48 protein-coding genes (1 of these 48 running past the window's edge) are annotated in these 57,671 nt (G+C 60.0%); 30 read left to right on the top strand and 18 right to left on the bottom strand.

The window, feature by feature from the left end; translation table 11 throughout:
• The 3 genes from OA90_RS06860 to OA90_RS06850 form a co-directional block, all read right to left on the bottom strand.
• On the bottom strand, positions 1-1,155 hold the 5' portion of the coding sequence (locus OA90_RS06860) for an acyl-CoA dehydrogenase family protein (protein WP_068408900.1). It extends 81 nt beyond the left edge of the window; only the first 1,155 of its 1,236 coding nucleotides appear in the window; it begins with the start codon at positions 1,153-1,155; its stop codon lies off the left edge, out of view.
• Positions 1,156-1,263: 108 nt separating this feature from the next.
• A complete protein-coding gene (locus tag OA90_RS06855; RefSeq protein WP_068409202.1) occupies positions 1,264-2,085 on the bottom strand; it encodes an SDR family NAD(P)-dependent oxidoreductase in 822 nt (273 codons plus the stop codon).
• An 11-nt stretch (positions 2,086-2,096) separates the two neighbouring features.
• Positions 2,097-3,719, bottom strand: a complete 1,623-nt coding sequence (locus OA90_RS06850) for a long-chain fatty acid--CoA ligase (protein ID WP_068408899.1) — start codon at positions 3,717-3,719, stop codon at positions 2,097-2,099.
• A gap of 180 nt (positions 3,720-3,899) precedes the next feature.
• On the opposite strand from OA90_RS06850, the gene OA90_RS06845 reads away from it, so the two are divergent.
• The gene (locus OA90_RS06845) at positions 3,900-4,847 is read left to right on the top strand and encodes a glycosyltransferase family 2 protein (protein ID WP_068408897.1); all 948 of its coding nucleotides are present in this window, start codon (positions 3,900-3,902) and stop codon (positions 4,845-4,847) included.
• Positions 4,837-5,901, top strand: a complete 1,065-nt coding sequence (locus OA90_RS06840; protein ID WP_068408895.1) for a glycosyltransferase — start codon at positions 4,837-4,839, stop codon at positions 5,899-5,901. Before OA90_RS06845 ends, OA90_RS06840 begins: the two co-directional genes overlap by 11 nt.
• Positions 5,902-5,937: 36 nt before the next feature.
• Here the strand turns inward: OA90_RS06840 and OA90_RS06835 are convergent, their stop codons facing one another.
• The 3 genes from OA90_RS06835 to OA90_RS06825 form a co-directional block, all read right to left on the bottom strand.
• Positions 5,938-6,636 carry an FkbM family methyltransferase gene (locus OA90_RS06835; protein WP_068408893.1) on the bottom strand — a complete coding sequence of 233 codons (699 nt, stop codon included), beginning with the start codon at positions 6,634-6,636 and terminating at the stop codon, positions 5,938-5,940.
• A 119-nt stretch (positions 6,637-6,755) separates the two neighbouring features.
• Positions 6,756-7,910 (bottom strand): glycosyltransferase family 2 protein, encoded by a 1,155-nt coding sequence (locus tag OA90_RS06830; protein WP_068408891.1) that lies wholly within the window; start codon positions 7,908-7,910, stop codon positions 6,756-6,758.
• Between the two features lie 24 nt (positions 7,911-7,934).
• Positions 7,935-8,675, bottom strand: coding sequence for a sulfotransferase family 2 domain-containing protein (locus tag OA90_RS06825; RefSeq protein ID WP_068408889.1), 741 nt, complete (start codon positions 8,673-8,675; stop codon positions 7,935-7,937).
• A gap of 275 nt (positions 8,676-8,950) precedes the next feature.
• Here OA90_RS06825 and OA90_RS06820 point away from each other — a divergent pair, with 275 nt between their 5' ends.
• The 8 genes from OA90_RS06820 (at position 8,951) to OA90_RS06785 (ending at position 15,715) form a co-directional block, all read left to right on the top strand.
• The gene (locus OA90_RS06820; protein ID WP_156510413.1) at positions 8,951-9,820 is read left to right on the top strand and encodes a glycosyltransferase family 2 protein; all 870 of its coding nucleotides are present in this window, start codon (positions 8,951-8,953) and stop codon (positions 9,818-9,820) included.
• Between the two features lie 97 nt (positions 9,821-9,917).
• Entirely contained in the window at positions 9,918-10,682 is a 765-nt protein-coding gene (gene rfbF, locus OA90_RS06815; protein ID WP_068408887.1) for a glucose-1-phosphate cytidylyltransferase, read from the top strand.
• Positions 10,683-10,688: 6 nt separating this feature from the next.
• A complete protein-coding gene (rfbG, locus tag OA90_RS06810; RefSeq protein WP_068409198.1) occupies positions 10,689-11,735 on the top strand; it encodes a CDP-glucose 4,6-dehydratase in 1,047 nt (348 codons plus the stop codon).
• Positions 11,732-12,274, top strand: coding sequence for a dTDP-4-dehydrorhamnose 3,5-epimerase (gene rfbC, locus OA90_RS06805; RefSeq protein WP_068408885.1), 543 nt, complete (start codon positions 11,732-11,734; stop codon positions 12,272-12,274). Before rfbG ends, rfbC begins: the two co-directional genes overlap by 4 nt.
• Positions 12,274-13,515 (top strand): class I SAM-dependent methyltransferase, encoded by a 1,242-nt coding sequence (locus tag OA90_RS06800; RefSeq protein ID WP_068408883.1) that lies wholly within the window; start codon positions 12,274-12,276, stop codon positions 13,513-13,515. Before rfbC ends, OA90_RS06800 begins: the two co-directional genes overlap by 1 nt.
• Positions 13,516-13,614: 99 nt before the next feature.
• Positions 13,615-14,106, top strand: a complete 492-nt coding sequence (locus tag OA90_RS06795) for an acyltransferase (protein ID WP_068408881.1) — start codon at positions 13,615-13,617, stop codon at positions 14,104-14,106.
• On the top strand, positions 14,103-14,930 hold the full coding sequence (locus OA90_RS06790) for an NAD-dependent epimerase/dehydratase family protein (protein ID WP_068408879.1): 828 nt from the start codon (positions 14,103-14,105) through the stop codon (positions 14,928-14,930). Before OA90_RS06795 ends, OA90_RS06790 begins: the two co-directional genes overlap by 4 nt.
• On the top strand, positions 14,927-15,715 hold the full coding sequence (locus OA90_RS06785; RefSeq protein ID WP_068408877.1) for a cephalosporin hydroxylase family protein: 789 nt from the start codon (positions 14,927-14,929) through the stop codon (positions 15,713-15,715). Before OA90_RS06790 ends, OA90_RS06785 begins: the two co-directional genes overlap by 4 nt.
• Positions 15,716-15,747: 32 nt before the next feature.
• On the opposite strand, the gene yegS is transcribed toward OA90_RS06785, so the two are convergent.
• Together yegS and gcvA are read right to left on the bottom strand one after the other, a co-directional pair.
• Positions 15,748-16,656 (bottom strand): lipid kinase YegS, encoded by a 909-nt coding sequence (gene yegS / locus OA90_RS06780; RefSeq protein WP_068408875.1) that lies wholly within the window; start codon positions 16,654-16,656, stop codon positions 15,748-15,750.
• Between the two features lie 66 nt (positions 16,657-16,722).
• Positions 16,723-17,646, bottom strand: coding sequence for a transcriptional regulator GcvA (gene gcvA / locus OA90_RS06775; protein ID WP_068408873.1), 924 nt, complete (start codon positions 17,644-17,646; stop codon positions 16,723-16,725).
• A 156-nt stretch (positions 17,647-17,802) separates the two neighbouring features.
• Between gcvA and OA90_RS06770 the strand changes: the two genes are divergently transcribed.
• Both OA90_RS06770 and OA90_RS06765 read left to right on the top strand, forming a co-directional pair.
• Positions 17,803-19,020 carry an acyl-CoA dehydrogenase gene (locus OA90_RS06770; RefSeq protein ID WP_068408871.1) on the top strand — a complete coding sequence of 406 codons (1,218 nt, stop codon included), beginning with the start codon at positions 17,803-17,805 and terminating at the stop codon, positions 19,018-19,020.
• A gap of 98 nt (positions 19,021-19,118) precedes the next feature.
• Positions 19,119-20,300, top strand: a complete 1,182-nt coding sequence (locus tag OA90_RS06765; protein WP_068408869.1) for an FAD-binding oxidoreductase — start codon at positions 19,119-19,121, stop codon at positions 20,298-20,300.
• Positions 20,301-20,338: 38 nt separating this feature from the next.
• On the opposite strand, the gene OA90_RS06760 is transcribed toward OA90_RS06765, so the two are convergent.
• Positions 20,339-21,367, bottom strand: a complete 1,029-nt coding sequence (locus tag OA90_RS06760) for an N-formylglutamate amidohydrolase (RefSeq protein ID WP_068408868.1) — start codon at positions 21,365-21,367, stop codon at positions 20,339-20,341.
• A gap of 384 nt (positions 21,368-21,751) precedes the next feature.
• Between OA90_RS06760 and OA90_RS06755 the strand changes: the two genes are divergently transcribed.
• Both OA90_RS06755 and OA90_RS06750 read left to right on the top strand, forming a co-directional pair.
• On the top strand, positions 21,752-22,930 hold the full coding sequence (locus OA90_RS06755; protein ID WP_068408865.1) for an aminotransferase class V-fold PLP-dependent enzyme: 1,179 nt from the start codon (positions 21,752-21,754) through the stop codon (positions 22,928-22,930).
• A 60-nt stretch (positions 22,931-22,990) separates the two neighbouring features.
• Positions 22,991-24,715 carry a Na/Pi symporter gene (locus tag OA90_RS06750; protein WP_082836888.1) on the top strand — a complete coding sequence of 575 codons (1,725 nt, stop codon included), beginning with the start codon at positions 22,991-22,993 and terminating at the stop codon, positions 24,713-24,715.
• Between the two features lie 21 nt (positions 24,716-24,736).
• On the opposite strand, the gene pap is transcribed toward OA90_RS06750, so the two are convergent.
• Complete coding sequence (gene pap, locus OA90_RS06745; protein ID WP_068409195.1) at positions 24,737-26,203, bottom strand: polyphosphate:AMP phosphotransferase; 1,467 nt, start codon at positions 26,201-26,203, stop codon at positions 24,737-24,739.
• Positions 26,204-26,388: 185 nt separating this feature from the next.
• On the opposite strand from pap, the gene OA90_RS06740 reads away from it, so the two are divergent.
• The 6 genes from OA90_RS06740 (at position 26,389) to sulP (ending at position 34,319) form a co-directional block, all read left to right on the top strand.
• A complete protein-coding gene (locus OA90_RS06740) occupies positions 26,389-28,443 on the top strand; it encodes a bifunctional DedA family/phosphatase PAP2 family protein (protein WP_068409194.1) in 2,055 nt (684 codons plus the stop codon).
• Between the two features lie 154 nt (positions 28,444-28,597).
• Positions 28,598-29,026 carry a YeeE/YedE family protein gene (locus OA90_RS06735; protein WP_068408863.1) on the top strand — a complete coding sequence of 143 codons (429 nt, stop codon included), beginning with the start codon at positions 28,598-28,600 and terminating at the stop codon, positions 29,024-29,026.
• Between the two features lie 4 nt (positions 29,027-29,030).
• On the top strand, positions 29,031-29,465 hold the full coding sequence (locus OA90_RS06730; protein WP_068408861.1) for a DUF6691 family protein: 435 nt from the start codon (positions 29,031-29,033) through the stop codon (positions 29,463-29,465).
• Positions 29,466-29,654: 189 nt separating this feature from the next.
• Entirely contained in the window at positions 29,655-30,548 is an 894-nt protein-coding gene (locus tag OA90_RS06725; protein WP_068409193.1) for an MBL fold metallo-hydrolase, read from the top strand.
• A 131-nt stretch (positions 30,549-30,679) separates the two neighbouring features.
• Complete coding sequence (locus OA90_RS06720) at positions 30,680-32,350, top strand: bifunctional protein tyrosine phosphatase family protein/NAD(P)/FAD-dependent oxidoreductase (RefSeq protein WP_068408859.1); 1,671 nt, start codon at positions 30,680-30,682, stop codon at positions 32,348-32,350.
• A gap of 184 nt (positions 32,351-32,534) precedes the next feature.
• A complete protein-coding gene (sulP, locus tag OA90_RS06715; RefSeq protein WP_068408857.1) occupies positions 32,535-34,319 on the top strand; it encodes a sulfate permease in 1,785 nt (594 codons plus the stop codon).
• 43 nt (positions 34,320-34,362) lie between these two features.
• Here the strand turns inward: sulP and OA90_RS06710 are convergent, their stop codons facing one another.
• The gene (locus tag OA90_RS06710) at positions 34,363-34,848 is read right to left on the bottom strand and encodes a hypothetical protein (protein ID WP_068409192.1); all 486 of its coding nucleotides are present in this window, start codon (positions 34,846-34,848) and stop codon (positions 34,363-34,365) included.
• 315 nt (positions 34,849-35,163) lie between these two features.
• On the opposite strand from OA90_RS06710, the gene OA90_RS06705 reads away from it, so the two are divergent.
• A complete protein-coding gene (locus OA90_RS06705) occupies positions 35,164-35,673 on the top strand; it encodes an MmcB family DNA repair protein (protein ID WP_068409191.1) in 510 nt (169 codons plus the stop codon).
• A gap of 224 nt (positions 35,674-35,897) precedes the next feature.
• Here OA90_RS06705 and xylA read toward each other — a convergent pair whose 3' ends face one another.
• The 5 genes from xylA to xylF form a co-directional block, all read right to left on the bottom strand.
• Entirely contained in the window at positions 35,898-37,217 is a 1,320-nt protein-coding gene (gene xylA, locus OA90_RS06700) for a xylose isomerase (protein ID WP_068408855.1), read from the bottom strand.
• Positions 37,218-37,228: 11 nt separating this feature from the next.
• The gene (gene xylB / locus OA90_RS06695) at positions 37,229-38,680 is read right to left on the bottom strand and encodes a xylulokinase (RefSeq protein ID WP_068408853.1); all 1,452 of its coding nucleotides are present in this window, start codon (positions 38,678-38,680) and stop codon (positions 37,229-37,231) included.
• Positions 38,681-38,833: 153 nt separating this feature from the next.
• Complete coding sequence (locus OA90_RS06690; RefSeq protein ID WP_199823631.1) at positions 38,834-39,622, bottom strand: ATP-binding cassette domain-containing protein; 789 nt, start codon at positions 39,620-39,622, stop codon at positions 38,834-38,836.
• A 3-nt stretch (positions 39,623-39,625) separates the two neighbouring features.
• Positions 39,626-40,915: a sugar ABC transporter permease gene (locus tag OA90_RS06685; RefSeq protein WP_068408851.1), complete on the bottom strand. Its 1,290-nt coding sequence runs from the start codon at positions 40,913-40,915 to the stop codon at positions 39,626-39,628.
• A gap of 176 nt (positions 40,916-41,091) precedes the next feature.
• Complete coding sequence (xylF, locus tag OA90_RS06680) at positions 41,092-42,123, bottom strand: D-xylose ABC transporter substrate-binding protein (RefSeq protein WP_068408849.1); 1,032 nt, start codon at positions 42,121-42,123, stop codon at positions 41,092-41,094.
• A 272-nt stretch (positions 42,124-42,395) separates the two neighbouring features.
• Here xylF and OA90_RS06675 point away from each other — a divergent pair, with 272 nt between their 5' ends.
• The 5 genes from OA90_RS06675 to preA all read left to right on the top strand — a co-directional run bounded on the left by OA90_RS06675 (position 42,396) and on the right by preA (position 50,307).
• Positions 42,396-43,661: an ROK family transcriptional regulator gene (locus OA90_RS06675; protein ID WP_068408848.1), complete on the top strand. Its 1,266-nt coding sequence runs from the start codon at positions 42,396-42,398 to the stop codon at positions 43,659-43,661.
• Positions 43,658-45,097, top strand: a complete 1,440-nt coding sequence (locus OA90_RS06670) for a di-heme oxidoredictase family protein (RefSeq protein ID WP_068408846.1) — start codon at positions 43,658-43,660, stop codon at positions 45,095-45,097. Before OA90_RS06675 ends, OA90_RS06670 begins: the two co-directional genes overlap by 4 nt.
• A complete protein-coding gene (locus OA90_RS06665; protein ID WP_068408844.1) occupies positions 45,094-46,767 on the top strand; it encodes a CRTAC1 family protein in 1,674 nt (557 codons plus the stop codon). Before OA90_RS06670 ends, OA90_RS06665 begins: the two co-directional genes overlap by 4 nt.
• Before the next feature lie 845 nt (positions 46,768-47,612).
• Complete coding sequence (locus OA90_RS06655) at positions 47,613-48,959, top strand: NAD(P)-dependent oxidoreductase (RefSeq protein ID WP_068409188.1); 1,347 nt, start codon at positions 47,613-47,615, stop codon at positions 48,957-48,959.
• Between the two features lie 34 nt (positions 48,960-48,993).
• Positions 48,994-50,307, top strand: a complete 1,314-nt coding sequence (gene preA / locus OA90_RS06650) for an NAD-dependent dihydropyrimidine dehydrogenase subunit PreA (protein ID WP_068408841.1) — start codon at positions 48,994-48,996, stop codon at positions 50,305-50,307.
• A gap of 73 nt (positions 50,308-50,380) precedes the next feature.
• Here preA and OA90_RS06645 read toward each other — a convergent pair whose 3' ends face one another.
• Positions 50,381-52,642, bottom strand: coding sequence for a bifunctional diguanylate cyclase/phosphodiesterase (locus OA90_RS06645; protein WP_208986020.1), 2,262 nt, complete (start codon positions 52,640-52,642; stop codon positions 50,381-50,383).
• A gap of 382 nt (positions 52,643-53,024) precedes the next feature.
• On the opposite strand from OA90_RS06645, the gene OA90_RS06640 reads away from it, so the two are divergent.
• The 3 genes from OA90_RS06640 (at position 53,025) to OA90_RS06630 (ending at position 56,198) form a co-directional block, all read left to right on the top strand.
• Entirely contained in the window at positions 53,025-54,536 is a 1,512-nt protein-coding gene (locus OA90_RS06640) for a BCCT family transporter (RefSeq protein ID WP_068408839.1), read from the top strand.
• A 455-nt stretch (positions 54,537-54,991) separates the two neighbouring features.
• On the top strand, positions 54,992-55,927 hold the full coding sequence (locus tag OA90_RS06635; protein ID WP_068408837.1) for a hypothetical protein: 936 nt from the start codon (positions 54,992-54,994) through the stop codon (positions 55,925-55,927).
• Positions 55,928-55,931: 4 nt separating this feature from the next.
• Positions 55,932-56,198, top strand: a complete 267-nt coding sequence (locus OA90_RS06630) for a hypothetical protein (RefSeq protein ID WP_156510411.1) — start codon at positions 55,932-55,934, stop codon at positions 56,196-56,198.
• A gap of 80 nt (positions 56,199-56,278) precedes the next feature.
• Here the strand turns inward: OA90_RS06630 and OA90_RS28480 are convergent, their stop codons facing one another.
• Entirely contained in the window at positions 56,279-56,401 is a 123-nt protein-coding gene (locus OA90_RS28480) for an integrase core domain-containing protein (protein WP_279625809.1), read from the bottom strand.
• Between the two features lie 296 nt (positions 56,402-56,697).
• On the opposite strand from OA90_RS28480, the gene OA90_RS06625 reads away from it, so the two are divergent.
• A partial coding sequence (locus tag OA90_RS06625) for an Ig-like domain-containing protein (RefSeq protein ID WP_156510410.1) occupies positions 56,698-57,671 on the top strand: 974 nt, incomplete at its 3' end.

Below are 57,671 nucleotides of genomic sequence, written 5' to 3'. Positions count from 1 at the left end.
ACGGAGCGTGCGCAAATTCGTCCACATGGAGGCCAACGGAAAGTCCTGGCTGATGCCGCCGGCACCGTGAAGCTGCATCGCCTCGTCAACGATTTTCAACGCCATCAGCGGAGCCACCACCTTGATCTGGCTGATCCAGGGCTGGGCCGCGCGGGTTCCCTGCGTGTCCATCACCCAGGCGGCCTTCAGGCACAGCAACCGGGCCATCTCGATTTCCATACGCGCATTGGCAATAATGTCGTAATTGCCCCCCAGCTCGGCAAGCTTCCTTCCGAAGGCTTCCCGGCTCAATGCCCGCGCACACAGGATCTCAAGCGCCTTTTCCGCCTGGCCGATGGCGCGCATGCAATGGTGGATGCGGCCGGGGCCAAGCCGTCCCTGCGCCACTTCAAAGCCCCGGCCCTCGCCCAGGACCAGATCTTCCTGCGGCACGCGAACATCGGTGAAGCGGATATGCATGTGGCCGTGCGGGGCATCGTCCGACCCGAAGACCTGCATCGGCCGCAGAACCTCTATCCCCTCCGTGCCCGCCGGAAGCAGAAACATGGAATGACGGCTGTGCTTGTGCGCCTGCGGATCCGTCAGAGCCATGACGATATAGAGCTTGCAGCGCGGGTCGCCCGCCCCGCTCGACCACCATTTCTCGCCGTTCAGAACCCAGTCTTCACCGTCCCTGACCGCAGTCAGGGAAATATTCGTGGCATCGGACGAGGCAACGTCGGGTTCGGTCATCAGATAGGCGGAGCGGATCTCCCCCTCCAGCAGAGGCTTCAACCAGCGTTCCTTGTGGGCCGCGGTGCCGTAGCGTTCCAGCACTTCCATGTTGCCGGTGTCCGGCGCGTTGCAGTTGAAAACCTCCGCCGCGATGCCGACCTTGCCCATTTCTTCCGCAAGATAGGCGTATTCGACGGTTGTCAGTCCGTAGCCATGTTCGCTGCCTGTCAGCCAGAAATTCCACAGGCCGCGTTCCCTGGCCTTTGCTTTCAGCCCATCGAGAATTTCCAGTTGCCGGTCTGTCAGTTGGAAGCGGTCCCCGGAGGGATGACGGCCCACCTCATGGTGAAATTCGACGTCCAGCGGTGCGATCTCGGTCTCGACCATTTTCCGGACCTTTTCGACAAGCGGGCGCACCCTGTCCGAAATACCCAGATCCATGTTTTCTCCCAAGTGCTTGTCCCTTCAAAAATATCTTCAACGCATCCGCCGGATCCCGGCGGGCACAGTTTTCACACCGCACCGGCACCCGGATTGCGGCCTGTGCGCTCACTCATAGGCTTCCTGGAACAGGTCCGGCCCCGTTTCGACATTGATCCCGCCACTGAGAGGCAGGATCGCGCCGGTGACATAGGCGCCGCCGCGTCCGCACAGAAACTGCAGCGCGGCGGCGATATCTTCCGGGCGGCCGACACGGCCAAGCGGCACCTGTGCTCCGACCCGGGAGCGGACTTCCTCATCCGCGGTGGCGAAGGCGGTCATCTTGCTGACGAAGGGCCCGGGGGCCAGCGCATTGACCGTGATGCGTCTTTGCGCGAGCTCCCCGGCGAGTATCCTGGTGAGATGATGCACGGCGGCCTTGGAGGCTGCATAGCTGTAGGCCCTGTCACCGTGCGGCGTTTCGCCCATTACCGAGCCGACATTGACCACCCTTGCGGGATCGTCATCGCTTGCCGCCCGTTCGAGCAGAGGCAAAAGATCCTGCGTCAGCTGGAAAAGCCCGGTGACGTTGACACGCATCACCCGGTCCCAGGCGGCATAAGGAAATTTTCCTAGAGGCATGCCCCAACTGGTCCCGGCATTGTTCATCAGAATGTCGAGGCGGTCACAGCGGGCACCGACACCCTCGACCAGCGCGGCGATTCCCTCTTCGCTGGCGACATCGGCGCCGAAGCCTTCCGCTTTTCCGTCATGACCGAGGGCATTCAGCTCTTCCGCGGCGGTTTTGCAGGCGTCTTCCTTGCGGCTGCAGATCAGGACCCGGGCACCCGCGGCCACAAGGCCCTCGGCGGCCATTCTGCCGATACCTGTCGCCCCGCCGGTCACCAGCGCGGTCTTGCCCGAAAGGCCGAACAGATTGTCCGGCGTCATGCTGCGTGTTGTCATGCGGGCGTCCCTGTAAATTCTTTTCTCAAGGTGAGTTTGGACACCTTGCCGGTCGCCGTCAGCGGCAGCGCTTCCACATAGACGACGTCATCCGGCAATTGCCACTTGGCGACGTGCTCCGCCAGCAGTTTCAGGAGGTCTTCCTTCGGCGGTTCTCCGCCGTCCCTCGCCTGAACGACCAGCAACGGGCGCTCATCCCATTTGGCGTCGGGCACGGCAATAACGGCGCAATTGGCGACACCGCGATGGGACATGACGATGTTTTCCAGAGCCAGCGAACTGATCCATTCCCCACCCGATTTGATCAGGTCCTTGGACCGGTCGGTGATCATCAGGAAGCCATCGGGATCGATGGACGCGATATCCCCGGTGCAGAACCAGCCTTCGTCGTCAAAGGCCGCCTTCGACGCTTCCGGGTTTTCGTAATAGCCGGATGTGATCATGTTGCCGCGCACATGGAGATGCCCGGGTGTGTTGCCGTCATGCGCGAGACGGTTACCCGCGTCGTCGACGATTTTCATCTCGACGCCGAATACCCGCCGGCCCTGCGACTGTTTGCGGTCAATGCGCTGTTCAAGGGGAAGACCGGCAAGCTCCGGCGAGAGGTTGCACTGGGTGCCGAGCGGGCTCATCTCGGTCATGCCCCACGCATGGCAGACATTGACCCCCTTCGTCTCGAAAGCCTCGATCAGCGAGCGCGGCGCGGCTGAGCCGCCGATGACGACGTCGCCGAAACCTTCCGGCAGCCGGCCGCGCCGGTTGATTTCCGCCATCAGTCCGATCCACACCGTCGGCACGCCCCAGGCGGAATAGACTTTCTCGCTGTCCATCAGCTCGAACAGGCTTTTACCGTCCAGCGCCCCGCCCGGAAAGATCAGGCTGGCGCCCGAAAGCGGCGCGCCGTAAGGCAAGCCCCAGGCGTTGACATGAAACAGCGGCACCACGGGCAGGATCCGCCTGCCTTCTCGAAGTGCATCGGGAATGGTCACGCACATGCTTAGGGCATGCAGCACCGTCGAGCGGTGCGAATAGAGCGTGCCCTTGGGAGGGCCGGTCGTGCCGGAGGTGTAGCAAAGCCCCGCCGCCTGATCTTCCGGCAGATCCGGCCAGTCGATCTCCTCCGGTTGGCCTTGCAGCAGTTTTTCATAGCACGACGCGTCTTTCAGAGAAGTCTCGGGCATATGGTCTGGATCGGCCATGATGATGATGCGTAGTTCGTCCGGCAGCTGCGGGCGCAGTTTTTCCAGAAGCGGAACGAAGGTGAGATCGCAGAAAAGCAGGCTGTCCCCGGCGTGATTGACGATATACGTCATCTCCGCCGCCGACAGGCGGGGGTTGATCGTATGGCAGATCGCGCCAACACCGGAGATCGCGTAGTAGAGTTCAAAATGCCGGTAGCCGTTCCAGGCAAGCGTTGCGATCCTGTCACCTTCCTTTACGCCAAGCGCCTTCAGCCCGTGCGCGAGACGTGCGATGCGCCTGGCCGTCTGCCGGTATGTCGTGCGGTGGATATCGCCTTCCGTGCGCACGGAGACGATTTCGCCCGAAGGATATTTTTCTGCCGCGAACGTGATCAGGTCCGCGATTTTCAGCGGACGGTGCATCATCATTCCCTTCATGTGTTTCCTCCCAGAACACGGCTGCTTGCACAGACCTTTAAAGGGTGAGACGTGGACCGTAGCGCGGCTGCCATACCGTGGAAAGGCCCCTTTCGGCGAAACCCTTTGACAGCGCGCCGGTCTTGCGCCAAACCGTTCGGGATCCGACCCGCAGCAGAATGAAGAGACAGAGACCCCTTGATGACCCAGAAACTGGTCATTGCCGTTTGCACGGCGCAACGGCCGAAAATGCTGCAGGCCTGCCTTGAAAGCCTCGACAATCTGATCCAGCCGGAGAAAGCCGAGCTGTCCATCGTCGTTGTCGAAAACGATCCGCAGCCGCATTTCACGGGCAAGGCCGCCGATGACCTGAAAGCCCGGCTCTCGCTGCCGGTGTTCTTCCATCATGAAAGCCGGAAGGGCATTCCCTTTGCGCGCAATACCGCTCTTGAGGCGGCGCTGGAGCACGTTCCGGACTGGGTCGCACTGATCGACGACGACGAGCGCGCCGAACCGGACTGGATCGAAAAGCTTCTGGCGGCCTGCACACAGCACCAAGCCGAGGTCGCGAACGGGCCCGTGCGGCGGATTTATGAAAAGCCCGCGCCGCACTGGTGGAAATCCCAGCTCCTGAAGTCTCGCCCCACAGGCACGGTGATCACCGAGGCGCCGACCAACAACATTCTTTTGAGTGCCCGGATCATCTCAAAAAACGGGCTGGGCCTGCGTTTCGACGAGCGCCTGACCTTCGGCAGCGAGGACATCGACTTCTTCCGCCGCACCCATGTCGCCGGCGCGAAGATGATCTGGGTGGACGACGCCTTCGTGGAAGAGGATATCCCGGCGTCGCGCGTTACCACCGGCAGACTTTTGAGCCGCATGCACATGGCGGCGACTTCAGGCGCCTTCAACATGGTGCTGCGCGAAGGCCGGTTGAAGGCTGCCCTGCATTTCATCCCCAAGAGCACACGGCGGATGTTCTTCGGGCTGCTGGCGACGGTTATCGGGTTCGTGATCAAACCCTTCGCCCGCAAACGCGGAGAAAAGCTGTTCTATTACGGCCTGATCCGCCTGATGAAGGGATCGGGCAACCTGCGCGGCCTCTTCGGCCGGGCGCATAACTACTACGACGTGATCGATGGCCACTGACGGCAAGCCTGGAAAACTCGCACATATTCATCTTGGTGTCGACGGAGGGGCGGAGCGCTTTTTCGTGCGCCTTTCGGCGGCTCTTGCGCGGCGGGGAGTTGAGCAGGTCGCCTTCATTCGCAAGAACCGGCCGTGGCGGGACGAGCTGGCGCGGCATTGCGATGTCCGCGAACTCAGGTTCAGCCGTTCACATCTGAAGCGCCATTTCGTCCGATGGGGTATTTCCCGGCAGATCCGCGCCTTCGGCGCGACCACCACGCTGGGCTGGATGAGCCCGGCAAGCAAATGGATGCCGAAACCCGGCCCCTCGATGCGCACCTTCCTGCGTCTCGGCGACTGGCCGGACGGCTTTCACACCTACGGCAATGTCGAGGATCTGATCGGCAACACCCCGGAAATCATCCGCCAGGCCGTCGAGATGGGCTGGGCTGCGGACAGGGCGCATGTGATCAGCAATTTCGTCGATCCGCTGCCGGAAGATCTCCAACCGGTGAACCGCGCGGATTACAACACGCCGGAAGACGCCACCGTGCTGATCCACCTGGGTCGCTTTGTCGAGCGCAAGCGCTTCGATCTGGCCATCCAGGCAGTGGCGCGCCTACCGGAGCATGTGCATGCGTGGCTGATCGGTGACGGCGACCTTATGGACGACATGAAAGCGCTGGCAAAAACCGAAGGTGTCGAAAGACGCGTTCATTTCCTCGGCTGGCAACGCGATCCCACGCCCTTCCTGAAGGCCGCCGACATCCTGCTCTGCCCGACCGACGCGGAGCCGCTCGGCAACGTCGTCCTGGAAGGCTGGAACGCGGGCCTGCCCGTTGTCGCAACGGCCTCCCCCGGCCCGAGCTGGCTGATCAAAGACGGAAAAACGGGGCTGCTGTCACCTTGCGGGGATGCCGAGGGACTGGCCGGTTCCATTCTCGGAATTCTGGAGACTGAAACCCTTGGAACCGACCTTGCGGCGAACGCGCGGGATTTTCTTGAACGCAATTATTCTGAAGACGCCATCGTGGATGCATACCTGAATTTATTCAAGCAGGACGCCTTGCGCTGAGCGCTCAAGACCGATCCGGTCTTCCGGCAACGTCCGTCACCTTGAAAAATAATAGCTCTTGCCGATGCGCCTTATGATCGAAAAGCCGTCCTCGGCCAGAAACCCGCAAAGATCCTCGATCTTGTCAGCGCCTACGACATGGGGATGCATCTCTATGATGATCTTGTTTATCTTGCGCAGATTGCAGTTTCTGAGCAGATCGATCTCCGCGCCTTCGACATCCATAACGAGAGCCGAAGGGTTGTGGCTTTCAACCACTTCGGAAATCGCGTCGGCGGCAACCCGCGTCGCGCCGCCATGCTTGCGGTCGATCAACGAGGACGAAAGCACCCCTTCGTCAAAAAAGAACTCGACTTCGCCCGGCTCCGTAGCCAGAACCTTGTTGCGCAAATTCGGCCGCATGCCGTTGAGGGCATAGTTCTTTTCGATGACGGGCTTCATGGCCGGGTTGGGTTCGTAGGACAGGATGTTGTCCTGACCGCAAATCCGGGCACAGGCAATGCCGATGAAGCCGATCCCCGCTCCGACTTCCAGAACCCGGTCTGCCGGCATCAGGGCCTCACGGACAAGAAGAAACTCCTGGTTCTCGTAGTTCTTCTGGTAGAGCTGCTTGCGAATACCCTTGGGGACGTCCTGCAGGTCCGCGGTGAGCGTGATGCCATGAAGCTTGATCGTTTTCGGCGCGAGTTTCCGCCTGATCCTGTAGGCAAGCCGGCGTCCGAAGTGTCCGAGCATGTGGGTCGTTTCCTGTTTCAGAAGCCGTTTTGGAGCATTTGGCCCGAGCTGCCCGTTCCGATGTTACGGCCGTGATCTGATTTATTTTCGATGCCGAGGTTGAGGTCGAACCTGAACCGTCACACATGCTTATGCATTGCGCTGTTCTGATCGGCACCGGTTGAATTTTCAGACAACCAGCGCCGGAAGCCGCTGCTCTCCCGCATCAGGCCACAGTCGATAAGCGATTGAACGCCGGAAAACAAGGTACTGCCGGAATAATGCAGCCCTTCAGTGAGCAATCTGCTCATCTGGACATTGTAGTCGAGATAATGCCCGGCATTGTCGGTGTGCTGCTTGCGCTCAAGAGCTTCAAAAACCTTGCTTTCGAAGTCGTCGAGATATTTGAAATGCAACAGGGCGCCCCAATCGGGGGCAACCGCGACCTGCCTGTCGATGCCGTGGACACCGCCGGAAAACCTGTAGCCTGTCTCCCATTTGAGCAGAGGGATCTTGCTCTGTACGGCCGCAGGGCTCGGGAGGGCGTTCTTGACCGGCTTGAACAGCAGGTGGTCGAGCTTCCTGCCGGCTCGGCCTCCAGGCGCGGTGGCACGAAGCGAGAAGAGCGTCGACAGCAGCAGCTTGTCGAAAAAGCTCTGCGGCCGTTTGGCGGCCTGATGAAACAGCCGCTCGCGTGTGCCACCGAAAACATGTCTTTCGGGCGTCTTGTAACGCTTGGCATGACTGCCCTTCAGCGGATTGTAGCGGTAGCCCTCTGCATCGAACCAGGAGCATGTTTTCAGGAAACTCTCGCCCGGCCGGTAGGCAAGTTCCTTCAACGGGCCTTGCGGATACATGTCCACCATCGGGCAGAACAGCGCCCGGAACCCGCCTTCATCCAGATAGGCCGCGAGACTTTCGACCGGAAGATCCGGCCATCCGGGATAGACGAAAAGCTCGTCCACATCGGGAAAGAGAACCCAACGATCCTCAAGGTACCGGTCGCAGAGCAATTGCCGCCACTCGGACTTGTGGTCCTTGTAGGGCTTTTCGGTGAGAATGACGCTGACATCGGGCTGATCCGCCAGCAAAGCGCCCGTCCCGTCCGCAGAGTTGTTGTCGATGACGATGAAATGGCGAACGCCCAACGCGCGATGGTGCTCCAGGAAATACGGAAACCGGAGCGCTTCATTGTAGGCAAGAACCACGGCAATCACGCCATCCGCAGGCAGCTTCAAACTGTCCGCGATTTGCGTGCCGAATGCTTCCCTCAACCGATCGCTGATCTCACCCAATATCGCTCTGCCTTCACCTTGGTTTCAAGTCGCCGGAAAATATGTGTTTTTTGACGCCGCTGTGTCAAAATCGAACCCAAAGCGCTCGATGTCCACTGCATACCAGTCGGCGACGATGCGGATCGTCCGGGGGGTATAGATATCCCGGTAGTCCGCGTGGGAGGCCTTGCTGATATTGCGTCTTTCCAGCTCACTTTCGAAGTTCAAATAGTCTTTCAGTTCCACGCCGAGCCGCTCCTGGCGCAGGACATCAACGGCAACTTCATTGTGCTCGTCCAGCACATAGTCCTCCTGCGGATACCAACCTCCGACCGCACGGTGCCAGAAATACGGCTCAGCGCCCCATTGGTGACGCTCCTCCAGAAATTTTTCGAATTCCGCTTTCGAGAAGTCCGGCGCCACACCGGAATATTCCCGTGTCTGCAGCGCGAACTTGAACCTTGAGACCGTGCGAGACCATGGATTACGCACGATCGCGAAAGGTTTTGTGGCCTTGCGGACCGAAAGGTCAACATCCCTCAACCTGGCGTGTTCATATCCGGGGTTAGTGCCTTTTTGCTCCATGTGGCTTTTGAGCCCATCCGCATAGGCCTTGCTTTTGAGGCGCCTGCGGTTGGCGAGTACCAGTTTTCCCTGGAGCTGGGGAGCTTCGCGAATGGCCATCCCGCCATTTTTGGGAATATGGATGAAGAGGTGTTTCCTGGGCGTCAGCCCCAGCCGCGCGGGTGCGAACTTGAGAAAATTCCTGAGCTGATATTCGTCCATGCTTTCCGTGCTACCATCTGGCCGCGCCTGCCGGACCGCGGCTGCAAATCCGGAACACTTTAACTCGAGTATCTCATCGCGGCGGCCGACCCGGTGGTGCCTTATCGGAAAGCGCAGGACCTGTCCAATTTTCAAGCGGGAAGCCGGGTCAGCTCGGCCGCGCTATTTCGCGTTTCGTTGACCGCACCAGTCAGCGAGTCTAATTAACAGCACGCTTTTCCTGAATCGGGATCGCTGCGGCTGTATCGCCAGACGACGAATTACGGATGGAACCGTTGAGCAAACCCAAAGTCCTAGTCCTGTTTCCCATCTACAATGGCGAAAAAACCATGCGGGAAAGCCTCGATTGCATCGCCAATCAGGACTTCACGGACTTCCGGGCAATCATCGTCGATAACAAGTCGACGGACGGAACCGCGGAGATTGCGCGGGCCTATTGCGAAAAGGATCCCCGCTTCGAGGTGCTGACGCAGGACGAGCATCTTTCCGCGGTGGAGAATTTCATTTTCTGCATGAAATACGGCAAGGAGCACGCGGATTATTTCTGCCTGCGCGCCTGCGATGACCTGTCGAGCGCGAACTTCCTGTCCGAGCTGGTGAAAGCGCTGGATGACAATCCGGACAAGCTGCTCGCCGCTCCGACCGTCAGAAGGGTCAATGGCGACGTCGAACGCGTTTTGCGGCCCGACCCGATCATTTTCGGATATACCGAGTCACTCGCTGGAGGTGTTGTGCCGCGCAGCCTCGCCTATCCTTCGGAATGGTGCTACGGGCTCTGCCGTGCCGAGGGCGGCGCGGATATACTCATCCGGCGCTGGAGCGAATATCCGCATGCCTGGTGCGTCGCATCCTATGTGGTTGCGGAATTCGTGATGCGCGATCTGGCTGTCTGGGCCGAGGATGCCGAGTTCATCTTTGTCGAGGGCTCGGGATCGTTCGAAAAATACGGCGCGAAAACCTTCCTTGGCAAACTGCAGCAGCGGCTGAACTACACGATTGGCTGCTACAAGGTCGTCCACAAGCTGCCGGACATTTCGCTGCGCACCCGGATAAAACTGTTCCGGAGGCTCTGGCGCGACTCGAGGATAAAGACCCGCTACGATCTGGAAGATCATTTTCTGAAAGCCATGAGACTCAGAAAGTAAGCCAAACCTGTTTGCAGCCGGTACCGACCTTGATAGATACGTCGCAAACAATAACCGGGCCGGCGTGCTTATTTCAGTCCTTTGACGGTGTATAAAAATGAAAGCAGTTATTCTGGCCGGTGGATTGGGAACCCGCATCAGCGAAGAATCGCATCTCAAACCCAAACCCATGATCGAGATCGGCGGACGGCCCATTCTCTGGCACATCATGAAGATCTACGCGGCCAACGGGATCACCGAATTCGTCATCTGCTGCGGCTACAAGGGCTATGTGATCAAGGAGTATTTCGCCAACTACTTCCTGCATATGTCGGACGTCACCTTCCACATGGACGAGAACCGCATGGAAGTGCATCGCCGTCAGGCGGAACCCTGGAAGGTCACGCTGGTCGATACCGGCGAAAGCACGATGACGGGCGGGCGCATCAAGCGGGTGGCGGATTATATCGATGACACGTTCTGCCTCACCTACGGGGACGGCGTCGCCGATATCCGGGTCGACCGGCTGGTCGCGCAACACAAGACCAGCGGCCTTGAGGCGACCGTGACCGCCATTCAGCCGCCGGGACGCTACGGATCTCTGGAAATATCGGATGGCCGTGTGGTCAACTTTCTTGAAAAGCCCCTTGGCGACGGCCAGTGGATCAATGGTGGCTATTTCGTCTGCGAGCCTACCGTTCTCTCCCGTATCGACGACGACGACACCCCCTGGGAGGCGAGCCCTCTGGAAAGTCTTGCGAAAGACGGCCAACTGGGCGTCTTCCGTCACGACGGCTACTGGGCCGCCATGGACACGCTCAGGGACAAGAACCAGCTTGAAAAGCTGTGGCAGTCTGGAACAGCGCCCTGGAAGATCTGGTAGATGGCGATGAGCTTCTGGCAAGACAGAAAAGTTCTCCTGACCGGGCATACGGGTTTCAAGGGAGCCTGGCTGAGCGAACTGCTGGTCGGACGGGGCGCCGAGGTTTCCGGCATCGCGCTTCCCCCGGAAGGAGAAAGCAGCCTTTACGCCGATCTGAAACTTGACACCCGGATGAGAAGCACCCTTCTCGACATCCGCGATGCGGATGCGTTGCGGAAGGAAGTCGCCACGATTGCCCCGGACATCGTTCTCCATCTTGCCGCCCAATCCCTGGTCCGGCGCTCCTACAAGGACCCAGTCGGCAACTGGGCGACCAATGTCATGGGCACCGTCCATCTTCTGGACGCGCTGCACAGGCTTGACCGGCAGGTGACGGCCATCGTCGTGACCACCGACAAAGTCTACGAAAATCACGAATGGGCGTATGCCTACCGGGAGAACGACCCTCTGGGCGGTTACGATCCCTATTCGGCCTCCAAGGCGGCCGCCGAACTCGTGTCCGCGAGCTGGCGCCGGTCCTTCGGCGGCGCTGGTTTGAAGATCGCGACGGCCCGGGCTGGCAATGTCATCGGTGGCGGAGACTGGGCGGAGGATCGTCTGGTTCCGGATATCATCCGATCCTTGCAAGCCGGAAAGCCGGCGGAAATCCGCAATCCCGCCTCAATCCGTCCCTGGCAGCATGTTCTCGATCCCCTTGAAGGCTATCTCACGCTGGCCGAGCGCGTGCACTTGGCGGCGGATGCGCGGTTCCAGAGCGGCTATAATTTCGGCCCCGAACCGGCCGATGTCTTTTCGGTCCGGGACCTGGCCGATACCATCCTGAAGCACTGGCCCGGAGACTGGACCGACGCGTCGGAAACCGGTGCCGTCCACGAGGCCGGACGCCTGTCGCTGTCGATCGACAAGGCGCGCTGCGACCTCGGCTGGGCACCTGTCTGGCGGTTCGCGGACGCGATTGAAAAAACAGTCACCTGGTACCGCCAGGTCGCCGAAGGCGCCGATCCGCTTCAGGTTACCCGCGACCAGATCGCCGCGTTCGAGGCCGACAGATGAAGTTCACGCCGCTTACCCTTGACGGCGCTTATCGCGTCGACCTGGAGCGCAGGGGCGACAGCCGGGGGTTTTTCGCGCGATTGTTCTGCCGCGATGAGTTCCGCCAGCTCGGCCTGTCCGAGGCCTGGTCCCAGTTCAACGTGTCCTATAGCGCGGAAAAAGGCACCCTGCGCGGCATGCATTTTCAGCGGCCGCCGAAAGCGGACGCCAAGCTGGTGAAATGCATGCGCGGCACTGTCTTCGACGTGATCGTCGATCTTCGCAGGGGATCGGAGACCTTCGGGCAATGGGCCTCGGTGACGCTCACGGCCAATGGCGGAGAGATGATCTACATCCCCGCCGGGTTCGCGCATGGCTTCCAGACGCTGACGCCGGATGCGGAGCTGCTTTATTTTCACTCCGACAGCTACAGCCCCGAACATGAAGGCGGATTGCATCACGCAGATCCGGACGTCGCCATCGCCTGGCCTCTGGAAATCGGCACGCTTTCCGAACGTGACCGAACCCTGCCGCCCCTGAAGAATGTGGACCCGATTTAATGAGCCAGACCTGCCGTCATTGCGGACGCGACCTGACCCGGCAATTCCTCGACCTCGGCTATGCACCGCCGTCGAACGCCTATCTTGCGGAAGAGGATCTCTCGGCACCGGAACTGACCTATCCGCTGCGCCTGATGGTCTGCGACGGATGTTTTCTGGTGCAGACACAGGACTATACCGACGCCGGCAGCCTGTTCGACAAGGACTATGCCTATTTCTCGTCAACCTCGAAAAGCTGGCTGGCGCATGCGGCCGACTATTGCCGCAAGATCACCGCGCGGCTGGGCCTTGACGACAACAGCTTAGTGGTTGAGACCGCTTCGAACGACGGCTACCTGCTGAAGAATTTCGTCGCGGCCGGCATCCCCTGTCTCGGCATCGAGCCGACAGATTCCACTGCCGCGGCGGCGGAAGCTCTCAGCGTTCCGGTGAAGCGTGAATTCTTCGGTGCGGCGCTGGCCAAAGAGCTCGCAGCCAGCGGAAAGCAGGCCGACCTAGTCATCGGCAACAATGTCTATGCCCATGTTCCGGATATCAACGATTTCACCCGCGGCCTCGCCCAGTTGTTGAAACCTTCCGGCGTTGTGACACTGGAATTTCCGCATCTCATGCGTCTGGTGGAATTCTGCCAGTTCGACACGGTCTATCACGAGCATTTTTCCTATCTTGCCCTTGGAACCGTTTCCCGCATCTTTGCCGCCGCGGGCCTCAGGGTCTTCGATGTCGAAGAGTTGCCGACACATGGCGGCAGCCTGAGGGTCTATGGCTGCCTCGAGGACGCCCCGCATGCGGAAAGCAGCGCGGTTGCGAACGTGCTGTCGGAAGAACGGCGGCGGGGCATTGAAACACCGGAATTCTACGCCTCTTTCCAGCAGCGCGCGGAACGGGTGAAAAACCAGTTCCTGGGTTTTCTGCTGGACGCCAAACGGGACGGCAGGACCGTGGCCGGTTACGGAGCGGCCGCAAAAGGCAACACGCTTTTGAACTTTGCGGGCGTCAGACCTGATCTGCTGCCCTTCGTCTGCGACGGGGCACCGGCAAAACAGGGAAAGTTCCTGCCGGGCAGTCACATTCCGGTCCTGCCGCCGGAGGCGCTGAAAGACCGGCGGCCGGACTATCTGATCATACTGCCGTGGAACATCGCGGAGGAAATCAGAAAGCAGAACGCGGATCTTGCCACCTCCGGCACCAGGTTCGTCACCTTTATTCCCGAAGTCCGGGTGCTTGAAGACAGCCCCTGACACACCGGTTTGCGGCAAGCGCCTTTGACAGGGCGCGGACTTCCGGCATGCTGCTGCGACAGACACAGACCTCCTGAAAGAAACTGGCAACACCGTCCCATGACCCTAGAGATCGACCCGACAGCCCGAATATCGAAACTGGCCGATATCGAAGACAGCGTGCGCGGCTCGGTCATACGGATCGGCGCCCGATCCACAGTTGACAGTTTCGTGAAGATCAAACCAGCCGGAGGCTCCGGTGACGTCGAAATCGGCGAGAATGTCACCCTCAATTCCGGCTGTGTGATTTATTCCGGCCATGGCCTCAGGATCGGCGACAATGTCGCCATCGCGGCCAACTGCACGTTCGCCCCGGTCAATCATGCCTTTGCGAACCGGAGCCGACTGATTGTCGAGCAGGGCTTTCAGCCGAGCCGGGGCGGCATTACGATCGGCGACGATGTATGGATCGGTGCGAACTGCGTGTTTCTCGACGGCGCCGTCGTCAACAGCGGATGTGTGATTGGGGCAGGAACCGTCGTCAGGGGCACCGTTGCGGCCTATACGATCGTCACCGGCAATCCGATGCGCACAATCGGAACGAGGACATGAAGGCTACTGTTTTAGGCGCGAGCGGATTCATCGGCCGGAATATCGTCCGGCATCTTCGGGGGAAGAGCTATGACGTGACAATGCCGGGACGGGCGGAGCTGGCAACGCTCGCAGGCGATCTGGGCCATGTCTTTTACTGCATCGGTATGACCGGCAATTTCAGGAAATACCCTCTCGCAACGGTGGAGGCCCATGCGGGTCTTCTGGCAAGGCTGCTGGAAACGACTTCGTTTGAGTCGTTCCTTTATTTTTCGAGCACCCGGATCTACGGCCAGGCCAGCGGATGCGAAGAGACTGCGGAAGACGCCCCGATCGGCGTGACGCCGTCGGCCGACACGACCTATGACCTTTCGAAAATGCTGGGCGAGGCACTTTGCCTTGCTACGCCGGGGGTTCGCGTTGTCCGTCTGTCGAATGTTTACGGACCGGACCAGAGCCAGAGCACTTTCCTCGGATCCCTTTTGCGGGATCTGCTAACGGCGGGACGTGCGGAGATTCTGGAATCCGCCGGATCTTCAAAGGACTATGTTTCCGTCGAAGACGTCGTGGCGATGGCCGAGAGGATCGCGCAATCGGGCCGGCAGCGGATCTACAATATCGCCAGCGGCACGCAGACCCGTCACGGCGACATTGCCCGCACACTCAAGCAGGAAGGCTATTCGTGCTCCTTCCGGCCCGGTGGCGAATGCAGAGCCTTTCCCGCGATCAACATCGACAGACTTCAGAGCGAGTTTGATTTCTCGCCAAGAAAACTCATCGAGGACCTGCCTTCGCTGCTACGCGTGGCGGGCAACGGCCCGACCTATTCAGGAGTTGAACAATGAACAACAACAATCCGGTCACAGAATTTGAGAGCGAGCGGGAAACCCGGATTTCCGGCTATGCCGGACAGGAAGAGTGGAAGACCCTTTCCCGCGACTGGATGAAGACCGCCTTCGACGAAAAATACATGTACAATTTCGCTTGGGGCGGGCGGCCAATCATACAGCTCCCAACGGACATGGTCGTCTTCCAGGAAATCGTCTGGGCGACCAAACCGGATCTGATCATCGAGACAGGGATCGCACATGGCGGTTCGCTGATCATGAGCGCCTCGCTGCTCGCGATGCTGGATTATTGCGAGGCGGTTGAAACCGGCGGTGTCGTCGATCCCAAAGCCGTCAAAAGGCGCGTACTCGGAATCGATATCGAAATCAGGTCGCATAACAGGGAGGTGATCGAGGCCCATCCCATGTCGTCCAAGATCGACATGTTCGAAGGATCCTCCATTGAAGACGCGATGATCCAGCGGGTGGCCGAATATGCCGGAAACTACGAGCGCATCCTAGTGTGCCTCGACAGCAATCACACCCATGAGCATGTGCTGGCCGAACTGAATGCCTATGCCGGACTGGCCACGAAAGACAGCTATTGTCTCGTCTTCGATACGGTGATCGAGGATCTGCCGGAAGGCACTTTTCCGGACCGGCCGTGGGCGCCAGGCAACAATGCCAAGACAGCCGTTCACGAGTTCCTGAAATCGCATCCGGAATTTTCAATCGACCAGAGCATCAACAACAAGCTGCTGATATCGGCGGCACCCGACGGCTGGCTGAAACGGGTAAAATAGGCGGGCGGGCGAAACAGACAGAGGGATCCGCGTCAGCGCCGCAGGTTGATCTGGTGGTGCCTGATGCCGATTTCCCAGGACTGGCCGTTCATCGGTTCGCCGTCCAGATTGAACTGCACGCTGTCCTCGGTCTGGATGGTGACGTTGCGCACCTTCTTTTGAATAAGGGCGTTGTTCAGACCTTCAGCGCCGCTGTCCAGAAGCATGGTCAAAAGGTCGATCGCGCGGCCGGAGGTGGGGAAAGGCAGGATGGTCAGGTCCAGCAAACCGTCGTCGAGTTTGGCGTGGGGACACAGACGGATGCCGCCGCCTGCGCGCTGGCCGTTGCCGATGGCAAGGGCCAGGAATGCGCCTTCCCAGGTGAAGTCCTCGGCCTCGATCCGGGCTTCACAGGCCGCCAGTTCGGAAAAGCGCTGCAGGCCGGTGAACAGATAGGCGGCCCCGCCCAGAACCTTCTTGAGGTTGGGGTCGGTTTCTGACGTCACACGGGTCCCGAAACCGCCGGTGGCCATGTTCACGAACACGCAGCCGTTCACCTCGCCGATATCTGTCGGCCTGGCGTCCGCCTGCGCTGCAAAGCGCAGGCAGGACAGAATGTCGTCGGCATCCAGATCTATCTGGGCGGCAAAATCATTGGCAGTGCCAAGCGGAAGCACCGCAAAGGCGAAGGGAGGCCTTTCGTCTGCGGCCAACTCGTGCAGCGTCGCATCCACCACCTCGTTCAAGGTGCCGTCGCCTCCACCGCTGACAAGCGTGTCGATTCGTTCGCTCGCGTGATCGTGCAACGCCTCCCTGACAAGGCGGGGGATGTCACCGGGCTCGTAGGTTGTCCGAACGGACACTTCGTGTCCCATGGACCGCACCGCGTTCACGGCCTCACGTACATCGTTCCGGCCCGCCGACTTGCCGTTCAGGATCAGGCGCAGATGCTGCTTGTTCAATTGCTTCTCCCCCAGGAAAGCCCCGCGCTCGGGTGAACAGCGGACGTTCCGACACTTCCAAATTTCTCAACCTGGCAACATGGCTTCACGATCTGCCCGAGCCATTCTAGCCTCTTCCATAAGCCACTTCCGGAAGGCCGCCACCACGGGCCGGATGGTCCGCCCCTCCGGATAAACGAAATAATAGGCCGTCTGCTGGTCCAGCGACAGGTCAAACAGGCGCACGAGACGTCCCGAGGCCAATTCGGTCTCAACGAAGAACCGCGGAATCAACGCTGCGCCCGCATGATGAATCGCCGCCTCGGAGATCATTACGAACTGCTCGAACCGCGCGCCCTGGAACGCCGTATCCGTTTCGACCCCCGCCAGATCGAACCAGTGGCGCCAGGCAAGAGGCCTGGTTGCCAGTTGCAGGCGCGGGACACGCGCCAGGTCGGCCGGTGTGCGGATCTCGTACCGGTCCCTGAAAGCGCGCGAGGCTACAGGGATGACTTCCTCGTCGAACAATCGTTCCGCGATGGCTCCGGCCCAGACCGGATCGCCGTGATGAATGGCGCCGTCGAACGGTTCCTCTTCGAAATCGAAGGGCTGCAGACGAACACTCAGGTTCAAGCCGGCGTCCGGATGGCGGCGGGCGAAATCCGCCAGGCGCGGCGCCAGCCAGCGGGTTCCGAATGTCGGCAGCACGGCCAGATTCAGAACATCGGCGCTGCCGGCATAGGACATCACCTGCCGCGTCGCGGAGGTCATCTGTTCCAGCGCGCCACGGATGTCGTGCAGATAGATCCGGCCGGCATCGGTCAGAACGATGCGCTGGCGCACACGGCGGAACAGCTCGACGCCGAGACGGTCCTCCAGATGGCGGACCTGCTTGGACACCGCCCCTTGCGTCAGGTGAAGCTCCTCTGCCGCCCGGGTGAAGCTCAAATGCCGGGCGGCGCACTCGAAAGCGATCAGGGTGTCCGCCGGCGGGACGAAGGCACGTCGCACGAAGTCTTCTCCACTTCATTCCATTTTGTCATGAATGATGGAGCAGCTTTCGCTTTTCTGCAAATGAAATTACGGCAAAACTGGATGGTACAGAATGAACCCGGCTGATCACAGGCCGACAGACATGGGCTGAGGCGACCAGCCCGGGAGAAACTCATGAACGCTTCGGCACAGGTAAAATCATCGCCCTCCGGCGGCGGCACATTCAACTGGCAGGACCCGTTCCACCTGCGCGATCAGCTCAAGGAAGACGAACAGCTCATCCAGGACACCGCCCGCGCTTATGCGCAGGAGAAGCTGCAGCCGCGCGTTATCGACGCCTACCGCGAAGAGAAGACAGACCGGGACATCTTCAACGAAATGGGCGCGCTTGGCCTGCTGGGCGTCACGCTTCCGGAAGAATACGGTTGCGCGGGCGCTTCCTATGTCGCCTATGGCGTGGTTGCCCGGGAAATCGAGCGCGTCGACAGCGGTTACCGCTCGATGATGAGCGTTCAGTCCTCTCTGGTGATGTATCCGATCTATGCCTATGGCTCCGAGGAGCAGCGACAGAAATTCCTGCCGAAACTGGCTTCCGGAGAATTTGTCGGCTGTTTCGGCCTGACTGAACCGGATGCGGGCTCCGACCCGGCCGGAATGCGCACCCGTGCGGAAAAGATCGACGGCGGCTACAGGCTGACCGGTTCGAAAATGTGGATTTCCAACTCACCGATCGCCGATGTGTTCGTGGTCTGGGCGAAATCGGAAGCCCATGACGGCGCCATTCGTGGCTTCGTGCTGGAAAAAGGCATGAAGGGCCTCAGCGCCCCGAAGATCGGCGGCAAGCTTTCCCTGCGCGCCTCGATCACCGGCGAAATCGTCATGGACCGTGTCGAGGTGGGTGAGGATGCGCTGCTGCCGAACGTCTCCGGTCTCAAGGGGCCGTTCGGCTGCCTCAACCGCGCCCGATACGGCATTTCCTGGGGCTCCATGGGCGCGGCGGAAGACTGCTGGATGCGGGCCCGCCAGTACGGTCTCGATCGTGAACAGTTCGGACGCCCGCTGGCCCAGACCCAGCTCTTCCAGAAGAAGCTCGCCGACATGCAGACCGAGATCACGCTCGGGCTGCAGGCGGCCCTGCGGGTCGGTCAGCTCTTCGACGCAGGCCAGGCCTCCCCGGAAATGATCTCGCTGATCAAGCGCAACAATTGCGGCAAGGCGCTGGATATTGCCCGGCAGGCCCGCGACATGCACGGCGGCAACGGCATCCAGGAGGAATATCATGTCATGCGCCACTCCCAGAATCTGGAAACCGTCAACACCTATGAAGGCACGCATGATGTCCATGCGCTGATCCTCGGGCGCGCCCAGACCGGCCTGCAGGGCTTCTTCTGATCCGGCTTGCGATCCGGAACCCACAGCGGACGGACCAGATGTCCGTCCGCCCACCCTTATCGGCGTTCTCCTGAACGCGGGATGGCCAAGGAGGCAGCATGGCGGAGCGGACTGCGGATGTCGTTGTCATTGGCGGAGCCGTCATGGGATCCTCCGTCGCCTGCCATCTTGCCGGGCGGGAGGATTTCAAGGGCCGCATCCTTGTCGTTGAAGCCGATCCCGCCTATGAGACCTGCGCCTCGGCCCGGTCGGCGGCGTCCATCCGCCAGCAGTTCTCCACGGCCATCAACATCGAAATATCGCTATACGGCATCCGTTTCCTGAGGGAGGTTGGCGCGACGCTCGAAGTGAACGCGGAACGCCCCGCGATCGACCTGCACGAGGGCGGCTACCTGTTTCTGGCAACGCCGGACAAGGTGGATATCCTTGAAGAGAACCACAGGCTGCAGCGGGATCTCGGGGCAGATATCGGAATTTTCGACCCGGCCGGACTCCAGCAAAAATTCCCGTGGCTGGACGTCTCGGACCTGGCAGCCGGCTGTCACGGCTTGAGCGGGGAAGGCTGGTTCGACGGCTATGGCCTGATGCAGGCTTTCCGGAAAAAGGCCCGCGCGCTCGGAGTAGAGTATATCGCGGCGCAAGCCTCGGTGGACGCCACCGGTGGCGGGGACTGGCGGACAAGGCTTTCAAACGGAGAAACCGTAACGGCGCCCGTCGTCGTGAACTGCGCGGGCGCGGCCGGAGGTACGGAGATCTGCAGGCAGGCGGGGCTGGAGGTTCCGGTCGTGCCGCGCAAGCGCTGCGTCTTCACCTTCGACTGCCGGGAGAAACTGGATCGCTTTCCGCTGCTGATCGATCCGACCGGCACCTATGTGCGCCCGGAAGGCACCGGCTATATCTGCGGATCGGCGCCGCCTGCGGACAGGGACCCGGATTGTTCCGATTTCGAAGTCGACCATGTTCTCTTTGAAGAGCATATATGGCCGGTCCTTGCCGCGCGTGTACCGGCTTTCGAGGCCATCCGTCCGGGGCCTTCATGGGCAGGCAGCTACGACATGAACCTGTTCGATCACAATGCCTTCATCGGCGCGGTTCCAGGCATGAAAGGCTTCTATCTGGCGCTGGGATTTTCCGGCCACGGATTGCAACAGTCGCCCGCCGTCGGCCGGGGTCTGGCGGAGCTGATTGCCACAGGTGCCTATCAGAGCCTGGATCTGTCGCCCCTGTCGATCGAGCGGCTCGCGACGCAAAGGCCGATCCTTGAAAGAAATGTCGTCTGATCGGCCGGGTGCGGCGACACTCCGGAGTTTGTTGGGCCTTATTCCGCCACAAGAAGCGGCGTGACCGGGCCGTTTTTCACATCCGCGAGCCGGGAACCGGAAACTTTCGGCAAGTCCAGGGAATCTGCCGAAACGATATCCGGCTGGCGATCCGCTGAGACGCCGCTGGCGCAGACGTTCTGCAGAACGCTGTTCCTGTTTTCAGGACAACCTGTATCGGGCGGCGTATCCGCATCCAGTTTCGGCAGCCGAGCCGCAGGTTTCGTGCCGGTGTCTCCCGTTCGCTCCACCCAATCGACAACGCCGGACATCGTTTGCGCAAGGACCGCGCTCAAACGGGCGATCCTTGTCTTGTCCGGCTCGAAGGGAGGGGTTTCATGGCGTAGATAGGCCCGCTGCGCCAGAAGCAGGGTCACTACATGAATCCCCCGGTTAGGCCGCCCGTAGGAGCGTTCAATGAAGCCACCGCCTGCAAACCCGTCCACACCGACGGAATAGTCCTCATGGTCCCTGAAGGTGCCGACAAGCTGATCGCGGAGACCGGGATCACAGGATGTGCCCCCGGAACCACCAATACTGATCAGGGGCAGTCCGGTGTCGGTCACACCCTTGATATGGGAACGCATGGACTGGCAGTTGACGATGACAATCTTGTTGTGTTTGCGCAGCAACCGGTCGATCTGTTTGCGCAATGCCCTGTGAAACGGCATGCAAAACAACAGCGAACGCTGTTCGATCTCCGTCGGGCCGGGCTCCTCGCCCGCCTGGTAGATCCTCTTTCCGTCAAGGGTCGTGACCGGGCACAGGGCAACGGCCGGATCCCGGGCCTCGCTGACCGGTGTCTGCGGGTCTTTATCGACGTCAATAACATAACGGGAAATCGAAGAGCGAAGCAGGGTCGCATCCAGATCCGCGTGAAACCCGAAGACCCGCTCGATCCGCCAGGACAAATCCGTCTGCAGCCGCCCCGTTGCGTTCAGCCTGTTCAGCACAGCATCCGGGATTTCCGTTCCGCTGTGAGGCAGGCACAGAATGAGCGGGCTTTGTCCTTCTTCAACCAGGATCATGTTGGAACGCCTAACCGACGAGAGCGATTGACGTCTAACTTGAAGAAATTACTTTAGGGAAACAACCCATTTTCTTTTGCCAATGAGCCAAATCAATGCATATAACAATCGATAAATTCCATTTTATCTATATAAATCAATTTCTTGTATACGTTAAAATCAAGCCGCATTCACACTTGCAGCCACTGATTTTTTTACCGTAACGTTAACTTCCTTGCCGCTGGAGGCCAAGGCAACGGACCAACGCAGCGAACCGGACAATCCGTCTTCCCTGCTTGACGGAATTGCCATTGCAGGCAATTTTCCGATTGAACATCTCTTGCGGCAGACAGTGCCGAGCCATCCTTCCAACCCCGGATCCGCACTTCGAACAAGGAGCCCGCCATGTCCCTTCGCAATGGCAAAGAGTTTTTGATGATTCCGGGTCCGACCAATGTCCCGGATGAAGTCCTGCGGGCGATGCACAAGCCCGCTGTCGACATTTATGAAGGGCCGCTTCTCGAGAACACCGAGTTCTGCATGAACAGCCTCAGGAAGTTGTTTCGAACGGAAGGCAAGACCTACATCTACGCGGCGAACGGCCACGGTGCCTGGGACGCGGCGCTGTGCAACACGTTGAAACGGGGCGACAAGATCCTGGTTCTGGAATCCGGCCGCTTCGCGCTTGGCTGGGGTGACGCCGGCGGCATCGTCGGCCTTGAGGTGGAGATCCTGCCCGGCCAATGGGACAAGGGCGTCGACGCCGCCCGCCTGGAAGCCCGGCTCAAGCAGGACACCTCTCATGAGATCGCCGCGATCCTGGTGGTCCAGGTCGACACCGCATCCGGTGTCTGGAACGATATCGCCGCGCTTCGCAAGGCGATCGATGCAGCCGGTCACCCCGCGCTCTACATGGTCGACACGATCGCATCGCTCGGTTGCATGCCCTTTGAAATGGACGCCTGGGGGGTCGATGTCGCCCTGACCGGCTCGCAGAAAGGGCTGATGTGTCCTCCCGGTCTCGCCTTCGTGGCGGCAGGCCCCAGGGCCGACAAGGCCCACGAAACCGCGGACCTGAGAACCAACTACACCGACTGGACCTTCCGCCAGGGCCCCGAGCATTACCAGAAATACTGCGGCACGCCTCCCGAGCACCTGTTGTTCGCCTTCCGCAGGGCGCTGGAACTGCTGTTCGAGGAAGGCCTGGAAAAGGTCTGGCACCGGCACGCGCTGCTGGCGGAAGCCACACGCCGGGCTGTGGCCGAGTGGTCCAGGGAAGGCGCTCTTCACTTCAGCATCAGCGAACCGCATGCCCGCTCCAACAGTGTGACCGTCGTGCGCATCGACCAAGGCGACGTGGCGGCCTTGCGAAGCTTCACAAAGGAAGTCTGCGGCGTCACAATCGGCGGAACCATCGGCGAATTGAGCGGCAAGGGCATCCGGATCGCCCATATGGGCCATGTGAACGCGGTCATGCTGCTCGGCACCCTTGCCGCCATAGAACTCGGCCTGGCGAAGCTCGCGATCCCGCATGGCCGGGGTGGTGTCCAGGCCGCCATGGATTATCTAGCGGAAGCCATTTGACTGCCGCATCGGTCCTCTGTCGCGGCAGGCTGCTCCACAGCCCATGAAAGCGGGTGAGACATGACTGTACTGCTGAATCTGGCCGGCGCGCTCGGGCTCTTCCTCTATGGAATGAAAGTCATGAGCGACGCCTTGTCGGAGCTTGCGGGACGGAGACTCAGGACCACACTTGGAGATCTGACCTCCAACCGCTTCAAGGCGCTCTCCATCGGCGTCTTCATCACCTGCGTCATCCAGTCCTCGTCGGCGACAACCGTGATGGTCGTGAGCTTCGTAAATGCCGGCCTGCTGCCATTGACCGGCGCGATCCCGGTGATCATGGGCGCCAATGTCGGCACCACATTCACTGCCTGGCTGATCGCGCTTCTGGGCTTCGGCCTTTCCATGACCGCCATCGCCATTCCCCTGATGGCGCTCGGCTTCGCGCTGTTTTCGGTTCCCGCAGGCCAGGCGCGCAAGTGGGGCGGCATCATCATCGGCTTCGGGCTGCTGTTCATCGGTCTTGAATTCATGAAGGACGCGGTGCCGGATCTGCAGAACAATCCGGCTGTCTACACGTTCATCGGAACCGTCTCGGGCTACGGCTTCCTCTCGACACTGCTTTTTCTCCTGATCGGGACGACCCTGACCGTCGGGCTTCAATCCTCAAGCGCGACGATGGCGATCACCATTGTCGCGGCAAGCCAGGGCTGGTTGCCGTTCGAGGCGGCCGCCGCGATCATCCTGGGGGAAAATATCGGCACCACGATCACCGCAAACCTTGCCGCGTTGGTCGCCAACATAAATGCAAGGCGGGCGGCTCTGGCGCATTTTTTCGTCAATGTCTTCGGCGTGATCTGGGCGCTGCTGCTCCTTCGTCCGCTGATCGGCCTCGTGAACGAGGCCGTCATGTGGAGCGGTGGCGGATCGCCCCTCAATGACCCGGCGGCCATTCCGCTCGGTCTTGCCCTGTTTCACAGCATTTTCAATATACTGAACGTCTCGCTGCAAATCGGTTTCGTCGGCAGGCTCGCAGATCTGGTGACGCGCATCATTCCCGACACACCCGATCCGGGTCTGGAATTCGCGGTTCCGAAATATCTCACCGCGTCCGCGATCAAATATCCTGAAACGGCCGTGGATGCTTTCCTGAAAGAATCGCGGCGGCTCTTCAACAATGCGCTCTTTGAGAGCGTCGCGCACAGTCTTTCCCTGTCGCGCCGGCAGATACAATCAAAAGACCCCTTCGAGCTCTGGCTCAGGCAGGCAGGGCCTATACATCCCTATGACACGCAAGCGCATTTCCTGAGCCGGATCGAGCCGCTCTTTGAGGAAATGCTGCGCTATTCGTCGGACATTCTGGCCAACCACGATCTGTTGGAGGTTCAGGATCACCAGATCCAGGCCATCCGGCTCGCCGATCGGCGGATGCTGGACATCGTCAAGAACAGCGCAGTTCTCAACATGATCGCCACACGGGAAGCCGGCGAGAAAAGCCCGGAATTCCATCAGGAGATGGATTCGATCCGTCTGGTGATCGCAAAACTGCTGCGCTCGCTTTTCGAACTCTTCAGCCAGGAGCCTGAGTTGCGGACCCGGGACGCATTCAAGGCGCTGCGGCGGGATGCGCAATTCCTCGACAGGAAAATCTTCCGCGAGACAGATGAACTGATCCGAAGCCGGAGGCTCACTCCCGCGGAAGGCGCCACACTCATCAACGCGAGCTCCATCTGCAAACACATGTCGCGCGATCTGGTGAAAACCGCACGCACGCTCTACAGCGATTTTCACAGTATCCCGGCCTGAATTTCGGCCTCGCCAGCGCCCTCAGAGTTTTTCCTCAAGCCGGTCGCACACTGTCTTCAGAACCTTGACGCGGGCATGGCGCTTGTTTTCGGCGGACACAAGTGTCCAGGGCGCGTAATGGGTCGAGGTCCGGTCGATCATGTCGCCCGCGGCAATGGCGTATTGATCCCACTTCAGGCGATTGCGCCAGTCGTCGTCGGTGATCTTGTGCTGCTTGTAGGCGATTTCTTCGCGCGCCTTGAACCGGCGCAGCTGTTCTTCCTCGGAAATCGCCAGCCAGAACTTGCAGACGATGTAGCCGAAATCGGTCAGCTCCTGTTCGAACTCGTTGATCTCGTTATAGGCGCGCAGCCAGTCTTCATGCCCCGCATAGCCTTCCACCCGTTCGACCAGCACACGCTCGTACCAGGACCGGTCGAAGATCGCGAAATGCCCCTTGCCGGGGACCCGGCGCCAGAACCTCCACAAGTAGGGCCGCGCCTTCTCCTCGTCGGTCGGCGCCGAAATCGGGTGAACCTTGTAGATGCGCGGATCGAGCGGCCGGATGACCCTTCGGATAGCGCCGCCCTTTCCCGCCGCGTCGTTACCCTGGAAGACCAGCACCACGCCGGTTTTCGTCATGGATTTGCGGTCGGAAAGCTCGGACAGCACCTTCTGGTACCTGTCCCGCTGCTCCTCATATTCGGCTTTGCCCAGCTTTTCGGTGAGATCGATCGTATCGACCGCGGTCTCGCGTTTCAGGCCACCGACAACGGGCGGCGCGGAGACAGAATGCGTCTCTCCGTCATCCAGTTTAAGCTTCATGGCTCCCGCCACGGTCTGGGCGAGCGCGGCGTCTCGGTATTCCGGGTCCTGTGAGGGGATGACGAACCAGGGTGCAAACCCCTTGCTGGTCTCCAGGATGATCTTCTCGCCTGCCTGGCTGGCCTTCTTGTGATGTTTCACGGCTGCCCAGTCCGCGAGCACGTGACGGGCCGCGTGTTTCTTCTCGATGTGTTTCAGCCGTTCTTCCTGGACTTCCTTCGGAAACACGAACCAGAATTTCAGGATCAACACATCTTCATTGGCCAGCATTTCCTCGAACCGGCGAATGCGGACCAGCGCCTTTTCGAAGGCGTCTTCATCGATCTTCTTGTAGATCCAGTCCCTGAGGATGGACTGGTACCAGCTGCCGAAAACAATCGCCGTGTCGCCCTTGGCCGGCAGGTCCCGCCAGTAGCGCCACAGCGGCGGACGCCGTTGCGCCTCGTCCATCGGTTCGCCATAAGCGTTACAGACGAGGTGGCGGGCGTCCATCCAGCCGTAAAGACGGGCCACCGCCTCGCCCTTGCCGGCACCGTCGAGCCCGTCCACCAGGATCAGCGTTGAAAACGGCTGCTTCTCGATCACCGGCAATTGCGCGGCCAGCAGGGACTCCCTGAGTTCCGGCTCGAGCTTCTTGAAGGTCTTCTTGTCCATTTTCTGCGGCAAGCGGGCCGATTCAAACATAAAAACCTCCATGAGACGCATTGTCTTTTCCATTGTGAAACAGCTTCGGTCCCGGAGAAACCGTTTTTTCGCTATTGGATGCAAGGATGCGCGCCTATATGAAGCGGTAATCAAACAGACCGGACGCACGAACCGTCCCGCAATTGACCCTGGAAACGCCTTTTTTCATCAACCGACTGACATCCGTGACCGAATATTTCGACCTTGTCCTGACCTTCATCGCTGACAATCCGTCGCTGGCAGGCCTGATCTGTTTCCTGGCGGCCATGGGTGAAGCGCTGTTCCTTATCGGACTGTTCGTGCCGTCCACGGTGGTTCTGGTCGGCGCGGGCACGCTGGTCGGACTCGGCAAACTCGACCTTGCGCCAATCTTCATCTGGACGGTTCTCGGTGCGTCGGCGGGCGATGCGATCTCCTATTGGATCGGCTACACGTTCAAAGACAGAATCAAGAACATGTGGCCGCTCAGCAAATATGCCCACATCATAGAGAGCGGCGAGAAATTCTTCGCCAAGCATGGCGGCAAGAGCGTTTTCTTTGGCCGTTTCGTGCCGGGGGTGAAATCCGTTGTTCCCGGCATCGCCGGCATGGCGGGCATGAACTTCTCCCGCTTCTCGGTCGTCAACATCACGTCCGCCTTCGCCTGGACCGTTGCCCATCTGGGGCCAGGCATCCTCGCCGGGTCCGCGTTGGGCGCCATCGGCCAGATCAGCGGACGTCTGGCGCTCGTGCTGGGCGCCCTGCTGCTCATCGTCTTCCTGACGGTGATGCTGGGACGCTGGCTGATCGTGATCATCCTGCCGCTGTTTCCGAACGCACATGCAGCCATCGTTTCCTGGTTCGTCAAACGTCCGGGCCGGATTTCTCAGTGGATCGCACGCAATTTCGATCCGGCCCACCCCCGCTCCGTCGGCATGCTTGCCTCCGCGCTGCTGCTGCTGATCTCCATGCCGGCCTTTTTCTGGATTGTCGGCGAGGTTGCGCCGGGCGAGCCGATGGTTCGGGCGGATCTTGCCATCCTCAACCTGTTCGACAGCCTGCGCACGCCGCTTGGCGACAAGATCATGGTCTTTCTGACCACTCTGGGTGACGGGATCGTCGTAACGGCAGTAACAGTGGCCGTTGCCGCCTATCTGTTCCTGCGCAAGGCCTGGAGACGGGGGACCGGTTTCGTCATCGCCATGGCCGGAACGGCGCTGTTCGTGCCGCTGTTCAAGCTGGTACTGCACCGCTCCCGGCCGATCGAACTTTACGCCGGCGCGGATGCCTACAGTTTCCCGAGCGGTCATGCGACGCTCAACGCCGTTCTTTTCGGGATCTGCGCGGTGCTGATCGCCCACGACCTCAGCCGCTGGGCCAAGGCGGGCATCTTCACCGTCACCGCCACTTTCGTCATCGCCATCGGTTTTTCCCGGATTTATCTGGGCGCTCACTGGATGTCGGACGTACTGGCAGGGCTGTTCTTCGGAACAGCGATGGTCTCCGCCTTTGCTTTTGTGTTCGGGCCTATTCACAACGAAAAAATCGGACGGGCAACGGTTGCCGCCATTGCAGTCCTGACCCTGGCCGTCTTCGGTGGCTGGCACCTGTCAGGAACCTACCAGAACGCTCTGCAGGTCTACGAGCCCCGCGAAAGCAAGGAAGTGCTGACGGCGTCAGGATGGAAGGAAGGGGGCTGGACGCAGTTGCCCGCGCACCGGATCGAGCTCAACGGCGACACGGAAGAACCGCTCGTCATTCAGTATGCCGGAGCGCTCAACCGGTTCGCGGAGCTTGCCGGCAAGGCCGGGTGGCAGCAGCCGCCGAAATGGTCGCTTTCATCGGCCACCGGGTTCGTGGAAGGCAAGACATCCCCGGATTCGCTACCCATCCTGCCGCGCACCCAGAACGGCCGCCAGCCTTCCCTGATGCTGATCCGCGAAGACCCGGATGACCGCCAGGGAGGCCGCTGGGTGCTGCGCCTGTGGCCAAGCCGCTACCAGATACTGCACCATGGAACGTTGCAACCGCTTTATCTCGGCAGCGTTGTTCACGAAGACATCCTGCGACCGATGGGTGAGTTTTCCGGCCCCAGAACGAATGTCGACGTGCCCGATCCGGCGGATAACCCAGCCCTTCTCATGACGTCAGCGGTAACCCGTAAACGTGCCGACGGCACACTGGTCGTGCTGGGTTCCGGCTCTGAAGCCCCAACCTCAACCGGCCCAACATCCGATTTAGCGCCCTCTCGCGCCCGATAGAAGTCCCGCATCCACCCGGGCGTCTCCGGGCGTCTCCTCCCTGCTCTCCCGTATCCCTGCGTGAAGTCAGGTCTCCGATCGGCCTGCGACAAGATACCTCTTGATCTTTTTTATTATATTCATATATTCGAATATATCTTAATAAGAGGCCATCATGACAGAATTCACACCTCTACTCAGCTTCGCAGGCGGCATGGTGATCGGCCTTGCCACGGTAGCCCTGATGGCCGTGCACGGACGGATTGCCGGCATCAACGGCATTTTGAACGGTTTCCTGACCACGCAGTTCAATCAGGACTGGGTCTGGCGCGCCGCCTTTCTCGCCGGCATGATCGTCAGCCCGCTGGTCCTGCTCGGACTGACCGGCCAGATGCCGGAAATCTCCGCCCCCTCGGCCCCTTCCCTTCTCTTGATTGGTGGTTTCCTGACGGGGATCGGCACCACATTCGCTTCCGGTTGCACAAGCGGCCACGGAGTTTGCGGCATATCGCGTCTGTCGGCGCGCTCGATCGTTGCCACCGTCACTTTCATGACGGCCGCCATCGCGACCGTTTTCCTGACCCGTCACGTATTCGGAGGCTGATCGCATGAAAGCTCTTCTCGCATTTGTCTTCGGCCTTGTGTTCGGTTGCGGCATCCTGATCTCCGGCATGGGCAACCCGGCCAAGGTCCTGAACTTCTTCGACATCGCCGGCACATGGGACCCGAGCCTTGCCTTCGTGATGGGCGGCGCCCTCATGGTAACCGCTATCGGCTACCGTCTGGTCTTCCGGTTGGGCAAGCCGCTGCTTGCAAACTCCTTCAACCTGCCGACGCGGCAGGATCTGGATGTCAGATTGATCGGCGGTTCCGCCGTTTTCGGTATCGGCTGGGCGCTGACCGGTTTCTGCCCGGGCGGTCTTGTCCCGGTCCTCGGCCTGGGAACGGCCCCGCTCATGACCGCCGCAGCCATTCTGGCCGGTATTGTGGCAGCCAGATGGATGATCCAGTTGAGGTATCGCAAGGCGGCCGTTGAGGTTTGAAACCATGTCACGGCCTTACAAACGAGCATGAAATCACAGCGCATCGTGGGTTCATTTGCGCGCACGATGCTCTAGGATACGGACCCATGAAATTGTACTTTCGGGCATCAACCCGGCGGAGAAGAGCAACGTTAAAGCCTTTGCGCCATGCACAAGAATTCCACACAGATTGAAACCAGGAAGAAACGAATGAGCAGTTCGAATTACCCGGTCGACATGACCGTCAAGCCGGATGTCAAAGCATTCTTCGACCCGGCGACCAACACGATCAGTTATGTAGTCAAGGATCCGGCCTCCAGCTCCTGCGCCGTTGTCGACAGCGTCATGGACATCGATTATGCGGCCGGCCGCATCACCTATGACCATGCCGACGCCATCATTGCCCATGTCCGGGACAACGACCTTGAGGTGGAATGGCTGATCGAAACCCATGTTCACGCCGACCATCTGTCCGCCGCCCCCTACATCCAGCAGAAACTTGGCGGCAAGCTGGGCATCGGTGACAAGATCACCGTCGTTCAGGACACGTTCGGCAAGGTTTTCAACGAGGGCACCGAATTCCAGCGCGACGGCAGTCAGTTCGACCGGCTGTTCAAGGACGGCGACACCTATCAGATCGGCGGGATGACGGCCTTTGCCATGTACACCCCGGGACATACGCCAGCATGCATGGTGCATGTGATCGGCGATGCCTCCTTGGCCGGCGACACCCTGTTCATGCCGGATGGCGGTTCGGCCCGTGCCGACTTCCCGGGCGGCGATGCGGCCACCCTTTACGATTCCATTCAGAAGGTGCTTGCCCTGCCGGACGAGATGCGCCTGTTCATGTGCCATGACTATGGCCCCAACGGCCGGGACATTGCCTGGGAGACCACGGTCGGCGCCGAGAAGGCCCATAATATCCACGTTGGGGGCGGCAAGACGAAGGAAGATTTCGTCAAGTTCCGTACGGAACGCGACGCCCAGCTTGATATGCCGAGGCTGATCATTCCCTCGCTGCAGGTGAACATGCGCGCAGGCAAGATGCCGCCTGCCGACGAAGACGGCAATACCTTTCTGAAGGTGCCGGTCAACGCGCTCTGACGCAGATACGCCCTGAACATCCCTCAGGATCAGAACGAAGGCTGACCCGCTCCACGCCGCAAGACGCGGAGGCGGGTAAGACCGGGACGCGATCCGGAACCTGCACGCGCCGGGAGGAAACGGCTGTGACTATGAAGCCTATCAACACACAGATTTTCGTCTCCCCGCAGATACGCCCGGAAGATCTGGCTGAAATCGCCCAGCAGGGCTTCCGCTCCATCATCTGCAACCGGCCGGACGGGGAAGGCGCAGACCAGCCCACCTTCGAGGAAATGGAAGCAGCGGCCAAGAAGTTCGACATTGACATCCGCTATCTGCCTATTGTTGCCGGCAAGGTTCGGGACGAGGACGCCACGGACTTCGGCGCGCTTATGGAAAAGCTGCCGAAACCGGTTCTGGCCTACTGCCGGACCGGAACGCGCTCTGCGACCCTGTGGTCCCTTTCCCAGGCGGACAAGCAACCCCTGGCCGATATCCTGTCACAGACCAAGGCGGCCGGCTACGACATGGCGGGTGTGGTGCGCCGCATCGCCAATGGCGGGCGCACACCGACGGAAACAGCCGAAGACGCCAGGTATGACGTGGTCATTGTCGGGGGCGGCGCGGCCGGTATTTCGATCGCTTCCAGTCTCCTGTCACGCAAATCCGATCTGGAAATCGCCATCATCGACCCGGCGGGTGTGCACTATTACCAACCGGGCTGGACCATGGTCGGCGGTGGTATCTTCAATGCCTCGGATACGGCCAAGACCATGGGGTCGCTCATTCCCAAGGGCGTACACTGGCTGAAGTCGGCTGTCGCCGCGTTCGAGCCGAAGGACAATGCCGTCATTCTGGACGGCTGCCGCGTGGTCAAATACGGACGCCTTTTGGTGTGTCCCGGACTGAAGCTGGACTGGCACAGGGTGGAGGGACTTGTTGAAACCCTCGGAAAGAACGGCGTGACGTCCAACTACCGCTACGATCTGGCGCCCTATACCTGGAAACTCGTTCAGGAGATGAAGGGTGGACGGGCACTGTTCACCCAGCCGCCGATGCCGATCAAATGCGCCGGTGCGCCGCAGAAAGCCATGTATCTGTCAGCCGATCACTGGACGAGAACCGGCAGTCTCGGCAATATCGACATCCAGTTCATGAACGCGGGCGGGGTGCTGTTCGGGGTGAAGGACTATGTTCCCGCGCTGATGGACTATGTGAAACGCTACGGTGTCGGCCTGAACTTCTTCCACAACCTGATTTCCATCGACGGACCAGCTAAAAAAGCGGTCTTTGAAGTCAGCGAACCGGAGAAGGACGTCCATCAGGTGGAGGTCGACTTCGACATGATCCACATTACGCCCCCTCAGACCGCGCCCGATTTCATCCGCGTCTCGCCGCTCGCGGACGCCGGCGGCTGGGTCGATGTGGACCAGTCGACGCTGCGCCACAAGACTTATGACAATATCTGGTCACTGGGCGACGTGATGAACGCCCCCAATGCAAAGACTGCGGCCGCCGCGCGCAAGCAGGCGCCTGTTGTTGCTGAAAACATGGTTGCCGACATGCGCGGCCAAAGCGCGACCACGCAGTATGACGGTTACGGATCCTGCCCGCTCACCGTCGAGCGCGGCAAAATCGTTCTTGCTGAATTCGGCTACGGCGGAACGCTGTTGCCGAGCTTCCCGCGTTGGCTGGTGGACGGGACCAAGCCAACGCGGGTGGCATGGCTCCTCAAGGAACGTATCCTGCCCCCCATCTACTGGCGCGGCATGCTGCGCGGCAAGGAATGGCTGGCGAAGCCCGAAAAGATCTCGGCGGGCTGAACACACGGATACCAAAACAGAATGTCCGGGCCGGGAGACCGGCCCGGACAACCGACAGACCCTCCTGCGGTCATCCCGGTCAAACGCAGCGCGAACAGGGATGACGATCAAGAGATCAAATGATACCGATCTTCCGAAGCGGTTTCCCGGTTTGTAATTCGTCGAACAAGACAAAGGTCATGCAATGATCCGGCCTCAGCGCTATCTGCCCATTCTTGCCTGGGGGAAGCAGTACGACAAGGAAACGGCGACCAGCGATCTGGTCGCCGCGATCATCGTCACCATCATGCTGATCCCGCAGTCACTTGCCTATGCGCTGCTTGCAGGATTGCCGCCGGAAGTCGGGCTCTATGCGTCCATCCTGCCGCTGGTGGCCTATACGATTTTCGGGACCAGCCGGGCGCTTGCGGTCGGTCCGGTGGCGGTCGTGTCGTTGCTGACAGCCTCCGCCGTGGGCGAATTCGCCCAGCAGGGCACCCCGGAATATCTGGGGGCGGCCATTGTGCTGGCTTTCCTGTCCGGCCTGATGCTGGTCGCCATGGGGCTGTTCAGGCTCGGCTTTCTCGCCAGCCTGCTCAGCCATCCGGTCATCTCCGGCTTCATCACCGCTTCCGGCCTGCTGATCGCCTCCAGTCAGCTCAAGCATATTCTCGGCGTTCCGGCGCAGGGACACACACTCTATGATATCCTCCTGTCCATCGGCGGCAATCTGACGGAGATAAACTGGATCACCTTCGCCATCGGGGCCTCCGCAACGGTGTTTCTGTTATGGGTACGCAAGGGTCTGAAGAAGTTCCTGCTTAGCCTCGGTTTCAAGCCCTTCTTCGCGGATATCCTGAGCAAGGCCGGACCCGTGGCGGCTGTTGCGGTGACCACCCTCATCGCCGCGTTCTTCGACCTTGGGGCAAAGGGAGTGCGGATCGTCGGTGACATTCCCTCCGGCCTGCCGATGCCGCAATTGCCTTCCTTCGACAGCGAACTGTGGCTGGCGCTGGCCGGTCCCGCGCTGCTGATTTCGGTGATCGGTTTCGTGGAATCCGTTTCCGTTGCCCAGACGCTGGCCGCAAAGAAACGACAGCGGATCGAACCGGATCAAGAATTGATCGGCCTCGGAGCGTCGAACATCGCCTCGGCCATTTCCGGCGGCTATCCCGTTACCGGCGGTTTTGCGCGGTCCGTGGTGAATTTCGACGCCGGTGCGGCTACCCCGGCAGCAGGCGCATTCACGGCCATCGGCATTGCTCTGGCCACGCTTTTTCTCACGCCGCTGCTAACGCATCTGCCGCAGGCGACACTTGCTGCGACGATTATCGTTGCTGTGCTGTCGCTGGTGGACCTGAGCGCGGTCAAGCGCACTTTTCTCTATTCGAAAAGCGATTTCGCCGCCATGGCGGCAACCATCCTGATCACACTGTTTTTCGGGGTCGAACAGGGCGTGGTTTCCGGGGTCGCGCTTTCCATCGCGCTCTATCTTTACCGCAGCAGCCGCCCGCATATGGCGATCGTCGGCATCGTTCCGGGGAGTGAGCACTTCCGCAATATCGACAGGCACACCGTGGTGACAGGCGAGCGTGTGCTCTCGCTTCGCGTGGATGAAAGCCTGTTCTTCGCCAATTCCCGGTTTCTGGAAGACCGGATCTACGCGCTTGTCGCTGACCGGGAAAATATCGAACATGTGGTGCTGATGTGCACGGCGGTGAACGAGATCGACGCCAGCGCGCTGGAAAGCCTTGAGGAAATCAATCACCGCCTGTCGGATTCCGGCGTGACCTTCCATCTCTCGGAGATAAAGGGCCCCGTGATGGACCGGCTGAAGAAGACGGAGTTCCTGAAACACCTGACCGGCCGGATCTTCCTCAGCCAGTATGAAGCCCTGTGTACGCTGGACCCGGAAACAACACATATTTCCGAATCCCGGACACCCAAAAAACCTGCCCGATCCGACATGTGGTCCGGGCCGGAAATCTAGAAATATTCAGGCCGCATCCTGTTCGATCCGGCTCAATCGACGCTCAGTTGCTGGCCGCCTGCAGGATCGGGATGATCTTCTGGCAGAAGCGAAACAGAACCGGGGCGTGTTCCCCTTGCTGCACCATCAGCACATTCGTTCCGCGGGGGCGCACCGTCACCAGTTCGATCGCTTCTCCCCCGTCAGTGAGCAGGCAGTTTATCGCTGCGCGCTGGGTTTTGCCGTCGCTCTGTTCCGCACCGTAGACTTGGCAGATCCGGCCCGGCGTTTCCAGCAGACCGCGATAGATCGCCAGCGTTGTGCCCGGCACGCTCCGGTCGACGCTTGGCGCCGGGCAATAGTCGAGATCCGTCACCCAGATTCCTTGCGCGAATTTGGCAAACCTTAGGTCGAGCGTTCTTCCCTCCAGGAGAGGCGCGGATTTGGGGACCTGGATTTTAAGATCCCCCTTTTGCGCATAAGCAGGCCCGCCGGTCACAGCACACAGTACGGCCAGCAAGACGCATCGCTTCAAAAATTCCAGCCTCATTTTCCCCTCCCGGATCGCCCGGTACAGTTCCTGCCCTGCTCGCTCAAATCTTTGATCGAGCGGCTTCGAGAAAGCATCCCTCATCTAGGCTGTTAACTCATAAATGAAGATGAAATGGCTTCAACCCGTGTCGTCGGCTTATTTGACCGGGCAGGAGACCCGCTCCGCGCATGCTTCCTGACGGTGTTTCAAAATTTCGATACCCATTCGTCTTCATTTATAAGTGCAGATCCTAGAACACGCAATTTCCGGTCCTGCGTCAACTTTTGCATTGAGCACCTTGTCAACAATGAACAAATGTGGAACAAAATTTCAATGACGAACAGGATGCCCCAGCCTTCCGGCCGTCTTCAGTTGGACGATCCTTTGAAAGACCGCAGGCAATCGGAAACCGCGCTCATGGTCTGGCGCGGGACCGCCCGGCTGCTGCGCCAGTTCGATTTCTCCTGCATGCCGGAAATCACGCTCGCCTCCGGCCGCCGAGCGGACCTTCTGGCGCTCGGGCCGAAGCACCAGCTCTGGATTGTCGAGGTAAAATCGTCGATTGCCGATTTTCGGGCGGACACGAAGTGGCCGGACTACCGGCTGCATTGCGACCGGCTTTATTTTGCCACCCATCCGGATGTACCGGTGGATATTTTCCCGGAAGAGGCAGGGCTCATTGTTGCTGACGGGTTCGGTGCGGAAATCCTGCGGGAGGCACCGGAACACAAGCTGGCCGCCGCAACCCGCAAATCAGTCACCCTGCGGTTCGCACGCAGCGCCGCCAACCGGCTGCATGACCTGAGCGATCCCGACGGCCTTCGGTTCTCCGACCGGGTTTGACGTCCCGGCTACAAGCAGCTTTCGATTATGGACGAACCTTCGGGGCCTCCGCACGCCAATGTCTTTTCGCTTTGGACGAACCACTTACGGCTCGCCGCCCCGGCCTTGAGCCGGGGCCACGTGGCAGGTCCCGGCTCAAGGCCGGTACTTCACGGAGTTGCGTCGCCGCCTGGCAACCGGATCACCCGGGCCAGGCGAAAACGCGCCGGTTCACACGAACAGGTTCACACGAACAGGTTCACCAGGCTTTCCAGATATTCCTGCTTGCCGGATTTCGGCTGCGGTTCCAGATCGCTTGCATGAACACGGTTGGCCAGCGCTTCCAGGGAAGAACCACCCTTCAGGATTTCCGCGTTTTCCGGTCGCGACCAGCCGGCATACCGCTCATCGACAAAGCCCTTCAGGCGGCCGTCCTCGATGATCGCGGCAGCGGCCTTGAGACCCTGTGCGATGGCATCCGCAGAACCGACGTGCCCCTGGATCAGGTCGACCGGATCGATGGACTGGCGGCGCAGCTTGGCGTCGAAATTGGTGCCGCCTGTCGTGAAGCCGCCGCCCATCAGGATCTCGTAATAGGCCAGCGCAAGCTCCGGCACGTTCATTGCGAAATGGTCGGTGTCCCAGCCGCACTGATAGTCGTTGCGGTTCATGTCGACGGAACCGAGAATGCCGAGCGAGCGGGCCATGTGCAGTTCGTGCTCGAAGGAATGACCGGCGAGGATGGCATGGCCCTGCTCGATGTTCATCTTGACTTCGTTCTCAAGGCCATAGGCTTTCAGGAAGCCGAAGACGGTGCCGACATCGTAGTCGTACTGGTGCTTGCTGGGCTCCTGTGGCTTCGGCTCGATCAGGATCGTGCCCTTGAAGCCGATCTTGTGCTTGTATTCCACCACCATGTTGAGGAAGCGGCCGAGCTGGTCGAGTTCCTGGCCGATATTGGTGTTGAGCAGTGTCTCGTAGCCCTCACGTCCGCCCCAAAGAACATAGTTCTCGCCGCCGAGACGGAAGGTCGAGTCCATGGCGTTTTTCACCTGCGCCGCTGCGTAGGCGAAAATGTCCGGATCCGGATTGGTTGCCGCACCGCCCATGAACCGGCGGTTGGAGAACATGTTGGCCGTGCCCCAGAGCAGCTTTACGCCGGTGTCGGCCATCTTCTTTTCGAAGATATCGGCAATGGCGTTCACGTTGGCGTTGCTCTCCGCCAGGGTTTTTCCCTCCGGCGCGATATCGCGGTCGTGGAAGGTGAAGAACGGCATTCCCAGAATCTGGAACATTTCGAAAGCGACATCCGCCTTCAGCTTTGCCTGTTCCATCGGGTCGCCGCCGGCGGCCATCCATGCGCGGTTGAAGGTTTCGCCGCCGAACGGATCGGTGCCCGGCCAGCAGAAGCTGTGCCAGTAGCAAACGGCGAGGCGCAGATGATCTTCCATGCGCTTGCCGAGAACGATCTCGTCCTTGTTGTAGTGGCGATAGGTCAGGGGATCGCGGCTGTCGGGGCCGGCGAAAGGAATCGGCTGAAGATCGCCAAAGAACCCAGTGCTCATCTTTTGTCTCCTCAAAAACCGGCTTGTTTGAGCGCCGGATACAGTTTCCGCCACTGGCCGTAGGCCTCGGCGTAGGTTTCGGTAAGGGCCGGATCGGGATCGATGCTGGTCTTGAGTTGCGGCCTTGAGAAGACCCCTTCCGTCGTCCCGAGCGCCGCGGCGTGACCGAGCCTGGCCGCTCCGAGCGAAGCTCCGAAATCGCCGTCCACCGGCACATCCACAGTGACGTCGAGAAGGCTGGCAATGATCTCCAGCCAGACTTGCGACCGCGATCCGCCGCCGACGGCCAGCACCCGGTCGATTTTCGTCCCAGCAACGCTCAAGGCTTCGAGACAATCTTTAAGGGCAAAGGCGACGCCGTCGAGCACCGCATGGGTCAGGTCGGCATCATCGGTTTCATGCGAAATACCCATGAAGCCGGCGCGGATATCGACATCGTTATGCGGCGTGCGCTCGCCGCCGAGATACGGCAGAAAGGAAACCGCAGACGGGCCGGAGACCTTGTCCAGTAGCCCGGTCAGGTCGGCAGGCGATTTCTTCAAGGTCCTGGCAAGCCAGTTCAGGCTGTCGGTGGCCGACAGGATGACGCCCATCTGGTGCCATGTGTCCGGCACGGCGTGGCAGAAGGCATGTACGGCGCCTTCCACATTCGGGGAGAACCTGTCGTTGGTGACAAACAGGACACCGGATGTGCCGAGCGACACGAAGGCCGACCCGGGATCGACCGCACCGACACCGCAGGCGGAAGCGGCGTTGTCACCGCCGCCCCCGGCAACGACGGGCGTTCCATCGATCCCCCAGCGGGCACACAGATCGGGTTTCAAGGTGCCGGAGCTTTCCGAGCCTTCCACGAGGCGCGGCATGTGCTTGCGCGTCAGCCCTGTCGCGACCAGCAGGTCGTCGCTCCAGTCCCGTTTCGCGACATCCATCCAGAGCGTACCGGCGCTGTCGGACATATCGCCCGCATATTCGCCGGTCAGCCTGAAGCGGACATAGTCTTTCGGCAGCAGAACCATCGCCGTCCGGGCAAAGATGTCGGGCTCGTTTTCCCGCACCCACTGCAACTTCGGCGCGGTAAAGCCGGGCATCACCAGATTGCCGCCGAGCGTGAGGAACTTCGGTTCGGCTGCCTGCAGTTCGGCGCATTGTTGGCCGGACCGGCCATCGTTCCACAAAATACACGGACGCAGGGGCCGCCCGGCATCGTCCAGCAAGGTTGCGCCATGCATGTGGCCGGACAGCCCGATGCCCCGAACCGCGGCCATTTCCTTCGGTGCCTGCGCTTTCAGCGCATCAAGGACCGTCTGACACGCCGTCCACCAGCTGTCCGGATCCTGTTCCGACCAGCCTGGATGAGGGCGCTGCACCGTCAATTCGGCCGTAGCCGAAGAAATCAGCGCCTGGTCCTCGTTCAGGAGAATGGCTTTGACCGAACTCGTGCCGATATCGAGACCGATGTACATGAGGTGCGTTCCTCAACTTGGTTGAAAAAGAGTGCCGATCCCCGCGAGAAGACTCGGCACGGTGTCTTTCAAAGTGTCCGGCCAACGCCCGTTGCCTGCTTCCGCACGAACGGGAAACTCCCGCGGGCAATCGCCCGCGGGGCGCGAAGGTCCCTAGCCGGCCGGAACATCTTCCACAAAAGCGCCCGGTCCGGGAACAGCCCCCGGAGGGCATTTTCCGAGGATAATCATGCCGAGCACATCGTCATCGGTCACATCCGACGTGCGTGCCGTCCCGACGAGCTGTCCGTTCTTCATGACCGCGATCCGGTCGCATAGCTGGAAGACATCATGAATATCGTGGCTGATCAGGAAGATGCCGAGGCCCTGTTTCTTCAGCTCCTGGATCAGATCGGCCACCATCTGGGTTTCGTGAACCCCGAGTGCTGCCGTCGGTTCGTCCATGATCAGGATCTTGGCGTTGAAGTAGACCGCGCGGGCAATCGCGACCGACTGCCGCTGCCCGCCAGACAAGGCCTTCACCGGCGCATGGAACTTGCTGAAGTTCGAATTGAGCCGGCCCATGATCTTGCGGGTTTCCGCTTCCATGGCATCGTCGTCGACAAAGCCGAGAGGCGACGTCAGCTCGCGTCCGAGGAACAGGTTGGACGCGGCGTCGAGATTGTCCGCCAGCGCCAGCGTCTGGTAGATGGTCTCGATGTTATGCGCCCGTGCGTCGCGCGGCGAGTGAATGTGGACTTCCTTGCCGTCGATGCGAATCTCGCCGGCGTCGGCCTTGTAAGCGCCGGACAGCATCTTGATCAGCGTCGATTTGCCGGCGCCGTTGTGGCCGAGCAGGCCGACGACTTCGCCGGGGAAAAGATCGACGGAGACGTGATCCACGGCCTGCACACCGCCGAAAGCGATGCACATGTCCTTCAGTTCTACGAGAGGTGTTGCCATCGCTCAGTCTCCTGTGCGCTTGCGGTAGATGATATCGACCAGGACGGCAAGGACCAGAACGGTTCCGACCACGATGTTCTGGAGCGGTGCATCGACACCGACCATCGCCATTCCAGACTGCAGGGACTGCATGATCAGCGCACCGAGGATGGCGCCGTAGATCGTGCCGACGCCGCCAGCGAGTGCTGTTCCCCCGATGACCGCAGCGGCGATGACGCGCAGTTCGTCGAGCGTGCCGATGTCGTTGGTCGAAAATCCGAGCCGGGCCGCGGCCACAGCGGCAGCCAGTGCCGCCAGCCCGCCCATGATTGCGAAGACCTTGACCGTCAGGAGGCGGGTGTTGATGCCGGAAAGCTCAGCCGCGTCCGGATTGCCGCCGGTCGCGAAGATGTAGCGGCCGAGACGGGTGCGCCGGGCAACCATGGTCATGACGATCGCCACGACGATCAGCAGAACCACCGAATAGGGAATACCGTAGCCCATGGTCAGGCCTTCGGGCAGGGTTTCGCCGCTGGCCTCGAAAATGCGCTGCAGCCGTGCCTTGGGAATATCATAGGCGTTGAGGACCCAGACAAATCCGAGAATGGCGCACGTGGAGATCACCGCCATTGTTATCTCGGCCCAGGCCGGCTTTACCGGAAAACCGTGAGAGGCCTTGCGGCGGCGCGAGGCCACCTGCAGCCACAACGCCGCGGCAACGGCCAATATGCCGAAAATCCAGGAACCGGTTTCCCCCATGGTGCCGCCGATGCCGCCGATCATGGTGAAAGTATCGTCGAGCGGACCGATGGTCTGACCTGAGGTGATGAACCAGGCGACGTTTCGCCAGACCAGCAGACCACCCAGCGTCACGATGAACGCCGGAATGCTGAGGTAGCCGATCGTCCAGCCCTGAAACGCCCCGATGAGAACGCCGACGACAATCCCGGCCAGGATCGCCAGGATCCAGGTGGCGGGATGTCCGAGACCCAGAATGTCGGGCAGGAAATCCGTTTGCACGACCGCCATGACCGCCGCGATGGTGGCGAGGACCGAACCGACCGACAGATCGATATGGCGCGTGACGATGACGAACACCATGCCGGTCGCCATGATGGCGACGGATACGGTCTGAATCGTCAGGTTGAAAATGTTGCGCGGTGTCAGGAACCGGCCGTCCGTGAACACATTGAAAACCAGACACAGGACAATGAACGCCCCGATCATTCCCAGAAAGCGGGTATCCAGTTGCAACGCGGAAAAAATACTACGTGCTGTCGGGCTTTTTTGCCCGGCCAGAGCGGTTTCGGACATCAAGGTCACTCCTGCTTGGAGACCGTTTCAGCTCACGCATCGGGAGGCCCGTCCCGGGAACAGCCGGTGCGATCTTCGAAGATACGGAGACCGCATATTCAAAAACCGCTCCGGTGGAATTCCTGCTGAAAGGCCCCGGTCGTCATGACCGGGGCCCAGCATCATGCGTTGTGTTATCAGTTACAAGGCGCCGGGCCGCTTGCAACGCCCTGGCACAGATCATCTTTCGAGATCCAGCCAGCGTCGACAACAGCGGTCAGATTGTCCTTGGTGATCGGCATCGGAGCCAGGAACTTGGCCGTCAGCTCGGTACCGCCCGGAGAGGTCCATGCAGCCGCGCCGTCGACGTCAGCCATCTTGGAACCGCCAGCCAGGGACACGGCGATTTCGCCTGCAGCCTTGCCGAGTTCACGGGCGTCTTTCCAGACGGAAACGGTCTGGGTGCCCTTGGCGACGCGGTTCAGGGCGGCATGATCGCCGTCCTGGCCGGACACCGGAATGCCATCCATGCCCTGAGCCGTCAGAGCCGCGACAACACCGCCGGCTGTACCGTCGTTGGAAGCCACGACCGCATCGACCTTGTTGTCGGTGGCGGTAAGGATCTGTTCCATGTTGCGCTGAGCGTTGGCCGGCAGCCAGCCATCGGTGTAGGCTTCACCGACGATCTCGATGTCGCCCGAGTCGATCGCGGCCTGCAGAACTTCCTGCTGACCACCGCGGAGGAAATCCGCATTCGGGTCGGTCGGGGAGCCCTTGATCATGACGTATTTGCCCTTCGGCGCTGCAGCCTGAACCGCGGCAGCCTGCATGCGGCCGACTTCGACGTTGTCGAAGGTCAGGTAGAACGCACGCGGATCGTCGATCAGGCGGTCATAACCGACAACGGCGATGCCTTCGTCGGCAGCAGCCTGAACAGCCGGGCCGATTGCCTGGGAGTCCTGCGCCAGAATGATCAGGGCGTTGGCGCCTTGAGCGATCAGGGCTTCGACGTCTGAAAGCTGCTTCGCGGAAGAGCTCTGTGCGTCAGCGGAAATGTATTTCGCGCCTGCAGCCTCCAAAGCGCCCTTGATGGCGGCTTCATCGGTTTTCCAGCGCTCTTCCTGGAAGTTGGACCAGCTCACGCCGACAACAAGATCTTCCGCATGGGCGACATGAAGAGCAGTTGCGGACAGCAGAGCGCCCGCCAGCAAAGTGGTGATTTTACGCATTGCGATGTTTCCTCCAGTGGGCGCAGCCTGAATCAAGCGGCTGCACCTGAATATTCGTCTTTCAAGCCGGTGCCTTTTTGCGGCACCTTGAGATTAGGACAACCCTATTGTTATTTTTTTTGGCGTCCGAAAAAAAGTTGCTCTAAAGCGCCGCTCCTGTCAACATGGTTTTACAAAACTCTGCTCCGCGGGATCGAAGAATTCCGAATGAGGGCGGAAAAACCGGGAGAAACCCGGGACAGAGGAAACACCTTGGGAAGAGCTGAGCGCGCATGAAACGCAAGGCGGACCGGGATCAGATCCGGCGGCAAAACAGAAGTATCATACTCCAGGCCCTGCGCCGGAACGGACCGACGGCACGGATCGATCTTGGCCAGACGACACGTCTGAGCCCGGCAACCGTGACGGCGATCACCTCCGATTTGCTGGACCAGGGGCTGATCCTCAGTCTGGAGAGCGAGGAGCCGAAAGCTCCCCAGGCGCGCGGACGGCCGCGCACCTTGCTGAAGCTCAATCCGGATGCGGTCTTCACGCTCTGCATCCGGCTTTCGGTCAACAACATCGACCTATCGCTGGTGGATTTCGCCGGCGACGTCACGCGAGAAACGCGTATCCATTTCGACAGTTCCACCGCCGACGCGGATAGCTTTCCCGAGACGCTTGTCGAGGCCATCCGGCAATTCCTGCACGAAGCGGGCGTCGAGCCGTCCCAGGTCCGGGAAATCGGCGTCGCGGCACAGGGAGTCGTGGAGACAGAAACCGGCCTAGTCGCCTGGAGCCCGGCCTTTGCGGGGCGCAAGATTCCGGTCGTCGGTCCGTTGCAGTCAGCTTTCGGCGCGGACTGTTACATCTCCAACGACACCAACATGATCACCGAAGCACTGCACTGGTCCGATCCGACCCGCTACAGCGGCACCTTCGCCGTGGTCATGCTTGACTACGGGGTCGGCATGGGGCTCTACCTGAACAACAGGCTGTTTTCCGGCGCCAGCGGAACGGCAGCCGAATTCGGCCACGCCAATCACATTCCAGGCGGCGCGCTTTGCCGTTGCGGCAAGAAGGGTTGTCTGGAAGCCTATCTTTCCGACTATGCCCTTGTGCGGGCCGCCACACATCAGCCGGAGGACACCGACCCCGGCACGATCAAGGCCGGCGTGAGCGGTCTCGGCCGGCTGATCGAGCTTGCCGGCTCCGGTGACGACGACGCGCGCAAGGCCTTTCATGAGGCCGGGCGCGTCCTCGGATACGGGATCGCGCGGGTGATCGCCATGATCGACCCGAAACGGCTGGTGCTGACGGGCGCGGCCGTGCGGGCCTTCGACTTCATGAAAAAAGGCATGTGGGAAGGCCTGGACGACGCGCTGGTCGCGGACCTGCGCAACAATTTCACCCTCGACGTGATGCCCTGGAACGAGGATTTCATCCGCAGCGGCCTGATTGCCCAATCGATGGAACGTCTCGACAAGGATTTCCTCGGCAATGCAACACCGAAAGCAAGCCACAGCGCGCGGCCCGGAACGTCGGAGGCGACGGCATGATCCGCACGTTCAAACCAGCGGGTATTCCGATTGCGTTGACACTCCTCGTGGCAACTGCCCTGCCGGTGGCCGTCTTCGCCGATCCGGATCCGGAGCCGTGGAGCGAACGCGCCATTCGCGAAGACGTGGATATAAATGCCCTTGCCGCTTCGGGCGAGGATCCGATCACCGTTCTGCAGCCGCTTGGGGAACGCCTGTTTGCCGCCAGGTTCACTACATTGGACGGCGCCGGACGGCCGGACGCGACCGGCGCCGTCGTGCCGACCAAGGCCCGCCGACGGTCCCATTCACCCTTTCAGCGGCTCGCCGGGATGGACGCCAACGCCTGTGCCTCCTGTCACAACGAACCGGTGGTCGGCGGTGCGGGCGCCTTCACCGCCAATGTGTTCGTTTCAGAAGGTTTCGAGAGCGCTGATTTCGATACGATCGACCCGCAATTTTCCAACGAACGCAACACCAACGCGATCCAGGGCGCCGGGCTTATCGAACTGCTGGCCCGGGAAATGACCGCCGACCTGCGCCGGCAGCGGCAGGACGTGCTGGCAAAGGCGCGCCAGAGCGGCAATACCGCAAAGACCAGTCTGGCAAGCAAAGGAGTTTCCTTCGGTTCCCTGACCGCCTATCCGGACGGCACGCTGGATGTTTCCGGGTTAGAGGGGATCGACGACGACCTCACCCTGCGCCCCTTCAGTCAGAAGGGGGTGTTCGCCTCACTGCGCCAGTTCACCGTGAACGCGATGAACGCGCATCACGGTATGCAGGCGCGCGAAAGGTTCGGCACCGCCTGGACCGGTACGGACGATTTCGACGGCGACGGACATGCGGACGAACTGACGTCAGGACACATCTCGGCGCTGGTCGCCTGGCAGGCGACGCTGCCCGCGCCGACCCGGAAACAGGACTTGCCGGACATCTGGCAAAATGCCGCGAAGGCGGGTGAAGCGCTGTTCGGCGAGATCGGCTGCAGCTCGTGCCACATTCCGGAACTTCCTCTGGAGAGCTTGGTTTTTCAGGATCCCGGCCCCTACGACACCGCCGGCACCTTGCGGCAAAGCGATGTTGTCAGCCCTCTGGCCCTTGACCTTGGAACGCTGGACTGGGTGAAGGCGCTGCCGCGCGACGACCAGGGACGGGTTCTGGTGCCTTTGTTCGGCGATCTGAAGCGCCACAAGATCGCAGATGCCGCCAATGACACTTTCGGCAACGAATTGCTGGCCCAGCGGTTCGTCGCCCGGGACGTCTTCATGACCGCCGAACTCTGGGGTATCGGAAGCACGGCGCCCTATGGTCACCGGGGTGACCTGACCACCCTGAACGAAGTGATCCTCGCCCATGGCGGTGAGGCGACCGCGAGCCGCAAGGCCTATTCCGGCCTGGAAGAGCAGGACCGCAAGTCGATCATCGCTTTCCTGCGCAGTCTGGAGATTGCCGAATGAGACAGGCCGGTTTCCTTGCTCTGACCTTGCTGGCGGTGACCACCTCCGCCTGCCCCGCATTTGCCGACGACATTTCCGGCAATACCTCCGGGCAGAGCTCGCTCGCACCGGTGCCGGCCTTCGCCGAAGAGGCGCAATCGGCCGGGGTCAGCCACGTCTATGACGGCGCCTGGGAGTTCTTCGTCGGGGGCGGCACCGCCATTTTCGACTGCGACGGCGACCGGCGGCCGGATCTTTTTCTGGCCGGCGGGAAAAACCCGGCGCAACTCTTCCGCAATGCCAGCCCGACGGCGGGACTGCTGAAATTCGAGCCCATGGACACCGGGTTGAGCGACAGGCTATCGGCAAACGTTCTCGGCGCCTACCCGCTCGATTTCAACAATGACGACGTGCTGGATCTTGTCCTGCTGCGCCTCGGCGAAAACCTTCTTCTTGAAGGCAAGGGCTCCTGCCGCTTTGACGTGGCCAACCGTGCGCTTGCCTTTGACGGCGGGCGGGAATGGACGACCGCCTTTTCCGCGACTTTCGAACCGGACCTGGAATTTCCGACGCTGGCGTTCGGAAACTATGTCGACCGGTCCGCTCCCGGCGCGCCCTGGGGCACCTGCCACGACAACTTTCTGTTCCGGCCAGAGACGACCGGGGATGGCGACGTCAGCTATTCCGAGGCCACCCGTCTTTCGCCCGGTTACTGCAGCCTGTCGATGCTGTTCACCGACTGGAACCGCTCCGGCGAACCGGCACTGCGGGTTTCCAACGACCGGCAGTATTACCGCGGTGGCGAGGAGCAGCTCTGGGCGGTGCCTCCGGGCCGTCCGCCGCGCCCCTACCGCAAGGCCGACGGCTGGCAGCATCTGAAGATCTGGGGCATGGGCATTGCGTCCATCGACCTCGATGTCGACGGGTTCCCGGAATACGCGCTGACCAGCATGGGTGACACGAAACTGCAGAAGCTGGCCGAAGATTCCGACGAGACGGTCCCCGTCTATCAGGACATTGCCTTCGATCTCGGGGTCACCGCCCACCGTCCCTATGCGGGCGAGGACCTGAAGCCTTCCACAGGCTGGCACTCCGAATTCCAGGACGTCAACAATGACGGCCTGTGGGACCTCTACATCGCCAAGGGCAATGTGGAAGCCATGCCGGATTTTGCCGCCTACGACCCGGACAACCTGCTGCTCGGCCAGTGGGACGGCCGTTTTACCGAAGCCGGTGGCGAGGCCGGAATAGGCCTCGACCGGCGCGGCCGCGGCGCGGGCCTTGCGGACTTCAACGCCGACGGGCTGCTGGACATCGTCGTGGTCAACAGGGGTGCTCCCGCGAGCCTGTTCCGCAATCTAGGTCAGGGCACGGCAGAGGACCCGAAACCCCTCGGCAACTGGCTCGCCGTCGATATCCGCCAGCCGGGCAAATCCAACCGCCGCGCGGTCGGGGCCAAGATCAGCGTCAGGACGGGCAACCGCTCGACGGTGAAAGACGTCCAGATCGGCGCGGGCCACGCATCCGGCCAATCGGGCTTCGTCCATTTCGGCCTCGGCGTCGCCGAGCGCGCCAATGTGCGCATCAAATGGCCGGACGGAGACTGGAGCCACACTTACCGGGTGTTCGCCAACGGCCATGTGATCATCGATCGCGGCGCCGAAAAAGCCCGGCTCTGGTATCCGGAATAAGCCTCTTGGCGGCAGTCGATTGAACTGCTGTTTTATGCCTTACAGGTGGTGACTTTCCGGACTGTCTACTGAACACTACAGGTCTCGGTACGATCCCCGCGAAATCCGGGTTTCAAGGATTAATCCTCACAGAATTTACCTGTTCTCGACTTGCACGAGATTTGCCGGTTGTACTCGCGATGCCCCCAGGCTGTAGCGTCTTTCGCTGACAGTTTTGCAAACGCGCCTGTGCAAATTCCCTTTGCGTACATCCTGCCCTCAGCAGTATTGTAATTACCTTTCCGCTTGGCTTTCTCGCAAGCACTCAGCTCTGTTTTTGCGATACCTGTAGTAGGAGCGGGAGAACTTGACTGACACCCTGCGAGCACCGACACAAAAACCACTATCAAAAAGCTACGCAAACTTGAATTAAACAAGAATACTACTCCATCTTTTTACTATCTTCACACACCAGCTCGCGTAACCATCGGCCAAGGATACTCTAGCGGCTTCACCGTGACGCTGCTTGCACTGCCTGCACTGACCTTCGCCGACAAAATCCCGCGTTTCTGGTCTCAGCACGGCATTCACGGCTCCGGCATTGCTCCATTTTAGGCGCGCTTTATCGTCCTGCAACCGAACAAGAGCCAGAATCCGCGCCATGACGCATATTTCAGCATCTGCATGTTTTATGTCTAAGCTGCTGTAATATTGGCAATATATTTTCTGACTTTTTTCCTCAAGTTTATAATCATTCTAAAAAATATTTGACTAACTGTTCAAATTTTCTTCCAATGGTTTTCGAGCTTCCTCGCCAAACGAAGGACGCCACCCCAAAAATGATCGCCAACCTTCCGGAGATCTCCATGACCCAGACCACAGCCGGTCCGGATATTGCCGCCGGGCGTTTGTCCGACGACGCGTACGCAGAGAATTTCAGCGACCTGCATCCACTGCTGGACCCGCATGAAGCCCTGGTGGAAGCCGACCGCTGCTACTTCTGCTACGACGCGCCGTGCATGCAGGCCTGCCCGACCAGTATCGACATTCCGCAATTCATCCGCCAGATTTCGACGGGCAACCCCACCGGATCGGCAAAGACCATCTTCGAGCAGAATATCCTCGGCGGCATGTGTGCCCGTGTGTGTCCGACCGAGACCCTGTGCGAAGAGGTGTGTGTGCGGGAAGTTGCGGAAGGCAAGCCGGTGAAGATCGGCCAGCTGCAGCGTTATGCCACCGACCACTACATGACCGAGAACGACACGACGCCGTTCACACGCGGCGCACCGACAGGCCGGAAGGTCGCTGTGGTCGGGGCAGGTCCGGCCGGTCTTGCCTGCGCCCACCGCCTCGCGGTTCACGGCCACGACGTGACGCTGTTCGACGCAAGGGAAAAAGCCGGCGGGCTCAACGAGTTCGGAATCGCTTCCTATAAGTCGGTCCACGATTTTGCCGCCCATGAGGCGGAATTCGTCCTGTCGATCGGCGGTATCGAGCTGAAGACCGGAATGCGTCTTGGCGCCAATCTGGACCTGGCTAAACTGCGGGCCGGTTTTGACGCTGTGTTTCTCGGAATCGGCCTTGGCAGCGTCAACGCGCTCGGTATCGAGGGCGAGGACAAGAGCGGCTCCCTGGATGCGGTCGACTATATTGCCGACCTGCGCCAGGCGGACAATCTCTCCACCCTTCCGGTGGGACGCCGCATCGTCGTGATCGGCGGCGGCATGACCGCGGTCGATATCGCCGTTCAGACCAAACTGCTCGGGGCGGAAGATGTCACCATCGCCTATCGGCGCGGCCAGGACCGGATGAATGCCTCCGACTACGAGCAGCATCTGGCACAGACCAGCGGTGTGCGGATAATGACCTGGATGCAGCCGAAGGCGCTTGTCGCGCAGAACGACACGGTTACCGCCATTGAGCTGGAGCGGACCCGGGAGCACAATGGTTCCCTCACCGGCACCGGCGAGATCATCACCCTGCCTGCGGACATGGTGTTCAAGGCGGTCGGCCAGACGCTGGTGCAAACGGATCTGGGCGGTGCCCTGTCCCTCGAGAAGGGCCGTATCGTGGTCGATGTGGCCCGCAAGACGAGCCTTTCCGATGTCTGGGCCGGCGGTGATTGCGTGTTTGGCGGCGAGGACCTGACGGTCGCCGCCGTCGAGGACGGAAAGATTGCCGCTGAAAGCATCAACGCCGCCCTGAGCGCCTGAGGCGCCGGCGTTACGGATTTGAGGGAGAGCCGACATGGCTGATTTGAGAACAGAGTTTATCGGCATCAAATCGCCGAACCCGTTCTGGCTGGCCTCCGCGCCGCCAACCGACAAGGAATACAACGTCGTCAGGGCCTTCAAGGCGGGCTGGGGTGGCGTTGTCTGGAAGACTTTGGGTGAGGACCCGCCTGTCGTCAATGTCAACGGACCGCGCTATGGCGCGATCCACGGCAAGGACCGGCAATTGATCGGCCTCAACAACATCGAACTGATCACCGACCGGCCGCTTGAGGTCAATCTGCGCGAGATCAAACAGGTCAAGCGCGACTGGCCGGACCGCGCGCTCGTTGTTTCGCTGATGGTCCCCTGCGAGGAGCAGAGCTGGATCGACATTCTCCGCAAGGTGGAGGACACCGAAGCGGACGGGGTCGAACTCAATTTCGGCTGTCCCCACGGCATGAGCGAGCGCGGCATGGGCTCGGCGGTCGGACAGGTTCCCGAATATATCGAGATGGTGACGCGCTGGGTGAAACAGCACTCGCGCATGCCCTGCATCGTCAAACTGACACCGAACATCACCGATGTGCGCAAGCCTGCCCAGGCCGCCCTTGCCGGCGGCGCGGATGCGGTCTCGCTGATCAACACCATCAATTCGATCACGGCTGTCGATCTCGACATGATGTCCCCGTCGCCCACGGTCGACGGCAAGGGTGCGCATGGTGGCTATTGCGGCCCTGCCGTCAAGCCTATCGCGCTCAACATGGTCGCCGAGATCGCGCGTGACCCGGCCACCCGGGGCCTGCCGATCTCCGGCATCGGCGGCGTCACCACGTGGCGCGACGCAGCCGAATTCATGGCGCTCGGCTCGGGCACGGTTCAGGTCTGCACCGCAGCCATGACTTACGGTTTCAAGGTCGTCGAGGACATGATCGAAGGGCTCAGCGACTGGATGGACGAGAAGGGTTACACATCCGTCGACCAGTTCGTCGGCTCTGCCGTGCCCAATGTGACCGACTGGCAGTATCTCAACCTCAATTACGTCGCCAAGGCCGTCATCGATCAGGATCTTTGCATCCAGTGCGGCCGTTGCCACATCGCCTGCGAGGACACATCCCACCAGGCGATCACCAGCATGGTCGATGGCGCACGCAAGTTCGAGGTGATCGACGAGGAATGCGTCGGCTGCAATCTCTGCGTCAATGTCTGCCCGGTCGAGAACTGCATCACCCTGGAGCCGATGGCCGCGGACAGTGTCGATCCACGCACCAAGCGGACCGTCGAGAAAGACTACGCCAACTGGACGACCCATCCGAACAACCCGATGGCCGTCAGAGAAGCCGCCGAATAGGCACGGCTGTTCTCCTCAGCACATGCAGCCGCAGGCGGACCGGGATCTGCCTGCGGCTTTTCTGTCGCGACGCTCAGGCGGTGGCGCTTTTCTGGGTTTCCGTGTGGTTCAGTTCATTCAGGGGCGCCGGCTTTCCAAACAGATAGCCCTGCAGATATTCGCAGCCGGCATCGACAAGAAATTCCTTCTGCTCGGTGGTCTCAACCCCCTCGCCGACCGTCTGCATGCCCATAGCCTTTGCAAGCCCCAGCATGGAGCGAACCAGCGTGTCGGCTTCGTCTTCCTGACCGATGCGGGAGACGAAACTGCGATCGATCTTCATCTTGTCAAAGCGGAATTTGTGCAGATAACTCAGACTTGAGTACCCTGTGCCGAAATCGTCAATCGCAAGACCGATTCCGAGATCGCGGAGCGACTGGATCGTTTGAAGCGTTTCGGCGCTTTCTTCCATAAGCAGATCTTCGGTGATTTCCAGTATCAGACGGTCGGCGGGAAATTCGTTTTCCACCAGCAGATCAGCAACCTGTTCGGCAAGACCGGGCTTTCGGATCTGGCTGGTGCAGACATTGATGGACACCCCGGCGGTGTCCCAAGCACGCGCATCAGCGAGGGCGCGCTCAAGCACCCAGGTGCCGATTTCCGGCATCATGTCGGCATCGCGCGCAACAGGCAGGAAGACGGCAGGAGAGATCAGCCCGCGTTTCGGATGACGCCACCTGATCAACGCTTCGTAATAGACGGCTTCTCCGGTCCCGGCCGTGACGATCGGCTGATAGAAAAGCTCGAATTCGTTCCCCCGGATCGCGGCCACCAGATCAATCAGGAGTTCGCGCTGCTCGCGCAGCTGTTCGTCCATGCGATCGTCGTAGTAACGGAAGGAATTTTTCTGTTCCTGTTTGCAGCGGTGGAGGGCGATATCGGCCGCGCGGATCAGGTCGGGCAACTTGTGTCCGTGTTCCGGAAACCGTGCGATGCCTGCGCTGCATGAGGTCTCGATCTGCTTGTCTTCGAAGACGACCGGCAAACTCAGGATCCGGAACAGTTCTTCGATTTCCGACTGCTGCGGCCTCGCGGCGCCCCACTGGTCGGTCAGAATGACGAACTCGTCCCCCCCGATCCGGCCGATCAGTCCGTTCGAACCCAGCATCTTCTGGATACGGCGCGCTTGTTCGACAATCAATTGATCACCCGCCGCGTGACCATGGATATCGTTGACCTGCTTGAGATTATCGAGATCGAGATAAATCACCGAAGCACGATTGTGCAGCGCCGTTCGCACCATCAGCCATTTCGTGGCCAGGGATTGAAAATAGCCCCTGGACGCAAATCCGGTCATGGAATCGTGATTTGCCGTATGCAGAGCTTCCTGGTCCCGCTTGGCAAGGCTTCGCCGGGCGTGCGCATTCTGGCGCATCGTGAGAAGCGCTATCGTCAGTATGATCCCGAGCGAAATCAGCAGGATCGGGATCGAGGACATTATAATCGAGGACGCCCGGCTCATGGGGTACCAGGCCAGGTAGCCAAGAACATTGCCTGCATTGTTGGCAAGCGGTACCGAGATCATGTCTTTCGGCACTTCGGTGACAAATTCCAGATTGTCCAGGGACAGGCTTGCCAGCAGATCGCCGAGATGGATCACGTCGATTTCGAAAAAGGTGAGCAGAATGTTCGGCGAGGCGAACGTCATGTCGATCCCGCCCGGGTCCGGCACGATCGCAAAGGCGGCGGCGATGTTGGGCCTGCCGTCAATTTCGACGATGTCGACGCCTGAAATGTCGCTCAACTGACCTTTAAAACGGACCTCACCGCCGGACCGCACAAGACCCTGCCGGTATTTTTCCCGGATCGCGGACAACGTCACTTCCAGCTGCTCGCCGATCTGACGGGTGTAAACGTGCGGATGCGAGTTCTCGTGGAAATCGATGGCGAATGTGACATCACCGTCCTTGTCCAGAACCGCCGTGTAGGCATGCTTGAAATCCAGTGCCATATCCACGCCAAAGCGGGACTGGATCCATTCCATGGAAAGGTGTGTCTCGATGTTCTCGTAAGCAGCGTTCGAAGCGGCATAGCGCTCCATTTCCCTCAGGAGTTTGTGTTTGTGGTTTTCAAAGACGCGCGAAACCGATTTGATTTCCCGGGCCGCCGCTTCTTGTTCGGCTACCAGGACCTTGAACAGTACGGCCCCGAAAGAGAAAATCACCGCACAGAACATCAGGAAGATGATGTAACCGGATGGAATGCCCAGAATCGCGGGCTTTGGTTGTTTTTGCCCTGCCCGAGCCCGTTCACCTTCCCCATTCGTCAAGTTGAGTATGTCTGTTTTTTCAGACAAAATACGCCTTCCACAATCATATTCACTGCTTAACACAGAATATCTATTCTTGATTGAACCATAAAATGATTTCTGCGAGGTTAAATACGTTATGTCTAAAATAAACCATGCAAGACATCCCTGAGTCACTAAACACTCTTGATTATTTATTGTTAGTAATGACGATAGACATCGACCTGCTGCTCACTGATAAAAACCAGATCCGAACGTCCCTTCCGCCACTTCTTCGGAGGGTCCGGCCATGTATTGCCGGCCATTCCTCAATGCCTTCACGAGAGCGTTCGGATACGCTTCCGGCAAACAGGAGCGGAAGGCAGGGATTGCTTATAGGAAGGCAAGGCGCGACACTCGGACCGACAGAACCAGAAACCCGGGAAACAGTATGCAAGCCTCACGTTCCCTGCTGACGGCCTCAATCAGCCTGTGCGCCCTGATAGGTCTTTGGGGCGTCATCGATCCGGCGGGCCTGCTCGCCATTGCGAGCACAATCGTCGATCAGTATTTCTTGAGCCGCGGCTGGTTCGTGATGCTGTCGGTCACTCTCATGCTGCTGTTCTGCCTCGGCCTCACCTTAACGAAATTCGGCGACATTCGGCTTGGCGCGGACACGGACCGGCCGGAGTATTCGACACCGACCTGGATCGCCATGCTGTTCGCGGCCGGCATGGGGGTCGGTCTCCTGTTCTGGGCCGTCGCGGAACCGCTGACCCATTATCATTTCGCCAGGGAGGTGTTCCCGGCACCGATCGCCGCGGAACAGGCCCTGCTTGCCGCCAATTTCAACTGGGGCATTCATGCCTGGGCGATCTACGGCACGACAGCGCTTGCGATTGCCTATTTCAGTTACCGGCGCGGCACGCCGATGCTTGTCAGCGCCCCTGTCAGGAACCTTTTTCCGGGCGAACGCTGGGCAGATATCGTCGGCTGGTTCTCCGATTTCATGGCGATTGCCGCCATCGCCATCGGTGTGGCCGGATCGGTCGCCATGGGCGTCTTCCAGGTCGCCGATGGAATTTCCGTTCTTTTCGGTGCGCAGACAGCCGGTCCGATCCTTGTCGGAGCCGTGTTCCTTGTGATGATCGCCGCCTACATCCCGCCCCTCCTGGTGGATCTCGGCAGCGGCATGGCCAGGCTTTCGAACATCGCCATGATGCTGGCGATCGCACTTGTGGGTTACACGATCATATTCGGGCCGTCCGAATATCTCATGAACTCGATCATCGGCGGCATCGGCTCTTACATATCGGTGGTGATTCCGCGCGGACTGCAGACATTCACCTTCTTCGGCGACGAAGCCAACCAATGGTTCCACGACTGGACACTGACCTACATGGTCTGGTGGATCGCCTGGGGGCCTTTTGTCGGTGTGTTCGTTGCTCGCATCTCCAAGGGCCGCACCATTCGCGAGTTCGTGCTTGGCGTTCTGATCGGCCCGACACTCTTTTCCACCATCTGGTTCGGCGCCTTCGGTGGTGTCGGTCTCTATGAGACCCTCAACGGGACCGGGGAACTGCTGGCCATGACCCAGACCAACGTTGAACGCATGACGTTCGCCCTGTTCGACAGGCTGCCATTCGCGACGCTGACCACCCTCGTGACAGTGCTGGCGGCGTTCCTGTTCATCGTCACCAGCGTGGTCAGCGCCGCGTTCGTGCTCGGAACGTTTTCCACGGGCGGAAATCCGAACCCGAGCGTCAGGGTCCGGGTGATCTGGGGCGGTCTGCTTGGCGTTCTGGGGGCGGCCATGATCCTGTCCGGCTCGCTGCAGGCGGTCAAAAAGCTGATTGCCCTCGGGGCCCTGCCCTTTGTCTTCATCACCGTTCTTCTTTTCGCCTGCCTGATCCGGGCGCTGTTGCAGGACGCGAACAGAAAGCCATCCCATGCTGATCGGTGACCCCCTCGACACGCTGCTCAACCTCGGCACATTCGCCTTTATCGGCGCCATGATCTGGCTGGTGATGAGGAAAGATCCCGAAGGCGGCGATTGACGCCAACCGCGATCGCCAGGAATCCGTTTGATGGCTTTTCCCGGCTCTCGCTTTGCCCGGCCGAGCCGACAACCAAAACAATTTTCTCCGGCATGCCGTTTCGGCGCCACAACTCCAAACAGGCGAAGTTCCTGCATTTCGGGCTGAGCAATCTTTTCACAGAACACCAATGCCATGCCCGGCGAACAAGACCCTATTTGATCGCTTGGCATAAGGCGGCGGCATCTGAAAGAGATGCCCAAGTCAGCCGAACGGAGCAACGATATTACTGCTCGCGCGCAACGCCAACGTGTAATATCATGACCCCGGTTTATTTTTGTTTTTTATAAAATCGATTTTGATCAGTAGATGGAGGCTTGATATGAGCCATGTCGCCGGTTGGCCATTTATTCGTAAACTTGAAGCAGTTTTAACCCGTTCTCTCGACAAGCTCGGTCCCGAGGCGCGCCGCCAGGTCGAAGCAATTCTGACACCGGAGGCACTCGCGATAGTAGCAGCGGTTTTGGTTGCCTGGGTTGCTTCTCACGCGTTTGGCGTTGGTGAGATCATTGATATTATTCTTGTCGCTGTCGGGGCCGTTGCAATCGGACTGGCGGTTTTTTCCGGGCTCGATCACTTGTACGACTTTGCGTCGGGAACCTACAACGCAAGCTCGGAACGGGATCTCGATAAAGCCGCGGATCACTTCGCAAAAGCGGTGAGCATCCTGGGAATTCAAGCGGTGCTCGCGGTATTGTTCCGAGGCGCGCCACGGACCTACAAGGGAGGCCGGGCACCTGTGGGGTCGGCGCCCCCACGGACGCCGGGCATTCGTTACAAGCCAACCATTCGCCCCTCGGCGACGCGAGCGGCCGGTGAGGGCAGCACCAGCATGTGGGGCAATATCGTCGTCAGTATCCGCGGTACAGCAAACGACCAGCGGATTGTTCTGCTGCATGAAAAAGTGCACCAGTTCCTTACGCCCAAACTCTATCTGCTGCGCCAGTTCCGCGTCGAAAGCCGGGCAGGGTCCTACATGCGTTCCTCCCTCCGTCGATATCTGGAGGAGGCGCTTGCCGAAACGGTGGCACAGCTAGGCGTGAATGGCTTCCGGCAGTTTTTCACCGGGATTAAATTTCCGGTTCAGCAGGGATATGTGTATCTGGTCCGCGGTGGTGGTTATAGTTCCGGGTTCACCGGCTCCGGTATCTTGACTGAAACGGCGGGCTTGATTGCCAGCGGAATTCTGATCGAAAGCATAGAATTCGACATATGGTTCGATCCCGCCAAACCGGTTTTACCAACCGAGGAGCACTGATACCGTGTTGGGAAAATTGGTTCAGTGGCTATGGCGCCGCCCCACACGCCCGGTATTGACGCGCCTGAGTGAAGACGAAGCCCGGGCTCTTGCGCAAGCAGCCCTTGCAGACGACGCCAGTTCGGAAAATCTGGTCCTGCTTTCCGTTGAAACGGCGGAGACCGGTGCGGTGTGGATATTTCAGACGGCGACAATCGGCGCCCAGTGGGAAGTAAAAATCGAGGATCAGACTGGGTCGGTCCTTGGTGCAAAACGGCTTGGCCTCAGATAGGAGCACCGCCAACCGGGATAAATCGGTCAGCACCTTTTGGATGGTCCGGTTTGATTGCCAGTGTATGACAGGGTTGGTCTCTACCGTGTTTGGTCCATCTGGACGATGGATTCCGGTGCCGGTGGACGGTAGCCCAATGCTCTGTGTGGGCGCTTGGTATTGTAATGCTGCCCTAAATCGGGACAAGCCCATGATTTCGCAATAATAAGAAAAATAGATCTACACATTATTACGTTATATTTTTCATTAATCTATAATATTCTGTAATATACAAAATATTACAATAACAACAAAATAAATTCTTCTTCTGAAAAAAAATACATTTTATTAAATGATTTTATCAGAATTATGAATTATGTAATTTTTTTACCGCCTATTTTCACTTCAAAATACGTTGTGAATAAAATGTGCGGAAAATAAACAATTGCTAGTTGCTCCGTCCTGAAATCACTTACCGTCATTAATGACAGTGTGTGTCTATCCAGTCGGAGATTGAATCTTGACCAATTCTGCCCCTATCGCACAAGCCATTTCTGCAATTTCTCCGGAAAACGGGAGCGTTGTCACGGTCACGGCGAGCTACACGGATCTGGATGCGAACGACACGCATACGTTCAGTGTGGATACCACCGGCACGCTTGGAACAGTCATCAACAATAACGATGGCACGTTCAGCTATGACCCGAACGGTCTGTTTGAGAGCCTGGCGGCTGGCGAAACCGCGACGGACACGTTCACCTATACGGTTGATGACGGCAATGGCGGCACATCAACCGAAACAGTAACCGTGACGATCACGGGTCAGAATGATGCGCCTGTGGCCCTGGAGACGTCGGTTTCCCTTACGCAAAATACACTGTCCACGGTGTTCACGCCGGACTTCAGCGATCTGGATATCTCTGACACGCATACGGTGACATTTGACTTTGGAGGGGGTGGCTCCGTATCCGCAACGATGACACCGGTGACGGACAACGGCGATGGCACATACACCTATACTGCCCAGGACACCTATGACTATTTGCTCGCCGGCGAGACAGCGACAGAGACGTTCAGCTACACGGTGACGGACAATCTGGGAGCCAGTTCCACCAACACGGTCACCGTGACAATCATGGGCACCAATCACGCGCCTGTGGCCCTGGAGACGTCGGTTTCCCTGACGCAAAATACACTGTCCACGGTGTTCACGCCGGATTTCAGCGATCTGGACATGTCGGACACGCATACGGTGACATTTGATTTTGGGGGCGGCGGCTCCGTGTCCGCAACGATGACACCGGTGACGGACAACGGCGATGGCACCTACACCTACATTGCCCAGGATACCTATGAATATCTGGCCGCCGGAGAGACGGCGACAGAAACGTTCAGCTACACGGTGACGGACAATCTGGGGGCCAGTTCCACCAACACGGTGACGGTGACCATCACAGGCACCAATGACGCGCCTGTGGCGACAGCCTTGAGCGG

It is taken from the genome of Labrenzia sp. OB1 (assembly GCF_001624695.1).
In the GTDB taxonomy this organism is placed as follows: Bacteria; Pseudomonadota; Alphaproteobacteria; order Rhizobiales; family Stappiaceae; genus Roseibium.
The sequence above is the reverse complement of the archived record's forward strand: the minus strand, read 5'-3'. Positions and strand labels throughout refer to the sequence as shown.

Excerpts from the sequence above, each read along its gene's own strand:
- preA (WP_068408841.1), top strand. The coding sequence starts at position 48,994 with ATGGCTGATTTGAGAACAGAGTTTATCGGCATCAAATCGCCGAACCCG.
- OA90_RS06790 (WP_068408879.1), top strand. The coding sequence starts at position 14,103 with ATGAAGGCTACTGTTTTAGGCGCGAGCGGATTCATCGGCCGGAATATC.
- OA90_RS06825 (WP_068408889.1), bottom strand. The coding sequence starts at position 8,675 with ATGGACGAATATCAGCTCAGGAATTTTCTCAAGTTCGCACCCGCGCGG.
- OA90_RS06670 (WP_068408846.1), top strand. The coding sequence starts at position 43,658 with ATGATCCGCACGTTCAAACCAGCGGGTATTCCGATTGCGTTGACACTC.
- OA90_RS06665 (WP_068408844.1), top strand. The coding sequence starts at position 45,094 with ATGAGACAGGCCGGTTTCCTTGCTCTGACCTTGCTGGCGGTGACCACC.
- OA90_RS06640 (WP_068408839.1), top strand. The coding sequence starts at position 53,025 with ATGCAAGCCTCACGTTCCCTGCTGACGGCCTCAATCAGCCTGTGCGCC.
- xylA (WP_068408855.1), bottom strand. The coding sequence starts at position 37,217 with ATGAGCACTGGGTTCTTTGGCGATCTTCAGCCGATTCCTTTCGCCGGC.
- sulP (WP_068408857.1), top strand. The coding sequence starts at position 32,535 with ATGATCCGGCCTCAGCGCTATCTGCCCATTCTTGCCTGGGGGAAGCAG.
- OA90_RS06685 (WP_068408851.1), bottom strand. The coding sequence starts at position 40,915 with ATGTCCGAAACCGCTCTGGCCGGGCAAAAAAGCCCGACAGCACGTAGT.
- rfbG (WP_068409198.1), top strand. The coding sequence starts at position 10,689 with ATGAGCTTCTGGCAAGACAGAAAAGTTCTCCTGACCGGGCATACGGGT.
- rfbC (WP_068408885.1), top strand. The coding sequence starts at position 11,732 with ATGAAGTTCACGCCGCTTACCCTTGACGGCGCTTATCGCGTCGACCTG.
- xylB (WP_068408853.1), bottom strand. The coding sequence starts at position 38,680 with ATGTACATCGGTCTCGATATCGGCACGAGTTCGGTCAAAGCCATTCTC.
- OA90_RS06795 (WP_068408881.1), top strand. The coding sequence starts at position 13,615 with ATGACCCTAGAGATCGACCCGACAGCCCGAATATCGAAACTGGCCGAT.
- OA90_RS06785 (WP_068408877.1), top strand. The coding sequence starts at position 14,927 with ATGAACAACAACAATCCGGTCACAGAATTTGAGAGCGAGCGGGAAACC.
- OA90_RS06770 (WP_068408871.1), top strand. The coding sequence starts at position 17,803 with ATGAACGCTTCGGCACAGGTAAAATCATCGCCCTCCGGCGGCGGCACA.
- OA90_RS06765 (WP_068408869.1), top strand. The coding sequence starts at position 19,119 with ATGGCGGAGCGGACTGCGGATGTCGTTGTCATTGGCGGAGCCGTCATG.
- OA90_RS06845 (WP_068408897.1), top strand. The coding sequence starts at position 3,900 with ATGACCCAGAAACTGGTCATTGCCGTTTGCACGGCGCAACGGCCGAAA.
- OA90_RS06855 (WP_068409202.1), bottom strand. The coding sequence starts at position 2,085 with ATGACGCCGGACAATCTGTTCGGCCTTTCGGGCAAGACCGCGCTGGTG.
- OA90_RS06675 (WP_068408848.1), top strand. The coding sequence starts at position 42,396 with ATGAAACGCAAGGCGGACCGGGATCAGATCCGGCGGCAAAACAGAAGT.
- OA90_RS06755 (WP_068408865.1), top strand. The coding sequence starts at position 21,752 with ATGTCCCTTCGCAATGGCAAAGAGTTTTTGATGATTCCGGGTCCGACC.
- OA90_RS06760 (WP_068408868.1), bottom strand. The coding sequence starts at position 21,367 with ATGATCCTGGTTGAAGAAGGACAAAGCCCGCTCATTCTGTGCCTGCCT.
- OA90_RS06705 (WP_068409191.1), top strand. The coding sequence starts at position 35,164 with ATGACGAACAGGATGCCCCAGCCTTCCGGCCGTCTTCAGTTGGACGAT.
- OA90_RS06720 (WP_068408859.1), top strand. The coding sequence starts at position 30,680 with ATGAAGCCTATCAACACACAGATTTTCGTCTCCCCGCAGATACGCCCG.
- OA90_RS06735 (WP_068408863.1), top strand. The coding sequence starts at position 28,598 with ATGACAGAATTCACACCTCTACTCAGCTTCGCAGGCGGCATGGTGATC.
- OA90_RS06710 (WP_068409192.1), bottom strand. The coding sequence starts at position 34,848 with ATGAGGCTGGAATTTTTGAAGCGATGCGTCTTGCTGGCCGTACTGTGT.
- pap (WP_068409195.1), bottom strand. The coding sequence starts at position 26,203 with ATGTTTGAATCGGCCCGCTTGCCGCAGAAAATGGACAAGAAGACCTTC.
- OA90_RS06635 (WP_068408837.1), top strand. The coding sequence starts at position 54,992 with ATGAGCCATGTCGCCGGTTGGCCATTTATTCGTAAACTTGAAGCAGTT.
- OA90_RS06750 (WP_082836888.1), top strand. The coding sequence starts at position 22,991 with ATGACTGTACTGCTGAATCTGGCCGGCGCGCTCGGGCTCTTCCTCTAT.
- OA90_RS06840 (WP_068408895.1), top strand. The coding sequence starts at position 4,837 with ATGGCCACTGACGGCAAGCCTGGAAAACTCGCACATATTCATCTTGGT.
- OA90_RS06835 (WP_068408893.1), bottom strand. The coding sequence starts at position 6,636 with ATGCTCGGACACTTCGGACGCCGGCTTGCCTACAGGATCAGGCGGAAA.
- OA90_RS06850 (WP_068408899.1), bottom strand. The coding sequence starts at position 3,719 with ATGAAGGGAATGATGATGCACCGTCCGCTGAAAATCGCGGACCTGATC.
- OA90_RS06690 (WP_199823631.1), bottom strand. The coding sequence starts at position 39,622 with ATGGCAACACCTCTCGTAGAACTGAAGGACATGTGCATCGCTTTCGGC.
- OA90_RS06725 (WP_068409193.1), top strand. The coding sequence starts at position 29,655 with ATGAGCAGTTCGAATTACCCGGTCGACATGACCGTCAAGCCGGATGTC.
- OA90_RS06800 (WP_068408883.1), top strand. The coding sequence starts at position 12,274 with ATGAGCCAGACCTGCCGTCATTGCGGACGCGACCTGACCCGGCAATTC.
- xylF (WP_068408849.1), bottom strand. The coding sequence starts at position 42,123 with ATGCGTAAAATCACCACTTTGCTGGCGGGCGCTCTGCTGTCCGCAACT.
- OA90_RS06730 (WP_068408861.1), top strand. The coding sequence starts at position 29,031 with ATGAAAGCTCTTCTCGCATTTGTCTTCGGCCTTGTGTTCGGTTGCGGC.
- rfbF (WP_068408887.1), top strand. The coding sequence starts at position 9,918 with ATGAAAGCAGTTATTCTGGCCGGTGGATTGGGAACCCGCATCAGCGAA.
- OA90_RS06655 (WP_068409188.1), top strand. The coding sequence starts at position 47,613 with ATGACCCAGACCACAGCCGGTCCGGATATTGCCGCCGGGCGTTTGTCC.